This is a genomic window from Acidobacteriota bacterium, assembly GCA_026393675.1.
In the GTDB taxonomy this organism is placed as follows: Bacteria; Acidobacteriota; Vicinamibacteria; order Vicinamibacterales; family JAKQTR01; genus JBAXOX01.
In genome coordinates, this window is sequence record JAPKZQ010000046.1 from 1 (window position 1) to 57,671 (window position 57,671).

A 57,671-nucleotide genomic window follows, 5' to 3' on the forward strand; every position below is an offset into this window, starting at 1 on the left:
GTGAGCCGGAAGACGCTGTCGGCAATCCTGAACGGCCGCGCGGGCATTTCCCCGGAAATGGCCATCCGTTTGTCCTTGGCCTTCAACACGACCGCCGAGAGCTGGCTGAACCAGCAAGTCCAGTACGACTTGTGGCACGCCGATCGGAACCGGAAAAACTTCCACGTCCGACGACTGGTTGCCGCCTGATCGTCTCGTTCCCGTGTATTCCGCATAACGTCCACGGCTCACCCGCGGCCGCTCACGGTTCCTCGGCGGCCGTCGGGTGCAGCCGTTGGTTGGGCAGCTCCCTGATCTGGATCCGGGGTAGGTCCCAGGCTGCAGGGTGCACTGACCCGCTACTCGACAGCCATCACGGTCGCGCGCAGCTCATTGATGTGTGTCGCTTTAATCACTACGCCCGCTGACAGAGTCCCGTCAGTGTAGACTGGCGGCAAAAGCCCCCGTGCCACGTAGACATCCGCCAGGGCTGTCCTGAGATCGACAATGTGCCGCGCCTGGACCACTGTGCTGTTGGCGGCCGGATTTGGGTCGGCCCATAGGAAGGCGGGCAAGCCCTCCCGCGTACGCACCGCGTCGATATGGTCGCGAAGCTGCATCATGTGCGCGAGCCGGATGACTGTCGACCCCGGCGTCAACAGGCTGTCCTCGAACACCGAGAGCGTTCTGACCGTGAAACGATCGATCAGTGCTACGAAGGCCTGATTCGCGCCCGCGTTGTCGACCGCCTGCAGCGACGGGTCGTACGCATCGCTCCAATCGGAGGAAGCGGGCCCCCACACAATCATGTCGGCGTGCATCGGACGTTGCGGTACGAAGGTCGTCGTCGAAAAGAGTGCGACGGCGTCGACGTAGTAAGTGAGTCGCGAGGTGCCCCACCGAATCTTCCACTCGTGATACGCCAGCGGATCGAATCCAGGCGGCAGATCTACAACCGGACCGTGGCCCGCACCGAGGGGCTCCGCGGCATACCGGTTTAACTGAACTCTCAGCGGCGACACTCCGGCCTGCAGGTAGTTGCTGACGACCTCGATATCGACTTCGTCGTGATCGGTCGAGCAGGACGCACCGCATCCGTAGAAATACAGGCCGTACACAAGGCCACGCTGGAGACTGGTGAGGCGCATTCGAAACGCGAGAACCACGTCGGTCGTCGGGGATGGCTGAAACAACACGCGTGTCTTCGCGTGAGTGCCGTAGAGAGAGAGGCCCGTTGGGTTGAAGGTGTCGAGCGCGAGTCGGGCCGACCCATCCGCGACGACAAAGCGCCCGACACCGCCCTCGGTGACCCAATCTCTTAGTTGCGTGCGGCCGAGAAACGACCCCGCACCTATCTCCGTCGTCCAGATTGAGCGATCGAGCCGGTCAGCAGGAGCGCTGAAGTCGTCGGAGAAGGTCTGCGCCCAGCCTACCGACGGGACGATGAGCCACGCAAGGAGCAAGCATTTGACGATCATCCATGACATATGGCACGCCTGCAGCGAATCTGAGCCTGCCCAACGTTTCCGGCTCACCCGCGGCCGCTCACGATCGCGCGGCGGCCGTCGGGTGCAGCGCGTGTTAGGCGGCACGCTCAAGCCTGGTAGGAGAGCCCCCGGCACGTCGGTGCAGCCTGCGTGTGACCTAGCGAAGGATAAGGATATGCGTGACGTCAAAGTTCCCCTGGTTCTTGTGCGGGATGTACGTCACTCGTATTCTCATACCATTTTCGCAGCACGTTCCGCCTTCTACTGACGGATTCTTCCCTTGACCGGCGTTGAATTCCGTGACGAAACGATATTCCTTGCCCCCCGCTTCCATGGTGTAACCACGCCAGTACCGTGTTCCATCAGGGCCGGTGACAACCCCTTCAAGCGTTTGCGGTTGGCGCGGGAGTACCTGCGATGCCTTGACATCGCATTCTTCCACCCTCCAACCATTATCAGTCTGGCGGAATTGACAGGTGCCGGTGAGACGAACTGCACTTTCTTCCTCAAAGAATGTCGAGCCTGCCAGCGCTAAGTTCTCCAGCGTGCTCGGCTCGCGCGCGAGGACGGCAAAGTTACTCCAGTAGCCGACAAAAGCGTTTCCCTGCTTCCAAATGTCCTTCACGATGGACAGATCAGCGCTCCACTCAAGAACGTACATCTTGGTGCCAGCCAACTCCTGATCGAACCCATTCGTCTTCGCGAAGCGCGCGAGGGCAATCGCGCCGCCAGACTGACCGCTAACCTTTTGATCAAAATACTGCCGCGCCAGCGCTTCACGGTTGTCTGCGATCGAACAAGCCTGGGTCCCAATGTGTGAAAGCAGGAACAACCCAATCAACGGTAAGCGCTTGATCCATTTGGTCACACGGCCTCCCATCAAGTCCTGATCCGGTTCGTCGCCTTGTCCGCCGAACGATCCCGCATCACCCGCGGCCGCGGTGCGTCAGCTCCGGCGGCCGTCGGGTGCATGCGGTGGTTCGGCGGCGTTTAGCCGTCATCGTGGTTCCTCTCGCGTTCCGATCCTCTCGCGAACGCGCCCGAGCCAGTCGTCGTCCAGTCTGAAGTTGAAGACCTTGATCTGATCGCCTGGCGCGTACACTGCCGTCAGCTCGCTCAGATACGTGGCCTTGAGATCGGCCGCAGCGCGTCGAGACAGAACGCCTTCGTCGGCATATAGAGCAAAGAGCTGCTCCGGCAGGTCGAACGTGAAGATCGGCTCCCGCTGTCCCGATTGGTGGACGGACCAACCCTGTGCGTTGTGTTCCTCGGGCAAGTAAATCTCGACGCGTTCCAGGGCTGGGAGCCGTTCGAGGTCGAGACCCGGACGTGGCACGAGGAACACCGGGAAAGCCTGTCCAATGGTGGCGACGAGAGCCTGGCCGATCTGCCGCGTGGACGCAGCCACAGGATCGAGCCATGGAAACCGGGCCGCTCCTCCAGGAGGGACCACATCTGGTTGGAGGCGCCGGCGCAGTTCTCTCCGGACCTCCGAGACAGTGATCTCCGCTACTTGGCCGTCAGCCCTCAGCGTCAAGCCGTCCGTGGCGGCTTCAATCGATCGCAGGATGGGCGCGAAGTTGGACGACCGTGCAAGCGGCAACAGGTAGACGTCGTGAGCGAAGGCGTAGTCCTGCGCATCCGCGGTGAAGGGGGAGGAGCTGAAGATGGCACCTTGGTAGTGGTACCGCGCCGGCGCCGGGTGTCGTGCGTCGCGAGCTACCCAGTACTCGGATACGTCTTTGATTACGCCGACGGTTCCTCGGACGATCGGCAGCCCGATCGGACGGTCGTCGCGATAGGATTTGGTCTCGACAAGAAGGCGCTGCGGATTTGAGAACGGTTGCCCGAGTCGAAAGTCAGCGACGGCGTCAATCTGGTGCCTGGCGCCCCTGCCGGCCACCGTCAGCCCAGCGGCGACCATGCCGAGTGTCGGGTCAACTCCGGGTTCGGACACCGTCCGGTAGCCCGCGGCTCGAAGCAGCATCAGCACTGTCTCTTCCAGCAGTGCGCCGCGAACCTGGTGGATCGACGCCACTGTCGTGCCTCCTTCGACTGGATCTCCGACTGTCCGTCCGCCTAACGATCGCGCTCACCCGCGGCCGCTCACCAGTCGCCGGCGGCCGTCGGGTGCAGCGCGCTGTTCGGCAGTGCCTTCGCGCTCCTCGGGCGTGTCTGCCAGCCACGTGACCAGCCTGCAATGTGGCCAGGAGCTCGGCCTGCGTTACGGTCTGACCTCGCGAGCAACAACAAGGTAGTACCCTATGTCGAACCCAAAGACGGTTACGGCGTCGAGCGCAACGAAGCGCCACCCGTCTTTCGCCATGTCGTTCAGGTACGTCTCGATCCTTCGGGCCTTGTTGCCGGCGGAGTAGCAGAACCAACTGCTGGCGACCCTGTATTCCATGTTGCCCCTCCAACAGAATCGAAGCGACGCCTACCGTCGGGTGGCACCCTGCCGCCTGATTCGGGTGCGCACGATATGGTCGGACGAGCGCACTACAGGTCGGCTACTGGTTGTGCACCGCGTTCTCACGACGTTCCGTCCCTTCCCTCACCCCGTCATCTGCCGAACGTTCGCAATGAGCCGCGGCGCGCACGATCGCTTGGGCGCCGCCGGCTCCATTGCGGTGTTAGACGGCGTGTCTCACGAGGAGAACTATCTCCCCGCTGGTTCGTGGGCAACACCAGTCACAGAACCTTGCCGCACGCCGGGCACTTGGTCGCACCGGCGCCGACTTCGCTACCGCAGTGGTAGCAGAATGGCGCAGATTCGGTTGAGCGATCCGCCGTGGAATCCACTGCTACATCAGCGCCGTCGTCAGCGTCAGAGACGTCGGTGCCAGAGTCAGAGGGTTCGACGAGTGAGGCCCTTCCGTTGGGACGCAGCGACATGACGGTTGCCCTGAGATCATCGGTGAGGAAGGGCGATGAATGTACAGCCGTGTCAAGAGTCGCGCGGAGGAGCTGGCCTTGAGCCGCCACCATGACGCCAATCACGAAGAAGACCGCCCCCACCATGATCCCGATGATCAAACCACCGCCAGGCGATTTCATGGCCTCGCTGACACCGGCGAAAATGAAAACGCCGAGGATGCCACCTCCAACCTTGATTGCCTGGCCAAACCAGCTGATTGTGTTCGCGACTCGATAGGCGTCGACGTATCGCCGTTGCGCAACCGAAGCAAACCGCGAGCGTCTACCGGGTTTTGCCGAGGTGGTGGTTGCTGGCATGTTCTTCCTTCAACTCCAGTCCGGTCCCGAAGCCAGTTCAGCCGTCTAACGATCGCGCTTCAGCCGCGGCGGTTCACGATCGCGCCAACCGCCGTCGGCTGCAAGCGCTTGTTAGCCCGTCCTCTTTGATGCTCAGCGCTCATGAGCGCCCTGGTACGTGCGACTTATCGTCTTGACTCGAAGTACTTCTTCAACGCCTGTATGAGCGGAGCGATGAGTCTATTGGCCTCTTCCGTGTAGACCCCTGCCCCCCACGTTGTGTCGCCGATCTTCCATGTGTAGCGGTTCTGCCACAATGGGGACGTTACGACGATGTACTCCTTGGTTTCCGCAAACAGTGTCGGTATGTCCCAAGAGTAGATCTTCTCGGCGTCGATCGTCTTCACGATCCGTTCGCGTTCTGCAGCGGCGTGGAAGTGGAGGCGCAAGTTCGGGTGCACGACTCTGACCTGTCCTGGCATCGTCTCCTCACGAAACGTCAGATTGGCGTTGACGAAATCCAATCGGAACAACGGCTCTTCGAGACCATGAGGATGCCCCATCTTCCCCTTGTCGGAAACAAGGCTGCAGGTCCATCCGGTCGGAAGGTGCTTCTGAACATCGGAAGCGACAGCTTCACCCGGCGACTGGTCGATTCCCCCAGCCGTTGCGCACTCAAACACAACAGCTGCGAACATGACGGCGAGAACGCTGAATGATGTCCGCATGTCGGACGTTCCCAGCCAGGAAACCGAGCCACTGTGTACTCAACCAGGATCGAGCCCCCGTCTTCGTTCGTCCTGTCGGGCTAACTTGTTATTCGACTGCGTAGCCTCGTACGCGGAGTCCGTCAGGTATATGCCCGTCGAGGCGCACGGTGTCCCAGCCACGAAGTCTCACAATGCGCGCATCTTAGCACCGCCCGACGCAGCCCGAACGCCGATTCATACCTTGCCGATTCATACCTTGCAAACAGGCTGGCGTGGTTACCTGCGACGACCGCAGGTATGACGGCGACGAAGAACTGCCGGCTTGGTGGCAAACCTCCGTTGCCCCAGCGATTTGAGCGCACCGAGCCCCGAGAACATGGAGCCGGATACCTGCGAGAACGGCGTTGTATCCCGTCGGACATCACTGGACCTCGCGCAATGGTGCTACAGGCGGTCCGCCGGACTTCGCGACTGCCACCGGTCCAGGTGCAACGGGCAGGGTGATGTGAGAAGGCGCCCGCCGCGCTACTTGACGATCGGAGCAGGCGACCGGGTCGCGGCGCACGCCCGTCCGCCCGACCGTCGCGCCATCTGGGGCGCGACTGCGGACGCGGTTCGGGTGCTTTCGTTCCCGACGCGATCCACGGCGCTGACGGCCACGGCAGTGACTGGCTTGGCGCCCTTCTCGAGTGTCGCGCTGGTTCGCGCGCCTGGCACGATCTGGTGGGTCCATGCGCCGTCGCGCTGTTGGTAGACGACCCACAGGAACGCTGCTTCCTGACCGCGCGGCGTCCACGAGACGTCGAGGCCGCTCGCGCCAGCCTTCACGCGCGCCTCCGGCGAGGTGGGCGGCGTGGCGTCGAGCCACGGGCTCGCTGGAACCAGTGCCTGTTTCGCGTAGGGTCCGGTGAAGTTCTGCCCCTGGCCTTCGAGCACGCCCTTCAGCAACGCGCCGGGCAGAGCCGTGTCTGTGCCCTGCAGCGCCTTCATGCTGAAGAACACGTTGCCCGGCGCATCAGGGACCATGCCGCGCGTGATCATGATCTGGTTGACGATCTCCCGCGCGCCGTCTTTGCTTCGTCCCTGGCCGATCGTCAGGCCCGGCCACAGATGCCGACCGCGCTTGTTCTGGTCTTTCCACCAGCCAAGCAGCACGGGGTAGCTCTGGGACACGCGGCTGATCTGCCAGTAGAGCTGCGGCGTGTAGTAGTCCACCCACCCTTCCGCGAGCCACAACCGCGCGTCGGCGTAGAGCCTGTCGAACTGGTCGTACCCCTGGATCGACGCCGGCGACCCGGGTCGCCAGATCCCGAACGGGCTGAGGCCGAACTTGCAGTGCGGCTTCGCAGCCTTGATCTCGAAGTAGAGGCGCTGGATGAAGCGGTTGACGGCCTCGCGGCGCCAGTCGTTTCGCGCGAGGGTTCCGCCTGCAGCCCGGTACGCCGCGAAGCTCGCACCGTCCGGAAAGTCCTTGCCGTCGTTGTAGTCCCAGTAGGGATAGAAGTAGTCGTCGAAGTGCACGCCGTCGATGTCGTAGCGGCGGACCACGTCCATGACGACCGCGATGGAGTGATCCTGCACGCTCTGCAGCGCGGGGTCCATCCAGTAGTAGCCTTTGTCGCCAAGCTTCACCACCATTTCGGGGTGGGCCTTGACGAGGGAGTTCGGCGCAAGACCGTCGACGCCTCCGGGATGGGACGGATGATTGGCACGGTAGGGGTTGAACCACGTGTGGAACTCGATGCCCCGCTTGTGGGACTCGGTGACCCAGAATTCGAGCGGGTCGTAGTACGGGTCCGGCGCCTGGCCCTGCGTGCCGGTCAGGTAGGCCGACCAGGGTTCGAGATCAGACTTGTAGAGGGCATCGGCCTGCGGGCGCACCTGAAACACCACCGCGTTCATGTTGAGTTCGACCAGCCGGTCGAGGATGGCGATGGCTTCGGCCTTCTGCGCGTCGGTCGACAGCCCGGGTTTCGACGGCCAGTCGATATTGGCGACAGTGGCGACCCAGGCGGCTCGGAACTCGCGATCGGGAGAAGGAATCTCGGCCGCCACAGGTGCAGCCGCTTGCTGCGCGACCGGCAGGTCGGTGCCTGTCATCATGCCAACCGTCAATCCAGCCGCAAGCCAGCGAGGGAAGAGTCGAGTCATCGTCGTATTGGTCCCTTGCGGACGAAGTTACTGGAGACGGTTTCAAAACCTGCATGAGTGGCCAGTTGTCCGACCACCAGAACGGGTTTCGAAACCGGTTCTCGCGTCCAGGAACAGAAACCGTAGTAGCGATCAGCGCCTCTCCAACACGCTCAGCTTGATGGCCGAGGCGGCAGTTTGTGAGCGGTAGACCCGCTCGATCGCCTTCTGGAAGTCGGCCGCCGTGGCCGTATTGATGTTGCAGAACTTCTGCGGGTTCAGGTTCACGAGCGGGAACCAGCTGCTCTGGATCTGCACCATGAGGCGATGGCCGCGGCGGAACGTGTGGAACACGTCCGGCATCACGTACTCGACCCTGGTCGCCTGGCCTGGCACGAACGGCTCCGGCTTCTCGTAACTGTTGCGGAACTTTCCGCGCATCGCCTCGCCGCGCACCAACTGCTGGTAGCCGCCCATCACGGACGGCGCCTGGGGCATGGCGGCCATTGAAGAGGCCGGCGCACCCGGCTCGCGATAGCCATCCGGATACACATCAATCAGCTTGACGACCCAATCCGAGTCCGTGCCGCTGGTCGACACCTGGAGACTGGGCGAGATCGGGCCGGCGACGGTCAGGTCCGCTTCGAGCACATCGGTAACGTAGGTGAGTACGTCGGGCCGCCGGGCGGCGAACCGCTGATCGTCGATCATGTGCTCGCGCGTCATACCGATCGCGATGTTGTTGATATACGGCACCGGACGGGCCGGATCGCTCACGTACTCGTCGTAGGCGGTCGCTGCGCCGGACGGCGCGGTCCACGTCAGTCGTCCGCCCGCCGCCAGGTACAGCGTCTTGGTGACAGCCTGCTTCGGCGGCCATGCATCAAGGCGGCGCCACTGGTTGCTGCCGGTCTCGAACAGGTAGGCCTCGGGCAGCTTCGGATCGGGCTTGTCCTTGAGGTAATGGGCGAAAAATGGCAACTCGATCTGCTCGCGGTAGAACGGCCCTGTCTTCGCGCCGAATTTGACCGCGCCGAGCGTGTCCCCGTCGCCGCGCGCCCAACCTCCATGGACCCAGGGTCCCATCACCAGCATGTTGGACGCGCCCGGGCTCTGGCGCTCCACGTTCTTGTAGGTCTCGAGCGCCCCGAACAGGTCCTCCGCGTCGAACCAGCCACCCACCGTCATCACGGCCGGCTTGATGTTCTTGAGGTGCGGCCTGAGGTTGCGCGCCTGCCAGAAGGCGTCGTACGTCTCGTGCGCCATCAGGTCGTTCCAGAACGCGATCTCGCCCTTGAAGTACTTCGTGTTGACGTTCGGCATCGGCCCCAGTTTCAGGTAGAAGTCAAAACCATCCTGGGTGCCGTAGTCGAAGCGCGGTCCTGACGCGGTGGTCGGCGATGGCCGCGGCCGTCCGAACCCCGAAAAGAAACTGAACGCGTGCGGCAGGTAAAGTGTGCCGTTGTGGTGGAAATCGTCGCCGATGAACCAGTCCGAAATCGGCGCCTGGGGCGAGGCCGCCTTGAGGGCCGGATGCGCATTGATCATCCCGGCCGACGTGTAGAATCCCGGGTACGAAATCCCGTACATCCCGACGCGGCCGTTGTGGCCCGCGACGTTCTTGAGCAGCCACTCGATCGTGTCGTACGTGTCGGAACTCTCGTCGATGTCCTTCGGCCCGTTCTTCACCTCGAGGTGGGGCCGCATGTCGACGAACGCCCCTTCCGACATCATGCGCCCCCGCACATCCTGGTAGACGAAGATGTACCCGTCGCGCGTGAACAGATCCGACGGCCCGATGGCGGTCTTGTACGCGTCCGGACCGTACGGCGCCACGCTGTACGGCGTGCGGTTGAGCATGAGGGGATACTTCTGGCTCCGGTCCTTCGGCGTGTAGATGGAGGTGAACAGCTTGACGCCGTCACGCATCGGAATCTGGACTTCGAGCTTGGTGTAGTTGGCCCGGACGTAATCCGGCGCCTGGCCCGACAAGACGAGCGACGCCCCGCCGACCACGAATCCCAACACGCCAATCTGCAGTACGCGCCGCACGCGTGGTCTGACCATCAGAACCTCCCCATCTACTCCGGCTGAAAGGGAGATTCTATCTCACCGATCGGTAAGTAGCCGCAGCCCGTGCCTGCGAGACGACGGTTCCTCCGCGTCCCCGCTCACGCAAGCCGGCAAAATGCGTCTCCGGCCGGAGGCGGGCCGCGCGACGCCGGCTGCCGCTTCGCGGACGAAAACGCCGGCTGGTTCCTTTGGCCTGCAACGCGTTTTGCAGACTGACGCTGTCGGCTTGGTTCGAGGGGCCGCTCCGGAAGCCGCCCGCCCACCGGCACGTGCACCAGGAATTGGTGCGTGCTCCATTCTTGCTTCTTACTTCCTGCTTCCCCCTCTCCTGTTTCGTTTGCCGCCCGCGCCAATCAAGCGTACAATTTGCCGAATCAGGCACTCTGCTTGACCGGCGGCACTGGTCACAACGGCCCACGAGCGGATTTCCATGAGCGACACCAACAAAACCTGGGGACATACGGTGCTGGGCTGGTTCGTCGTCCAGGACGACGAGGGCAACCCGGCCGCCGGGCCCGCCGTTATTGAGGCCGCCCCCGCCCACGCGGTCGAGCAGGTGTTTGTCACCAATCCTCCAGCCGCCGTGGGTGGCAAGGTGGACTTCGACCAGGTGTACGACGCCGCCGGCATCGGGAGCGACGAACGCCAGCGGGTGACCAAGACGCTCGAGCTGCTCGCCGCGTTGCCGTCCGACACACCGACGCCGGTCAAGAAGCAGATCGTCGAGGCGTCGCTCACGGCGTTTGGCGTCCCCATTGACAAGATCATCGAGTCGGGCGTGGCCGAGATCCAGGCGCTCGAGGGCTACATCCGGGCGGGGGCCGCCGACACCCAGCAGGTGTTCGCCGATGCCGAGACGCGGATCAAGGCGAAAGAGGACGAGATCCGCCAGCTCCGCACGGTGATGGACGAGCGCGTGCAAGAACAGCAGGCAGCCACCAAGGCGTGCAACGACAAGAAGCTCAGCATCCAGCAGATTCTCGAGTTCTTCGGCCAGGAAGCCGTGGCGCGCGTCGTCGCGGCCTCACCGAAGCTGCGGGCACCGTCGCGCAAGGGATAGGCCCGGCGCGGGCCGGCGGCCGCATCGAACGAAAGGTTACGGGCATGGGACTCATCTCGCGGTTCGGCAACCTGTGGCGGGGCTTCCTGTCACTGTGGATTTCGGACATCGAAAAGGAACACCCGGAGATCGCGTACGAAAACGCCATCAACTCGATGGTGGAAAAATACACGAGGCTCAGGACGGCGACGGCCGCCATCATCCGTCGGCGCGAGGATATCGACGCGCGCCAGAAGACCGACACCGAGGAACTGGCCCAGGTGGAGGCGCAGCTCACCGTCGCGGTTGAGACCAACCAGGACGACCTCGCCGTGGGGCTCATCCAGAAGAAGAACGAGCTGATCAAGGAGCTGGCGGACCTGCGCATCGAGCTCGAGACCGCGCAGAAGGACGCCGACTCGGCGAAGTCGTCGCTGCTGACCGTGCAGGCCGAGATCAAGAAGCTCAAGGCCGAGCGCGACACGATGCTGGCGAAACTCCAGTCGGCCCAGGCTCGTATCAAGATCCAGGGCCAGCTCGACGGGCTCTCGGTCGACGCCGATGTCCAGGCCCTCGACAACGTGCGCGAGCACATCCGCACGACGATTGCCGAAGCCAACCTGGGGCGCGAAATGTCCGAGTCGTCGCTCGACGCGCGGCTGGCGGCGCTGCAGACGCAGGCGGGTGACGTGCAGGCGCGTCAACAACTGGCCGAGCTGAAGGCCAAGCGCGCGGCCCAGGCCGCCGCCCAGGGCCAGAAGACCCTGTAGGAGCGGGAGAAACAGACCATGAAGCTCACTGCATTCGCTAAGTTCTTCATCACGGTCGTCATTCTGGCTGTCGTCGGCTACGCGGTCTACACCTACCGCGGCACCGATATCAAGAAGTGGGCCGTCGGCGACAAACCGGCGGCCGGGGCGGCCGAACAAGTGACAACCGGCGACTTCGCCTCCCTCAACAACGCACCTCCCGATCCGGCCCGAAACGCTGGCGCGACTGGCGTCAACGGCACGGCCCTGGGAGCGGGCGGGCGGCTCACCCGCCCGCTCGTGGTGGCCATCAACACGTGGGCCGGCCACGCGCCGGGCATCGTCTTCAATGGCGGGCTCGATGCGAATGCCGGGTCGAACTTCCGGAAGCGCTACGGCTTTGATGTCAAGTTCGTGCTGATCGAGGACCCGGCCGCCAAACTCGCCGCGTTCCGCAACGGCGACGTGGACCTGATGTGGGACACGGTGGACAACTGGGCGCGCGAGGCGTCCATCCTGTCGGAACAGAACCAACAGGCACGATCGATCATGATGCAGGACTGGTCGCGCGGCGGCGACGGCATCGTGTCGCTCACCTCCATCAAGTCGGTCGAGGACCTCAAGGGCAAGAAGATCTCGTGCACGCAGTTCACCCCGTCGCACTTCCTCCTGCTCTACCTGCTCGCGCAGTCTGGCCTGACCACCGAGGATCGGACCGCCCTGGAGAAGTCGATCATCTTCGCCAAGGACGGGCCGGATGCCGCCGCCATGTTCAAGGCCGGCCGGGTGGACGCGGCCGTAACGTGGGAACCCGACCTGTCGGCCGCTGTGGCGGCCAGGGGTGACGCGGCGCACGTGCTGGTGTCGACCACCGCGGCGAGCAACATCATCGCCGACACGCTCATCGCCCGGCAGGATGTCGTGAACACGGCGCCCGAGACGCTTCGCGACTTCGTCCACGGGTGGTTCGACGGCATCGACATGATCAAGGCCGACCCGAACGCCGCGTATGCCATAGTGGCCAAGGCCTTGAAGCTTGATGCCGACACGGTGTCGGGCATGCTATCGGGCCTCAAGCTGACGCCTTACGCCGACAACGCGCAGTTCTACGGCCTCACCGGTGGCAAGGCGCACTTCGAAACGCTGTTCGACACGGCCTTTGTCATCTGGCGCAAGAAGGGGCTCGTCACGCGCCCCGTCTCCGCGAAGGACTGGGTCGATGTGCGCTTCATCAGCGCGCTGGCCGCCGCCTACCCGGGCCAGGCGGTGGAGGAGCCGAAGATCACTGCCAAGGCGCCATCGGCCAACGACCGCGCCATCGTGAACAAGCAGATCCAGATCCACTTCACGCCGGGATCCGACGAGATCATGCCGGGGTCGTACTTCGTGCTCGACGCGCTCGGCGAGACAATGACCTCGTTCGGAAACACGTACCTGCGCATCGAGGGCAACACGGACTCGACCGGACCGGCGGCTGTGAACCTGACGCTGTCGGAGCGCCGGGCTCTGGCCGTCAGGACCTACGTGCTGAAGAACTTCCCGAACATTCAGGCGGCGCGTTTCCAGACGATCGGCCGCGGCGCGGCCAACCCGGTGGCGGACAACGCAACCGAGACGGGCCGCCAGCTCAACCGGCGGACCGAGATCAAGGTCGTGCTCGCGACCAAGTAGTTCAACTGGGAGACCGGGGGGCGGCATTCACGATGCAGCCTCCCGGGCCCGGACTCCCGTCTCCTGACCACTGACACGCAACGAGAATCTGGCCGATGTCTCACAGCCGTTTCTTTGCCCTGCGGCAACCACTTCCACGCTCTACGAGCCTCGTGGTTGGGCTGGTGCTGCCGGCAGTGGTGCTGGGCGCGTGGTGCATCGCCTCGTATGGCGGCCTCGCGCCGCCCGACTTCCTACCGTCGCCAAGCGAGACGGTGCGCGGCACGCTGCAGTTGTTCATCGAATACGATCTTGCGCGTGCCATCTGGGTGTCGACCCAGCGCATCCTGATCGCGTTCCTGCTCGCCTCGGCGATTGCCCTGCCGCTTGGCGTCCTGATGGGCGCTTTCGAGCCGGTCAACCGCCTGTTCGAACCCATCGTGGCGCCGCTGCGCTACATGCCGATCTCGGCGTTCATCCCGCTCCTCATCCTGTGGTTCGGGATCTACGAAAAGCAGAAGGTGGCCTTCCTGTTCCTGGGCGTCTTCGTGTACCTGCTGCCCGTGGTCGTGTCGGCAATCCGCGCCGTACCGGACGAACTGGTGCAGACCGCCCTCACGCTGGGCGCGACGCGCCTGCAGGTGATCCGCACGATTCTCCTGCCGGCGGCGCTGCCCGAGATCTTCGATTCCTTCCGCGTGATGAACGCCATCTTGTGGACCTACGTTATCCTGGCCGAAGGCGTAAACGCGCAGGGCGGTCTGGGTTACATGGTGGATCTGGCCTACCGTCATCAGAAGGCCTCGTGGTCGTTTGCCGGCCTGCTGGTCATCGGAGGAATTGGATTGCTGACCGATCTCCTCATCCGATCGGTGTCCGGCATCCTGTTCGGCTGGCGGGAAAAGTCGACATGAGCGAGGGCCACGCGCACCAACCCGAGCAGGTCAAGCTCGGCGAGCCCGGCACCGTCGCCGTCACCGTCGAGGGGCGCGGCGAAGCGACGCCACCCACCTACCGGGCGGATCTCGCCGGCACGCCCCCCAAGCTGCGCATCCGCGATTTGTGCATTACCTACATCGATCGGACAGGCCACCAAACGGAGGCCGTCCGCGACGTCTCGTTCGACATCGTCGACAAGCCAGGCACCGGCGAGATCGTCGTGTTCCTGGGGCCGTCCGGCTGCGGCAAGTCGACCATCCTGAAGGCCGTCGCGGGTCTCCTGGCGCCGACCAAGGGCGAGATTCTGGTCAACGGCAAGGCGTTTGACGGACCGGGCCGTGACCGCGGCATGGTATTTCAGGCCTACACATCGTTCGGGTGGCTCACCGTCCGCCAGAACGTGGAGTACGGGCTGCGCATGGCCGGGGTGGCCGCCTCCGAGCGACGGGGCCGCGCGCTGAAGTACCTGAAAGCCGTGGGCCTGGATGATGTTGCGGATCGGTACCCGAAGGACTTGTCGGGCGGCATGAAGCAGCGCGTGGCGCTCGCCCGCACGCTACTGAACGGCCCCAAGCTCGTGCTGATGGACGAGCCCTTCGGCGCGCTCGACCCGCAGACCCGGTGGGGCATGCAGGGCTTGTTGCTCGACGTGTCGCGCACCGAGGACAACACGACGCTGTTTGTCACCCACGACGTGTCCGAGGCCGTGTACCTGGCGGATACGGTCTACGTGCTGTCGTCGCGCCCGGCGCGCATTCTGCACCGCGTGGATGTCCCCTTCTTCGCCAATCGCGACATCTCGCTCAAGTCGGCGAATGAGTTCCGGGCCGTTGAAAAGCAGTTGCTCGACCTGCTGTACGCGCCAGCGGCCAACGAAGGCCGCCAGTCGGTCGAAGGGTAGAATAGGCCCATGGCATCGACCGACAAGCGCGGCAACAGGCCGGCCGCAAAACCGGCCACCGTCGATCCGGTCGCCCCGCTCGCCGCGGTGCCGTCCTCGCCTGTGCTGGACCCGCCGCCGGCGCCGGCCGCCCTTGCCGATTTCCTCAAGGACAGGGTGCCGTACCTGCGCTTCGCGTTTTCCAACCCGTACAATCTCTCGCTGCTCGGCGGTGCCCTGGCGGCCTCGGTGCTGACGCTGAACCCGCTCATCGCGCTGGTGGCGCTTGGCGGCGAGGCACTCTGGCTGCTGCACGCGCCGGGATCGGAGCGGCTGCGGCACCTGCTCTGGGATCCGCGGTTTGCCGAGCTGAAGGCCGTGTACGATGCCGAGCAGCGGTCGGCCCGCATGCAAGTGCTCGGCGCGACCGACCGCCAGCGTGTCGAGAAGCTCATCGAGTTCAAGCAGGACATCGGCCGGCTGGCGGGCCAGAACCCGTCGTTCACGAACGAACTGCTCCGGGGCGAACTGGTGAAGACCGATCGCCTCGTCGAGTCCTTTCTCGACATGGCTGTCACGTGCGCGCGATACGAGCACTATCTGGCGTCGGTCGATATGAGCGTGCTCGATCGCGACCGCGAACGCTGGAACGGCATCGTCACCAACACGCACCCGGAGGCCTCGCAGGTCGATATCGCCCGCAAGAACCTGGCCGTCATCATGAAGCGATTCGAGAAAGTACAGGAGATTCAGCGCTACCTCGGCGTGGCGCGCGGCCAGCTCGATTTGATTGAGAACTCGTTCCGCCTGCTGGCGGACCAAATCGTGACGATGCAGTCGCCGCAGGAGCTGTCCGGCCAGCTCGACGAGCTCCTGAACGGGGTCGAGGCCATCAAGGCCAGCACGGCCGACACCGAGCGCATGCTGAGCAGCATGGGGCTCACCAACAACGTCTGACATCCATATGGTTGACGAGCGCTTGCTTCCCGCCTGGGCCGAGGATCTCCGCCGCCGGTACCTACGCGGCGAAGCCTCCATGTTCGTGCTGCACGGCAACGTGTACGACGTCGTGATACACGGGCAGCGGAGCTACGCCCTGACTGAGTTCCTCTGCGACGTCCTCCTCAGGGAATCGCGCGAGACGCTGGCCACCTACAACCTGGCGAGCGGCGTCCGCTTTCCCAAGCGAGCCTCCTCGGTCACCGGGATCGACGACCTGCTGCTCGCGACCGACAAGGCCAGGGTGCTCCCGGCGCTCGAGCGGTTGCTGGTCGGGTCGACGCGCGCGGCGGTCATCATCGAGTACGCGGAAGCGATTGCGCCAGCGGGTGACCTGACGTTCCAGGCAGACTCAGATCGCGCCGCGGTCATCACGCTGCACCGCTGGTCATCGCTCCCGGCCATCGAGAAAGGCGACAACATCATCATTCTCGTCGCCGAGAACCTGAGCGAACTGGCCCCGAAGATTGTCTCGAACCCGAAGGTCGCCGTCGTCGACATTCCGATGCCGGATCGGGACACGCGCGCGGCGATGGCGAAGCTGGCCGATCCGAAGCTCACCAACAAGGACACCGAGCGCTACGCAGACATCACGGCCGGCCTGAAGAGCGTGCAGATCGCGTCCATCCTGACGCCGCCGCCAGCGTCGGAGGAGGAGGCAGCCCGGCGCGAGGCATTCATCAAGGACATTCTCGGAGCCGGGCCGGATGTGCCCGAGCGCGCGAAACGGCTGGCCGCCATGACCGCCGGCATGAACCCGGACGAGATTCGGCGCCTGCTCGCGCCCACCGCCTCGGCTCCCCTGTCCGACGCCGCCGCCCAGGCCGAGCGCGCCCGTGCCGACATCGATCGCGTGATTGCCAGGCGCAAGCGCGAGATCCTCGAGCGCGAGTGCTTCGGGCTGGTCGAGTTCGTCGAGCCCGAGCACGGGTTCGAAGTCGTGGGCGGGATGGACGAGGTCAAGAAGGATCTGATGGTCGTCGCCGAGAACATCCGCGAAGGGCGCACGAGCCGCGTGCCGATGGGCATTCTCTTTACAGGCCCGATGGGCACCGGCAAGACCTTCGTGGCCGAGGCCTTCGCGAAGGAATGCGGCCTGACGACGATCAAGCTGAAGAACTTCCGATCGAAGTGGGTGGGCGCAACCGAAGGCAACCTGGAGAAGGTGCTCACGGTCATCCGGGCCATCGGCCAGGTGGTGCTGATTATCGACGAGGGCGACCGCGCCTTCGGCAACACCGATGGCGAGACTGATGGCGGCACCTCGTCTCGGGTCATCGCCCGCATCAAGGAATTCATGTCCGACACGTCGAACCGCGGGCGGATTCTCTTCCTGGTGATGACCAACCGCCCCGACAAGCTCGATGTGGACTTGAAGCGGGCGGGCCGGCTCGACCGGAAGATCCCGTTCCTCTACCCGCAGACACCTGAAGAGGTCGAGAATGTCGCGCGGGCCTCGGTGCGCAAGAACAAGGTCCTGACGCTGGTCGATTTCACGGCCATGCGGGCGGATTTCTCGGCTCACCTCGTCGGCTACAGCAACGCCGACATTGAAGCCGTCATCCTCATGGCCAATGACGATGCAGCGCGGGAAGCGGGCGGCGAAGCGGACGTCCAGGCACGGCACTTCGCACATGCGGCGGCCGATTATTTCCCCAGCCGCGATGCTGAACTGCTCGAGTACATGGAACTGCTGGCGGTGTTCGAAGCCTCGAGCCGGCGCCTCCTGCCGGCGAAGTACGCCTCGATGACGCCGGAGGCGCTCGACCTGCGCCTGCGCACGCTGAGACTGGCCGTGGGCGGCCGCCGCTAGCCCCGGAACGGCCTGTTTCTCAGACCGTCCGCGACGACTCGCGCCGGTAGTGGCGCAGCGCCGGCGTGCGTGCCGCGATCCAGACCGTGGCCAGCACACACCCGATGCCGCCCGTCACGACCGAGAAGGGCGCGCCAAACAGGTTGGCGACCAGACCGGCCTCGACTTCGCCAAGTTGCGGGCCGCCCATGAAGAACACCATGTTGACGCCGACCATGCGGCCCCGCATGTGGTCGGGCGTCTCCATCTGCCGGATCACGTTGCGAAACACCGTGCTGACCGTGTCGGTCGCGCCGGTCAGCGCGAGACAGATGAACATCATCCAGAACGACCGCGTCAGCCCGAACGCGATGGTGGCCACGCCGAAGCTCGCCACCGACCACAGCATCACAATGCCGCGCCGATCGATCCGGTCGACCAGCCGCACCATGGCCGCGCTGGCCACCAGCGCGCCCACCGACTGCGCCGCGTACAACCAGCCGTACCCGTGCACCCCGACGATGAGGATGTCCTGCGCGAAGATGGGCAGCAGCGTGTTGGCCGAGGCGAAGAAGGTCGCGAAAAAGTCCAGTAGCATCGACGACCGGATGAGCGGCTGCGAGAAGACGAAGCGCAGGCCGTCCATCGCCGCGCGCAGGCTCATCTCGATCCGCGCGTGCCCGTCGCGCGTGCCGCGGCCCTGGACGCCGCGCATCATCAGCAACGCCGCGATCACAAAGAGAAACGAGAGCGCGTTGAGCCAGTATGCCCAGGCGATGTCACCGAGGAGCATGGCACCGGCGAACGCGGGGCCGCCGACCACCGCGGCAATCTGAAACATGATCGTGTTCAGGCTGATCGCGTTGGCCAGGTCGCTGCGCGGCACGAGATTCGGCACCAGCGCCTGACGCGACGGACCATCAAACGATCCCGCGATGGCGGTGAGGCCCGCCAGCAGGTAAATCGGCCAGATGCTCTGGAGTCCCGTCCAGGCCAACACGCCGAGGATGGCCGCGAGCACTGCCATCAGGCTCTGCGTGATGAGCATGACGCGGCGCCGATCGTAAACATCGGCCACCACGCCGCTCACCATCGAAAACAGCACAACCGGGAGGAACCGGACCAGGCCGACCGTGCCGAGCGCGAGGCCCTTGTGGCCGGGCGGCGCCAGCAGCGAGACGTGCCACAAGATGGCCGCCGTCTGCATCATCGAACCGGAGAAGGAGATGACCTGCCCGATCCACAGCAGTCGGAAGTTGCGATGCCTGAGCGCGGTGAGCGCGGAAGCCGGTGAACTCACGGACAGCGACGCAGCGGCGCCTCAGTACCGGTAGTGCGCCGGCTTGTACGGCCCGCCGACCGGTACGCCGATGTAATCAGCCTGTTCCTTGGTCAGTTGCGTGAGCCGGACACCCAGATGCGGCAGATGCAGCCGCGCCACCTCTTCGTCGAGGTGCTTCGGCAGCATGTAGACCTTCTTCTCGTAGCGCTCGTTGTGCAGGTGCAGCTCGAGCTGGGCCAGCACCTGGTTCGAGAACGACGCCGACATCACGAAGCTCGGATGACCCGTCGCGCAGCCCAGGTTCAGCAGACGCCCCTCGGCCAGCACCATCACGCTGTGCCCATCCGGGAAACGCCACTCGTCGTACTGCGGCTTGATGTTGATGCGCTCGATGCCGGGGATCTTCTTGAGCCCCGCCATGTCGATCTCGTTGTCGAAGTGGCCGATGTTGCCGACAATCGCCTTGTCCTTCATCTTCGACATGTGCTCGGCGGTCAGGACGCTGTAGTTGCCGGTCGCCGTGATGAAGATGTCGGCCTTGTCGATCACGTCCTCGACGGTCGCGATCTGGTAGCCCTCCATCGCCGCCTGCAGCGCGCAGATCGGGTCGATCTCGGTGACCACGACGCGTGCGCCCTGGCCGCGCAGCGCCTGGGCGCAGCCCTTGCCCACCTCTCCGTAGCCGCAGACCACGGCCAGCTTGCCGCCGAGCATCACGTCGCTTGCGCGCATCAGGCCATCGGGCAACGAATGCCGGCACCCGTAGATGTTGTCGAACTTGCTCTTGGTCACCGAGTCGTTCACGTTGATCGCCGGGAACAACAATGTGCCGGCCTCCACCATCTGATACAGCCGGTGCACGCCGGTGGTGGTCTCCTCGCTCACGCCGCGGATGCCGGCCGCCAGCGTCGTCCAGCGTCCCTTGTGCTGGCTCAATTCGTCGCGGATGAGCTGGAGGATGACGCCCCACTCCTCCGGATCCTCGTTTGGCTTGAAGGCCGGAATCGATCCGGCCTTCTCGTACTCCGCGGCCTTGTGCACGAGCAGCGTCGCGTCGCCGCCATCGTCGACAATCAGCGTCGGGCCGCTGCCATCCGGCCAGAGCAGCGCCTCGCGGGTGCACCACCAGTACTGGTCGAGCGATTCGCCCTTCCACGCGAACACCGGAATGCCCTTCGGGTTGGCTGCCGTGCCGCCGGTCTCGGGACGTCCGACGGCGACGGCCGCCGCCGCATGGTCCTGCGTCGAGAAGATGTTGCACGACGCCCAGCGCACGTTCGCGCCAAGATCTGCCAGCGTCTCGATGAGCACGGCCGTTTGAATCGTCATGTGCAGGCTGCCGGTGATGCGCGCGCCGGCCAGCGGCTTCCGCCCCTGGTAGCGATCACGCACCGCCATCAGGCCGGGCATCTCCTGCTCAGCCAACCGAATCTCTTTCCGGCCCCATTCGGCCAGCCCGAGATCGGCCACCTTGAAGGCCGGCCGGCCGGCCTTTACCGACGCTTCGTATGGATGGACTTTTTCAACGGCCACGCTCATGAATCCTTCTCCTTCACAACCAACAGAACCCGGGCCAGCACGCCCGCTCGTGTCGCTATAAGTCTGGATGCGGTCTGCCCCAGAAGATCAATTGTACCCGGGCGTATCCCCGATTACCAAACCACCCGGCCGCGTTTATTTGCTTCGGGCGATGAAACCCGCCCACCGACCAACCAGCGCCGCGTGGGCGCCGCCGGCTGCTGCGTACAGCCCGGCGTACTCACGCGCGGTTGCGGCGTCTTCGGCAGCCGTCTTGACACGGCCTCCGGCCGCATGGGTATCGTACATCAGGCGCAGCGCCAGAAAGATCGCGTCGACGTCAGTCTGGTGCCGTGCGATGTACGGCTCGAGCAGCGCGAGCGCCTCCCGCCCGTGATCGAGTACCGCCTTCGAGGCGGCCAATCGCGGCACGAACGAATCGTCGTCGGCCCACTTGTTGCGAGCCTCGGTCAGGATGCTCACGGCCTGCTCGGCGTCACGCAGGCGCAGCAGGGCGTCGGCCAGCACGTCGTAGACGATGCGCGCGTCGGCTTCGGTGACCAGTGCGGTCTGCCATGCACCTACGGCTTCGCGATCGCGCCCTCCGGCGGCATAGCAGGCGCCGAGATAGAACGCGGCGGGGAGGAAATCTCGCGAGAGGCGCAGCGACGCGCGGAACTGCGCGGCCGCCGGCTCCAGGTCGCCCTTGCCCAACAGCGCCAGTCCCTTCAGGAAGGGCGCCGCCAGATGCGTGGCGTCAGCGCCAGCCAGCGCGGCGAGGGCGTCATCAAACTTCCCTCCCCGCAGTGCGCTGGAGGCCGCACCGATCGACGCCGACCCGGCCGCGGTGGTGTCGGCATCCTGGAGACGCGCCAGGAAGAAGCCGAGCGCGTCGCCGCGCAGGACATCCTCGCGGGCAAAGGCGCGGACAAGACTGCCTGATTCGCCGGCAGAGAAACGCACTCTCGGCGCCGCGGTCGCGACACCTCCAGATACGGAAGGAACTGGGGCCCGGCGCTCGATGTGGATTGGCCGCTCGACGCGGCCGAGCTGGCGCTTTGCATCATTGATCGTGGCCACCGCGATGTAGTCTCCGGGTGGCAGAGGACTCAGATCGAGGTGCACGCCTGCCGTCCATGGTGCCTTCGCGTCTTTCCGCGATGCGGGGACCTGGAACGACAGGAGGAGTGCGGCACCGGGACGATCGGCAATGCCAAACGTCACGCCGCTCGACGCCAATTGACCAGCCTTCGGCACGAACTCGATGTATGCCTCGACGCTCTGACCCCAGAGCTCACCGTCGGTCACGGCCGCGACACCTTCTTCCTTGCTGCGCAGGGGATCGAGCAGCAGGAGGTCCCCGATCCGGATGCCGTCTCCGTCAGTGAGCCCAACGGTAAACGGATGCTCGACGCTTCCGGCCCGTCCGGCCGCATCAGTCGCCGCGAGGCGGAGAACGTAGTTGCCAGGCTTGAACACGCCATCCACGAGGAACGACGCCGATCCCATTTTGCTGGTCGCTCTTGGCGTCAGCCGGGACTTCTGCGCGACGGCACCGAAGGTGCGGCCGATCGCGTCCGAGATGACGTAGCCGACGTGCATGTCGACCGGACCGCTGAGTCCTTCGCCAATCTCCGCGCTGATGAACACGCGAAGACCCGCACCCGATTCCTGCGCCATCGTGTGAGTGGTCACGCGCATGGGCAGGCCCGTCGCCAGTCGTGGCGCGCGAAGGATCTCGGCGAGCGCGTCGTCGGGCGTCGCGGGCGTCGTGGCCTTACCCGGCAGCGTCACCTCGGCGCGGCTCCTCGCCTCGGCACCGGGGATGTTCACCTTGACGTGGATCTGATGCGTCTTTCCGTCGCGGTCGCCTTCGGCTGGCTCCACGCCCAGCACGTACGCGGCGGCCGTTTCGCGCAGCACGCGATCAAAAGCGACATCGGCTCCCGCCACCACGCGGGCCAGCGAGCCTCCACCGGCACCGGCGAGGAGCTCCAGCCCGGTGCTCATCATGCTCATTTCGCGCCACAGGCTGTCGCCACCTCCGATCCCGCGACCATCCACAATCGACACGGCATCCAGAAAACTCGAGTCGATGTGCAAGATGTACAGGTTGAGATTGGCCGCAGCCGCGTCCCGGGCGATCGACGTGACATCTCCGGAGAACTGGAGATCGGTGCCCACTCTGTCTGCCACAGGCAATCCAGCGCTGACAAGCACGAGCGTCTTGCGTTCTCGAATCTGTGCCAGATTTCGGACCACCGCCTGAAGTCCTCCGAGGCTTCTGGTCACCTGCATGGCGGCCGCCTGTCCGATGCCGGTCGCCTCCATCGTGATCTGGTTCCTGCAGCCATCCATTAAGTGCCCCGTCAATGTCCCGCACTCCCGCCGCACCACCAGATCAAACACCATCGTGTCCCCGGCACGGATGTCGATGGCCTCTGTCAGGCTGATCCGGCCGCCGAACGCCTGGGATCGCAAGGCGTCGGCCGACCCGATGATCTGCTCGGTCGCCGCGCGCGCCGCGGCGTGGTTCTGTGACGCCTGCACCCACGGACCTGGCGGCGGAAACGCGATGAGACCGACCCGGTCGGATCGCTGTAATCGATCGATGAACTTCCGGGCGGCCTCCATCGCGCCATGCGCCCCGATTGTGCGAAAACTGCCCTGATCGACAGCGAGGTAGATCAGCCGGCCTGGCGCCACCGGCTGTCCCGCGGCGTCTTCGTTTGAGCTGTAGACGCGGCGTGCCGGCGCCTCTGCGGCCGCAGCCGACTTGCCGGCGGTGACGAACTCCATGAATTCAGCCGAGGCCACCCGCCGCGGTTTGCCGTCGAGCGTCACCTCGAATTGATCCGGCCTGAGCCCTTTGACTGGCTGGCCATTCCTGTCGACCACGCTCACGTCGACGGCCACCAACTCCACGCCCGACTTGAAGACGGGCGTCTGTTTCTGCGGCGACGGAGGCTGTCTACGGGCGCCCTGCAACGGACCGCTGCAGATGGCGAGTCCGGTAAACACGATTGCCGCCCTGCACGCGTTCTTGATCCTCATCGTCCGCCTCGCTCCGGTCGTTGACGACACGCGGCTCACCTGGCCTCCAGGCGATAGCCCTGCCGGGTCCTGATCCTGACGTCGCGTGTCGGCACTTCCACGCGCAGGGTTCGCCAGCGGCCATCACGGGCGCTGTTGATAGGCACATAGCCCAGCAGATATTGATTCGACAACTCATCGATGATCGCCGAAAACACATCGTCGAGCTTGTCGAGTGTTTCGAAGAACGCGCGGCCGCCGCTCCGCTTTGCCAGACGCTCCAGTACGGTCCTCAGCGCGACGATTGTGGGCGCGCGACCCTGGCCGATCGGATAAAGCGTGACATCGCTCGCCTCGAGGTGGCGTTCCGCCACTTCGAGCGGCACACGGCTGTTGAGGTCTTCGCCGTCGGTGAACACCACCAGCGCGCGTCGCCCTGGCTGGCGCCCCAGTTGATCGATCGCCTGGACGATCACGTCATACAGAGCTGTCCCACCCCACGGCGCGGGACGGTCGACGGCCTTCAGGCGAGTCGCCAGGTCGACGGTGGGCCTGGCCAGCGTGAAGACGTTGTCGTTAAACCCGAGCACGGTGACGCGGTCGGTGGGCCTCAAGGCCGACAGGAAGCGCTTGACCGCCGCCTTCACGGTCGGCATGGCCCCGGTCATGCTCCCGCTCACGTCGACAGCCACGATGATCTCGAGCGAGATGTTTTCCGCCTGGAAACTCGTGATTGTCTGGGCGACGTTGTTGTCGTAGACGCGGAACGCGTCGCGGGGCAGCCCGCGGACAAACCGCCCGCCGCCGTCGGTGACCGCCGCGGTCACCTGGATGACATCCACGTCGACCGACTCTGTGTAGGCCTCGCCCTTGGTGCGAATGCTCTGCGCGATCCGCCGACCACTCGCCAGTTGCGCCGTGGCGCGCAACGTATGCTCCACCACCGTACGCCCGGCATCCCACGAACACTCAAACGGTGAGCGCTCCAGCGCGCACACGAGCTGGCCGTCGGCAAACAGGCTCACGGTCCGGATGTCAGCGCCTTTCGGTTCGATCCGAATCCGCAGCGGCGTTGGTCCACTCGTGTAGCCGTTGTCGACCGGCGACTCGAAGACGATGACCGGATCGGCTGATGGCGTCGTGCCTGTCTGGCGCGCCGACACGACGGCCGCCAGCGCCATCGCCGCAAGCAGCAGGACGGCGGCCAGGCGACGCGGCGTCCCGCGTCCGCTACCGGATGGGGACCAACGGTCCATTGGTCGTGAGCGATGCGATGTAGTCATCCATCCTCGGTGGCAGCGTCTTCCGCACCTGCCGGAACATGGAGATCCAGTCGTCCTCGAACGCCAGACGAACGTCGTCCTCGAAATCCTGTGTCGCCGCCGCAAGCATCGACCGCGTCAGCATCGCCGGCAGATGGCGCTCCCGGAGCGCGTCGGCGACGAGCAGCGCCATGTCGGGCATCAGGGACGCGACGACCGCCTTGCCGCGGCGTCCAGCCATCGTCTCCCAATCGCCCGTCAAGGGGAATGTAAGGCAGAGGCAGCCTTCGCGAGCCAACCCGGATGTCCCCCACGCATCGAGACGCTCGATTGATGACGGCCGCACCTGGCCGACCCGGAGCACGTCACTCAGTGAGAAGAAATCCGGCAGCCGCTCTGGTTCGTTCGCCAGCGTCCACGGGATCATCTCTCGTCTCGCGCCCCGAATGCCAGCCGCGTTCATGAGATCAGTCAGAGTGCCCGGATTCGACTGCGCCGACGCGACCCTGGCCCGGCCGCGCCGAAGCGCGTCGACCAACTGATCGCGATCCTCATCGAGGTAGTCGAACGCGTTGGCGAGGCTCACGCCTTCGGTGAACGCCGCCCGGTCGTTGGCACTGAGGGTGGGCGGATCGGGCAGCGATTCGGTGAACACACGCCGAAGGGCCAGGTCGCCCAGACCGACGTCCAACGCCATCAGCGATCCAGAGACCCGCCACACCCCGGCCGCGTCCCGCGTCCAGGTCGGAATGCGCCACGGCGCGCGCAGCCGGTCTTTCTCGATCCGCTCGGTGAGCCCCCAGTCGTGGCGCGGGGACGGATCACCGGCGAGCATCGCTTTGCCGGCCGGGTCGCCGAGATGGGGAGCATAGGCCAGCGCGATCAGCACTTCGGCGAGGAAGTAGTCGACCGCGCGCAGCAACGGACGCGCAATGTCCGGCAGTTCTTTCAGGTTCTCGGGCTTCCTGATCCTGGCCACGCGCGTCGTGGCCTCATCCAGCAGCCGACCGAGACGCGGCGGCACGCCGGCTGCCGTCTGGGCGCGCGATTCGTGGGCCAGGAGAGGCTTGGCCGACGCGACCAGCGCGGAAAGCCGTGCGGGCAGCGCCGACACGGCCGACACGTCGGCCGCCAGCGCCTCGACGGCCCGGGCGAAGGCGAGCACCTGGTCCAGCGTGACGCCGCCCTGCGCGGCACGCATTGCTTGCCATCGCGCGACGTCGGCCGCAGCGGGATCGACCCGGTACCGCAATCCCTCGATCTCGACAACCGGCGCGGACCGCGGTTCAGAATTCCGGGCCAATCCGGCGAACGCGCGGAGTACATGCCGCTCCAGAGTGGCGGCGTCGGTGGGAACCTCCAATGGCACGAGCGGCGGCTTCAACGCCGACAGAAAGACCAGTTCGATCCATCCTGCGACCGATCCGAAGGCCTCTCCATCGCTGGTCATCGGCACACTCGCCAGCGACACCACCAGTCGGCCTGCCGTCTCGGCATCGATCGCATGGCCGAGCCTGGCGCGTTCGACCATCGCGAGCGAACCTTGGAACAGGGCCAGCGCGTTGGCGGCGGTCGTCGTGCCACCGATACTCATCACGCGCTCGGCGCGGATGAGCGTCCTGGCATAGACGGACGGATCGGTGATGCCCAACCGCTCGAGCGTGAGCACGAGCGCGCCAAAGCGCTGGTACCCGCGCAACGCCACCAGCACGTCCGGCATCGCGCCGATCGACGCGTGGGCGAAGACACGCTGGGCAAACAGCCACATCTCCGCGCGCTCCCGCCGCGATGTGGTATTGGCGACGCAGATCCGTTCGACGATGTCTGCCGCATAGAGGAAACCGTCCTGCTCGATGCCCTTCACCTCGTCGTCTGGCGCGGCGGGGATCTCGTCGCTGGCCAACGCCCTGTCCCACAACTTCCGCCAGGCGGGCGCCTGCGGGCGCCCGTCGGGGGAGAATCGCATCATGGCCAGGATGTGCGCCGCGTCGTAGACGTTGTGGCTGAATGGGTGATCGACCGGGTTGCCGCCGGCATTGGCGGTCAGGCTCGCCGCGTACAGCGCGCGAAACCGGACGACCCGCGGTTCGACATTCCGCTGTCCCAGTCCAAGCACAAACGTCTGCCCCGCTTCGTCAAGATAGGCAATGGCATCGTACAAAATGGCGACCTGCCCATCGTTTCTGCCGAGCAGCTCGAGGAGGAATCGATCCGGGCGAATGATGGCCTCGCCGACCAGGCTCTCCCACAGGGGAACGGCGCCGGCGCCGCCGGGCACGTCGACACGTCCATCGCGCACTCGGAGGCTCTGTCCATGCGCGGCCAGCGCGGCGACCCGCGACGTTCGATAGATGGCGTCGAGCAGGTCCGGGCGCGCGGCGATATAGGCCCGGGTGGTGGCATCGGTCGCCGATAACCCGACAAACAGCAGCGATGCCCGGCGATCCATCAGGATCGCCGCGAGGAGCACGCCCGCACGTTCGGGCGGCGGCTGCAGCAGCGCGTCCCAGGTGCCCTCCGTCAGCGGCGATGGGACGTTGTCACCCGGCAGCGTCAGGCTCACCGAGCGACCGGCGTTCATCTCGATCTCGATCGCGTCGACATCAAGACCCGCCTCCTTGAGCCACGCGCGCCGCTGCTGCTCGCGCTCGCCCGGTGCGGCATGCATGGTGAATCGACTGCCCTCGGGCCGGAGCTGCGAGCCAATCGCCGCGCACAGCGCGTCGAGCCGCCGGCGCGATTCAGGGACCTTCGCGATGGCCAGCGCGACCGGCCCGGCGGGAAGCCCCGATCGCGCGCGCTCGAAGTCCGCGATCGCCTGGAGATACGCATAGACGCGACTGCGACGCTGGTCGGCGACCGGCTCGAACTTTTCGGCGAACGCATAGAGCGATCTGACCAGCGACCAGAGGGCCTGGGCGCGCGGCGTGGCGGGATCAAGACCTGCGACACGAAGCAGCACGGCCGTGCCGCCTGGCACGCGCACGTGCGACCACGCCGCGTCAGCCGCCGGGGTCTGGACCGCGGCCATACCGTGGACGCTCCAGCACAGCACCAGGAGGGGGACGACGGTCACCGCGCGCATGACGCCATGTATGGTCGTGATGCACCGAAAGGTGATCACACGCCCGTCTGGAGGACCAATCCCAGCGTCGCACGCGACCCCGGCGACTTGCGCCCTACGTGAGCGCATCGAGTTCCCGCTCGAGCCGGTCCACCAGTTGCTCGAACTGGACGACCACAGCCCTGACGGTCTCCGGCCGGCTCAGGTCGACACCCGCCTGGCGCAACTGCTCCATCGGATAGTCGTTGCCGCCGGCCTTGAGCAGATCGAGATAACGTGCGACGGCCGCCTCGCGGCCAGCACCCTCGCCGTCGACGATGCCGCGCACCAGGTGCGCTGCCGAGGCGAAGCAGGTGGCGTACTGGTAGACGTAGTACGGGGTGCTGTAGAAGTGCGGGACGCGCGCCCAAGTCGCCTGAACCAGCGGCTCGTCATCGAACGTGTCGCCGTAGTACTCAGCCATCAACTGGCCATAGATCCCGCAGAGGACGTCGGCGGTGATGGGATGGTCCTGCTCCACCAGGGCGTGCGCGCGCAGTTCGTAGTCCGCGAACAGCGACTGTGCGAAGAAGGTCCCCGCGATGTTGTCGATCGCATGCTGCAGCAGGACGATCCGCTCGCGCGGGTCGGCGCTTTGCGCCAGCAGGTACTCGAGCAGCAGCGCCTCATTCAGCGTGGACGGCACCTCGGCCACGAAAATCGTATAGTCGGAGTAGACGAACGGCTGGTGCCGATGCGCAAGCACGGTGTGGATGCTGTGTCCCATCTCGTGCGCCAGCGTAAAGACGGCATCGAGCGTATCGTTGTGGTTCAACAGCATGTAGGGATGCACGCCGTACACCGGCGCTGAGTATGCCCCGCTGCGCTTTCCCTCGTTCTCGTAGACATCGATGCAGCCCGCTTCGAAGCTGCGCCGCACCTCGGCCTGGTACGCCTCGCCCAGCGGCGCGACCGACTCGACGACCCAGCGACGTGCCTCGTCGTAATCGTAGGCGCGCGTGAATGCGATCAGGGGCACTGTGCTGTCATACGTGAAGTACCGATCGAGCCCGAGGATGCGTTTGCGCAGCCGGTGGTAGCGGCGCACCCCCTGCGTGTGCTCGCGTGCGACGGCAATCAGCGTCTCGACCACCGCCGGCGGGATGTTGTTGCCGTGGAGCGCCGCATCGAGCGTGGACCGATAGCCGCGCGCCCGCGCCTGAAACCAGTCCCGCTGGCAGACGCCGTTGTAGAGCGCGGCATACGTGTTGCGCGCCGCGTCGAAGGTGCCGAGATAGGCGCGAAACGCCGCGGCCCGATCCGTCTGTTGGCGGGACGTCTCGAGAATGGATCGGTACTCGCCGTACGACACCGTCACCGTGCGGCCGTCGCTCAGCGTGATCTCGGGGAACCTGGCGTCCGCCGTCGAGAGCGAGGCGTACGCGTCGGACGGCGCGGCCTCGAACCGCCCGGCCAGCGACATCAGCCGCTCGCCCGCCTCATCGAGCACGTGCTCCTGCTGGCGGTACATGTTCTCGATCGCGAAGCGGTACAGCGCGAGATTGGCGTCAGCCTGCATCCACCCGCGCACGGTCTCGATTGGAATCGCCAGCAGTTCGGGATTGAACCAGGAGGTGGCCTGCTGCCACTTCGCCATCAGGATCTGGACCTGCTGGTGGCGGGCGCTCACCTGGTTGTCGCGCTGATCCTCGTCATGACGAAGGGACGGGAAATACCAGACGCGATACGCCAGCGTGCCCAGCGCGTCGAGGGCGCGGTACGCCGCGAGCAGCGACTCGGCCCCCTGCCCGAGCGATCCGCGACGGCAGGCAAACTCGTCGACGTCGCGCTCGAGGCGGTCGTAGGCCGCCTGCCAGTCTTCCCACGAGGCGAAGATCGGCTCCAGATCCCACTTGAAGCGGTCCGGGATCGCGGCGCGGTCTCGGGTTTGGGGTCTCAGAAACGGCCTCCCCGCTATCGCGCCTGAGGCGCCGTAGGATTGCGCCGCTCGCGCTGCCGGAAGAACCGGTTGCAGGCCCGCTGGAACCGATCGTTCAGCTCGCGGGCCGTCGCGTCTGGCAGTGGACCAATCCGCCGCCACGCGGCCTGGGCTTTGCGGATCTCCTCAGCGGCGTTCCGCCACTTCGCCTCGTCGTCGGCCCGCCCGCCAATCGTGTTGGCCGCGAGCGCCTCGCGCCATTGCGTCGCGAGAATCGCCGCCGGCGACAGCTGCTCGGAGGTCCGATCCTCGCCAGCAAGGCCTTCGACCAGCTCGCACAGGTGCTCGAGACGCTGACGGGTGGTCTCCGGATCCAACTCGCTGCCTTTGAAGGCTTCGGCATGCAGCTCGGAAAGTCGATTCATCGCCTGCGCGAAACGCACGGCGAGCGGCTCACCTTCGGCGCGCGGCAGTGTCGGCGCCGAGTCCCACTGACGCTTGAGCGCCAGCACGTGCTTCAGGATCCCTTCCTCAGGCACCATGGCCTGCTCGTCGCCGGTCGGCAGCAGCGCATCGAGGCTCTGGCACACCTGTTCCCGCACGGCCGACTGCCGGGCCACTTCCTGATCGTTGCGATGCGCGTAGCTGTCGAAGAAATGCTCGCTGGCGTTTCTGAACCGCAACAGCAGCGACTCGGCCCGGCTGCGCTTGACGGGCCCCACGGTGCGCCAGTCCGCCTGCAGCCGCTTGACCTCGGCGAGCGCATGGTCCCAATCGGTGGTCTCCGCCAACGCCTCGAGCGCCGCGCAGATCTGTTCCTTCTTCTGCAGGTTGACAGTCCAGACGGTCTTGCGCTCGGTCAGGTCCTGCTTGCGACGGGTGAAGAAGCGATCGCAGGCGGCGCGGAACCGCTCCCAGATGGCCTTCTCGTGGCCAGGCGTCACGGGACCGAGCGTCTTCCACTGCGCCTGCAGTCCCTTGATGGTCTCGGCCGTGCGAATCCAGTCGGTCGATTCGGCCAGCGCCTCAACCTGCTCGCACAACGCTTCCTTGGCCTTGAGGTTCTCGCCACGCTCGGTCGCGACATGCTGGAAGAACGACTCACACCGATCGCGAATCTCGGCCTCGATCGTCTTGTAGCGCTGCCAGAGGTCGTGGCCCTTCTCGCGCGGCACCGTGCGGACCTTGTGCCACTCGTCATGAATCTGCCGCAACTGCCGGGCCACATTGGCCGGATCAGCCTCCTCGCGCAGGGCTTCGAGCCGGCGGATGAGTGATTCCTGCACGCCGGCGTTCGCCCAGCGCTCCCACTCGTCGGCTTCGCGCAGATCCTGGACGCGCGGGAACACGAGCGACTGAACCGACTTCAGCCTCGCGACCATCGCTTGCTGGTCCTGTCTCGACGGCAGCGGCCCCGGCGCATCGAGCGCGGCGCGGGCCTCCCGCAGCGCGCGTTCGGCGTCACGCAATGTCAGCCGCTCGCTCTGGGCAACCTTTTCGAGTTGTTCGCTGAGGTGCTGCAGGCGAAGCAGGTTCTCGTGCTGCTGTCTGGTGCGGGCCTCGCGCAGCGCGGATTCGCGCTCGTCAATCTGCGTTTCAATCCGCGTCACTCTGGCGGCCGTCTCCTCGTCTAACTCGAGGCCGGGCAGCATCGACGTCCAGTCTCGCCGGAGCGCGTTCCACCGCGTGCGGGCGTCAGAAAAATCCGTGGCGGCCAACACCTGCTCGGCACCATCGAGCAACTGCACGAGATGCGCCAGCTTTTCGGCGCGCTGCTCGGGCGTGTCCGCCACCACGACCGGGACGGGCACCTCCGCAGGCGCTGATGCCTCCACCGCGTCTGATGCCTCCACCGCCTCTGGTGCGTCCACCGCCTCTGGTGTCTCCACCGCGTCTGATGCCTCCACCGCGTCTGGTGCCTCCACCGCCTCTGGTGTCTCCACCGGCTCGGGTGCCTCCACAAGCGCGGCCGTCGCCGCGACCGGCTCAGGCGGCGGAGCAGCTACCGCTTCTGGCACCTCCAACAGCGGACTCTCAACCACAGGCTCCTCGACTGGGGCTGGCGATCGAGTCAGAACGTCTGCGGCTGGCGGCTGCTGGTCGTCGTGTTGTGTGGCCACGGGTGTCTCGGACGCCTCATCGACCGGATCGGACCTCAACGGTGTCCCGGCCTGGTCAACTGGCGGATCAGATTCACCGGGCTGGCGCAACAACGCGCGGGCCCGGCGAACCACGGCTTTGTGTTTGGCACGGCTCGCGACCTGCTCGATCGCCTCCCGATCGGACACCCGATCGAGAGCCGCCAGCGCGACATCGCGGTGCTCGCTCCGCAGGGCGACCTGCGCCAGTTCGGCGGGATCGTCCAGACGGTCGAGCGCAGCTCGTGCCACCAACTCGTGGCGCGACTGGCGCGCCACAGCGCTAAGGGCCTTTGAATCGCGGAGGGCATCGACGGCGGCACGGCCCACCGCGTCCAGGAAAGCCCCCTTCGCGAGCGTGAGGTAGATACGCGCATCGGCCCCGCTTCCAAGGGCGTCGATGGCGGCACGTCCCATCGCTTCGTCTGTGGCGTCGGCGGCCATGGCCGCAAGCCTTGCCGCGGCTTCTTCGCGCACACCGGCATCACCGTCCCCGGCCGCCACCCGACCCAGCGTCTCCACGTGATCCAGACGAGCGACGGCCGCCTTCCGCACGCGGGCGTCGTCATCTGTCGTCGCCAGCTCCGCGAGCGTGTCGCGAGCGTCGGCGGTCATCTCTCGAACGGCCTCGAGGCGCACCTCCGCGTCCTGGTGCTTCCATCGTGGATGCGATCGCAGTCGGTCGATCAGTCCCATCGTGATTCGATCGAGGTCCTACTTCTTCTTGCCCTTGAACTCTGCCAGTGAGTGGATCTTGCCATCCGACCCCGCCAGCGCGATCACGATCATGCTTGGGGGCATCTCATCACTCCTTGATCGCATCCGACCAGCGTTGATATCCAGGATGTTCGGGCTTGACGGCCACGAAGGTTCCGCGACAACTCGCGTGGGCCGGACCGCAGCCGAAGCACGTGGTCTCGGGCGCGTAGCGGTCCTGCAGGCTCTCGTCACTCACGCCGGTCAATCCAGGTTCCGAAGTTCTTCATCGAGGCGGTCCGCCTCGGCTTCACTCTCGGGCGATGGTGCACGCGGTGCAGACGCCAGCGCTGGAACGCGCGGGGCAGACGCTCGGAGTCGACGCACGACCGTCACGACGAGGCCGATGCTGCCAGCCAGAAACACCCAGGGGAGCACGTACAGCGCCGCACTGAACCCGCGCGCGGGCGGCTCGGCCAGGATCCGATCACCATACTCCGCGACGTACGCGTCGAGAATCTGCTGCCGCGTCTTGTTCTGAGCCAGCATCCGACGGATGTTGGCCTTGATTTCATCTGCCACCGGCGACTGATGGAGCGAGACCTGCTGGCTCCAGCAGCACGGCGCGATCAACATCGCTTCGATCTGCTTGGCCTCCCGCTCGAGCGCCTGCGGATCAGGAGGCGGAGCGGCCAGCAACAGCGCGATGAAGAATGACGTCAGGATGCCCATGCAGTGGTCTCTTGAAAGCCCGGGCGCGCCAACCGACCAAGGTGGCCTGGGCAACACATAAGTGTACCGCAAGCCGGGCGTTTCACTCCAGCCGAACCGGGATCACGCCTGTTCAAACAATTGGATCACCTGGGGCTTCGAGACCTTCCCCATCGCTGCTGCACGTCGGCCGGCGCGGCGAATCAGGTCGGGGGCGCTTGACGGATGCACGGGGATACCTCAGCGCTTCGACTCGCAATGACGGTTGCCTATTTTTGTGAGGCAATCCGGTGAATAATGCTCGCTCAGCACTAAGTCTTGAGTGAACGCATTCGTTGCCGAACTTGTGAATCGAAGGACTTAGCGTGCTTCTCGCTCGAATCCAACGGCCGGCACCGGGTTCCCGTGCGCGACGTCCGCCACGAGCGGCCATTCGGCAACGAGGAGGGTTCTGACATATGCGCGCATCACGCCTCGCGGTTGCGATTGTTCTGGGACTGTCCCTGCTCCTGACATCGAGTTCGACGGCGAGGCTGGTTGCCTACGCCCAGCAGGCGCCGGCCATGCAGACGCCTGAGAAGTTTCTGGGCTTCCGTGTCGGCGCCGACACGAAGCTGGCCCGCTGGGACAGGATCGTGGACTACATGCGGCTGGTGGCCGCCGCCTCGGATCGCGTCCGGTTCCGCGAACTGGGCAAGACGACGCAGGGCAATCCGTTCATCGCGCTCGAGATCAGCGCCGCTGAGAACCTGAAGAAGATCGACTACTACCGCGGCCTCGAACGCCGCCTCTACTTCCGCGACGGCACGCCGACCGATGCGCAGCGTGACGAGATCTTTCAGGCCGGCAAAGCGGTCGTCGTCGTGACGTGCAACATTCACTCGACCGAGATCGGCGCGTCGCAGATGGTGCTCGATCTCGTGTACCGGTTGGCTACTGACAACTCGCCGCGCGTGCAGCACGTGCTCAACAACGTGATTCTGCTGCTGGTCCCAAGCCTCAATCCGGACGGCCAGATCATGGTGGTCGACTGGTACAACAAGAACCTGGGCACCGAGTTCGAGCCGTCGCAGATGCCGTGGCTGTATCACCCGTACGTCGGCCACGACAACAACCGCGATATGTACATGTTCACGCAGAAAGAAAGCCAGCTGACGGCGAAGCTCCTGTGGCAGGACTGGTTCCCGGCGGTCTGGCTCGACGAGCACCAGCAGGGCGCCAACGGCGCGCGCATCTTCGTGATGCCGGCCACCGACCCCATCAACCCCAACGTGCACCCGCTTATCTATCGGTGGAATACCCTGTTCGGCCAGACGCAGGGCGCGGCGCTCGAGGCCGCCGGCAAGGACGGCATCATCTACAACGCCACCTACACGAACTTCTGGCAAGGCGCGATGGCCTGGAGTGGATGGTGGCACAACCAGGTCGGCCTGCTGACCGAAGTGGCTTCCGTGCGCGTCGCATCGCCGACCGAGCAGCGCAGAGCCGAGATGGGGCGGCCGCCCGCTCCGACCTCTGGCGAAGGTGGCGGGCGGGGCGGCGGCGGTCGAGGAGGACAGGGCGATGCCGGTGGTGTGATGCCGCCACCGACCGACGTCATGCCGCGAACGGAGTATCCGCGACCCTGGCTTGGTGGCCGTTGGACACTCCGCGACATCGTCGACTACGAACTGATCGCGACGATGGCCACGCTCGAACTGGCGGCTGATCAGAGGGAGACGCTGCTGCGCCAGATTTATGAGGTCAATCGCGCGACGATCGACGCCGGCAGGAAGGGCGATCCGGCCGCGATCGTGGTGACGCCATCGACGCAGCACGACCCGGCTGCCGCGTACCGCCTGGTTGGACGCCTCCAGATGGGTGGGGTCGATGTGTATCAGGCCGACGCGACGTTCAAAGCGGATGACAAGGACTACCCCGCCGGCACGTTCGTCATCCCGATGACGCAGGTGTTTGCGCGGTACGCCAAGGACATGCTCGAGAAACAGACCTACCCGGAGGTCCGCCGTGGCGGTCCCAACTCGCCGCCTGAGCCGCCCTACGACGTCACCTCGTGGTCGCTGGGGATGCTGCTCGGCGTCGACGTGACGTTCGTCAAGAAGCCGATAGGCGAAAGCGTGCGCCTGACGAAGGTGAGCGACACGCCAAAAATCGCCGGCGCGGTCACCGGCACCGGCAAGCGCTTCGTGTTCGACTACACCGGGCCGGATGCGGCCATCGCGATCAACCGGCTGTTCAAGGACGGCGCGCGTGTCAGCCTCGTACAGGCGCAGGACGCGTCGGGTCCAGTGTCGCGCGTTGAGGTCACGGGTGCCACGCCGAAGGCCATGCAGGCGATGGCTACCTCGCTGGGCCTGCAGATTCGCGCCGACGACAAACCGTTGACGGCCGGCGCGGGCCGGTCGCTGGCGCTGAAGGCACCACGCCTCGCGATGTACCAGCCCTGGTCGGGCAACATGGACGAGGGCTGGACGCGCTGGGTGATCGAACAGCACGAGTTCCCGTACACGTCGCTGCACAATGCCGACATCAAGGCGGGCAAGCTGCGCGAGAAATTCGACGTGATTCTCTTCGCCGATCAGCAGCCAGAGAGCATCGTCAGGGGCAACGAGGCGGCCAGCGTGCGGCCCGAGTACCGCGGCGGCATTGGTGATGAGGGGGTCAAGGCGCTGAAGGCGTTCGTGGCGCAGGGCGGCACACTCGTGATGCTCGGCAACGCCTGCGACTTCGCCATCGATCGGTTCCCGCTGCCGGTGAAGAACCTGAAGCGGGGATTGAGCCGCGATCAGCAGTTCGCGCCGGGCACGATCATGCGCATCCAGGTCGACACCAGTCATCCGATGGGTGCCGGGATGGACGCGAGCACGTACGGCTTCTATATCAACAGCCCGTTCTTCGCGCTCACCGAGGGGTTCGCGTCACAGAAGACGTCGGTCATCGTGCGGTACCCGAACGCGGACCTGGTCGCGTCGGGGTGGCTCAAGGGCGAGGAGTTGATGACCGGCCGGGCGGCCGTCGTGTCGGTCGATCTCGCCCCCGGGCGCATCGTCTTGTTCGGGCTGCGGCCGCAACACCGGGCCCAGACGCAGGCGACGTTCCCGCTGCTGTTTAACGCCATCTACCTGGCCGCGGCGCAGGAGGGGAAGTAGTCCTATTCGCGCGGTTTGAAGTCGCGGATGATCTTCGAGATCGTCCGCGCCTGGCGCTTACGCTCCTGCCCGGCCCGCTCGTCCTGCTGGCTGGCCAGAAACGCCCGTTCTCTGTGCAGCTCACGGTAGCTCTCCAGCCGGCCGCCATCGAGCTGACCTGCGTCGGCGGCGGCCTTCACCGCGCACCCCGGTTCGGCGTCGTGCCGGCAATCGCGAAACCGGCACCCCCCGCCAAGCACTTCGATATCGTCAAAGGTGGCGTCCATCCCGCCGGCCCCGTCCCACAACTGCAGCTCACGCAGGCCGGGCGTGTCGATGAGCAGCGCGCCGCCCGTGACGATGATGAGTTCCCGATTCGTCGTTGTGTGACGGCCACGATGATCACTGGCGCGAACCGCTCGCGTGGGTTGCATCTGGTGCCCCACCAGGCGGTTCACCAGCGTGGACTTGCCGACGCCCGACGACCCCAGCAGCGCGATGGTCCGGCCGGCAATCAGGTAGGGGTCAAGGACGTCGAGGAGCCCGTCATCCTTCGTGCTGACAGCGTGCACCGGCGCCGTCTGCGCGACCGCCTGGACTTCCCGCACCCGGGCTTCGACATCGGCGCAGATGTCTGCCTTGTTCAGGACGACCACCGGGGAGGCGCCGCCGTCGCGTGCGGTGATCAGATACCGCTCGATGCGGCGCAGGTTGTAATCGCCGTCGAGCCCCATCATCAGAAACACCGTGTCGATGTTGGCCGCCACCACCTGCTCGGTGGTTTCGCGCCCCGCGACCTTCCGGGAGAATTTGCTCCTGCGGGGCAGGATGACCTGAATGACGCCGCGGCGGCCCCCCGCGACCGGGGTGATGGCCACCCAGTCGCCAACCGCGGGAAACTCGTGGCGGCCGGCCGCGCGGTGGCGCAGCCCGCCCGCCACCGTCGCCAGCGACTCGCCGTCGGCGGCCTGCACCGTGTAGATGTGCTGGTGCTCGAGGGTCACGCGCGCCGCCGTGAGGCCGCGCCGGCCGTGCTCCTCGAAGTGCTGCTCGAAAGACGCGTCCCAGCCGAGATCCCGGAGATCCACCATCGACGAGCGTAGCACAGGCGCCGGCGGACGCCGGAAAGAGGGTCAGGCGGCGGCGTGGTCAGCGACGACGTGTCCATCACGCTCGACGTGGAGTTAGTGCCCCGATTCCGAAATACGGCAACGGCAGTCGGGGCACCGCGCTCCGGAATCTGCTTCACACATGGCGGAGACGGACTGCTAGTGTAGAATCGCTCTGTCAACGCCCCTGCACTGACAACATCGTCGTCAATGGAGAAACACGTCATGGCGAAATGCGGAGGATGCGGAACCGGTAAGAAGACCACTGTGAAGAAGACCGCAAAGAAGCGGTAATGCACGCGTAGGGGCAACCCCCCGTGGTTGCCCCTCGTCATTCGGGCGGGCACAGGGACCCGCCCCTACGGGTTCCTGCCGATTCCGAACGCCGAATCCCGTCTACTTTCCCATCATCTTGTCTCGGCGGGCCTTGAACTCGGTGCCGGGCTTCCACTCGGGAAACTTGTCAGCCTGCGCCACGCGGTATCCCATCACGTAGTAGACCTGCAGATCCTGGACGGCTCCGGCCATGTCCCAGTCCGGACGCATGACGTCTGATGGCTTGTGATAATGCAGCGCGGTGTACTCGTCCTGGGCTTTGCGCGCCCAGCCTGCCGGCTTTCCGATCACGTCTTCGCCACCGCCCGCGTTGATGGCCGGCACTCCCTGTTTCGCAAACGGGAAATGATCCGAACGGAAGTAGCCGCCGTCCTCAGGCTTCGGATCGGGCACGAGGTGCCGCCCCTGCTCGGCCGCGGCGTCGCGTGCGTAGTCGTCCAGATCAGAGTTGCCCAACCCCACCACCGTCAGGTCGCGCGTCTTGCCGTAGACGTTCAGCCCGTCCATGTTGATGGCGGCCAGCGTGCTTCGCAGCGGATAGAGCGGCGTGCGCGCGTAGTAGTCGGATCCGAGCAAACCCTGCTCTTCGGCCGTCACCGCCAGAAACAGCAGCGAACGCTTCGGGGCCACCGGCAGTTTCGCGTACGCCCGCGCGATCTCGATCATCCCGCCGATGCCGGTCGCGTTGTCGAGCGCTCCGTGGTAGATCTTGTCGCCGTTGACGGGCGCCCCGATGCCGAAGTGGTCCCAGTGCGACGTGAAGATGACGTACTCATCCTTGAGCCTGGGATCGCTGCCCACAATCTTGCCGGCCACATTACGCGAATCGATCGTGCGGATCGTATTGGCGATCGTCATCGAGGCGGTCACCCCGAGCGGCACCGGCCTGAAGTCGCGCGTGAGCGCCTGCTTCTTGAGCGCGGCGTAGTCCTGGCCGGCGAGCAGGCAGAGTGCCTTTGCCTGATCGAGCGTGATCCAGCCTTCGATAGCCGCCCGCCCCAGCCCCTGGTCGGGCGTCAGCAGATCGAACTGTTCCTTGACCTTGCCCTGCACCACCGAGAACGGATACCCCGCGGGCCCGGTCTCGTGCACGATCAGCACCGCGGCCGCTTTCTTCTCGGCCCCCATCTCGTACTTGTAGGTCCAGCGCCCGTAGTACGTCATGGCCCGTCCGCCGAAGACCTTGGGATCGAGTTTGGTCGGGTCCTTGGGGTCCGGCACTGGAGGATCGCCCACGAGCACGATCACCGTCTTGCCGGTAAGATCCACGCCCTTGTAGTCGTCCCACCCATACTCCGGCGCCTGCACCCCGTAGCCCACGAAGACCACGTCGGATGCGTCGAGGCTGACGCGCGGCTGCACGCGCTTGGTCCACGCGACCACGTCGTCTTTGAACTTCAGCGTCTGCGTAACCGTCCCTTTCGCGAAGGTCAGCGATGTCGAGGGATCCGGGGTGATGCCGACCATCGGCACCTTCTGGATGTAGGTGCCGTCCGGGTTGCCTGGCTTGAGGCCGACCTTCTTGAACTGGTCTTCGATGTACGCCACCGTCAGATCTTCACCACGCGTGCCGGGTGCCCGGCCCTCGAACTGGTCGGACGACAGCACCTTGACGTGATCCAGCAGCGCCGGAACGCTGATCGACGGCGCCACGACCGGGAGCTTCGCCGCTTGAGCGAGCAGGCCTGCGCCGAACGCCGCGGCCAGCAGAACTCCGGACAGGATGAATGCGAGTCGTTTCGTCATGATTCCCTCAAGAAGCGAGAAGATGCGGATCGTCGGACCCGCATTGTAGCCCGAATGGTCAGGCCGACGCTTTTGTGCACCTCACGCCTGAGGGCCTGGCCCGGGCCGACCCGGACCCGTCCACGCGGATGGTGCGCCCGGACCGGCTGACGCCGGCGAGTTGCTCATACCACATCACATCATGTAGATTTATAGATATGATTGAGGTTGCTGCCATCTTCCGGCTGCTCGGCGAAGAGGTGCGGCTGCGCCTCCTGCGGGTGCTCTCGCGCGAGCGTCTGAACGTGACCGAATTGACCGCCGTGCTCGGCCTGGCGCAATCCGGCGTCTCACGCCATCTCGGGCTGCTCAAGGACGCGGGCCTGGTCGACGAGGAGCCTGCCGGCGGATTTACGTACTACCGATTGAGCCAGGCCCTCGCCAGCGGACCGCTCTCCGGCCTCTGGACGCACATCGACAGCGACGCCAGCGGGATGGGCACCAGTCCGCTCGTCCGCGGAGACGAGGCGCGCCTCCAGGAAGTGCTGCGCGTGAGGCGCGAGAACTTCGACCCGCACGCCTCAGACGCCGGACTGCTCGTGCCGGGCCGGAGTTGGGCCGCCTGGGCCCGCGCGCTCGGGGCTCTGCTGCCGCCCGTTGAGGTCGCCGACCTCGCGTGCGGCGAGGGTTACCTGACGGTCGAAGCCGCCAGGTGGGCGCGCCGCGTGATCGCGATTGATCGGGACCCGGAGGTGCTGCAGAGGGCCCGCGCCCTCGCCCGCAAACGCGGCATCACGAATGTCACCTGGAAGCGGGGCGACATCGAACGGCTGCCGATCGAGGCAGCGAGCGTCGACGTGGCGCTGCTGTCACAGGCCCTGCACCAGGCCGCTGATCCGGCCCGAGCCGTCGCGGAGGCCGTTCGGATTCTCCGGCCGGGCGGCCGCCTGCTCGTGCTCGAGCTGCGGCCTCACGACCAGATATGGGTCAAGGAGCGGCTCGGCGATCAGTGGCTCGGCTTCGCCGATGACGCCATTGCCCGCATGCTGCGGACCGCCGGGCTCGTCGATGTCAGCGTCCAGTTGGGGGCGCGCAGGGCCGGGGGCCCCTTCGCCGTCACCATCGCCAGCGGGCGCAAACAGGAGCCTCCCCGGCGCCCGCGGCGCGCCCGGACCAGGCGCAAGTAGGAGGCACCATGGCGACGACCGACACCACAGCCATCCTCACCGGGATTCTCAAGACGCGCATCCTCGTCCTCGACGGCGGAATGGGCACGATGGTACAGGGCCACCGCCTGACCGAAGGCGATTATCGCGGCGCCCGGTTCGCCGCCCACCCGCGGGATCTCAAGGGCAACAACGACGTGCTCGTGCTGACGCGTCCCGACGTCATCGCGGGCATCCACCACGCGTATCTCGAGGCCGGCGCGGATGCGATCGAGACCGACACGTTCAACGCCACGTCGATCGCGCAGGCGGACTACGGCCTCGAATCGTGCGTCTATGAGATCAACCTCGAAGCCGCGAAGCTGGCCAGAGCCGCCGCCGCCGACTGGTCGGCCCGCACGCCCGGCAAGCCGCGATTCGTGGCGGGCGCCATCGGCCCGACCAACAAGACACTGTCGATCTCGCCGGACGTCAACAACCCCTCATTCCGGGCGGTGACCTTCGGCCAGCTCCGCGATGCCTACATCGAACAGGCGCGCGGCCTGCTCGATGGCGGATGCGACTGCCTGCTGGTTGAAACCATCTTCGACACGCTCAACGCCAAGGCGGCGCTGGTGGCCATCGAAGAGGTCTTCGACCAACGCCAGTCCCGCGTGCCAGTCATGATTTCGGTGACCGTCTCGGATCGCAGCGGCCGGACGCTCTCCGGCCAGACGATCGAGGCCTTCTGGCTGTCGGTGGCCCACGCGCGTCCCTTCAGCGTCGGCCTCAACTGCGCGCTCGGCGCGCGGGAGATGCGGCCGCACCTGGTCGAACTCGAGCAGGTGGCCACCTGCCACGTCAGCTGCTACCCCAACGCCGGACTGCCCAACCCCTTCGGCCAGTACGACGAGACACCGGCCGAGACCGCGCAGATCGTCGGCGAGTTCGCGGCCGCGGGCCTGGTTGACATTGTCGGAGGCTGCTGCGGCACCACGCCCGATCACATCCGCACGATTGCCGAGGCGGTGGCCCGCGTCCGCCCGCGATCGTCCCGCATCCCGCCTGCCACGCCGAAGCCGGTGTCACCGATGCCCGGCGAAGGCGGGAGACCCGAACCCGACTTGCCGCGCGGAATCCCTCAGACGGGTTCGACAGGCTCACCGCAGGCAGGCTCCCTGGGATCGCCACGCTCCAGCGTGGCCGGGACGCGTGCCGGGCTGGAGCCCGGCGCTCCCAGGAATTCACCCGTCACACCGCTCGCCCGAATCCCGACTCCCGACTCCCGACTCCCGAGGTTTACTCAGTACGCGGGCCTCGAGCCGCTGACCATCCGCCCGGACAGCAACTTCATCATGATCGGTGAGCGGACCAACGTGTCCGGTTCGGCACGCTTCCGCCGCCTCATCAGAGAGCGGAAGTTCGCCGAAGCCGCCGAGGTGGCGCTCGACCAGGTGCGCGGCGGGGCCAACCTGCTCGACGTCAACATGGACGAAGGGTTGCTCGACTCCGAATGGTCGATGACGGAGTTCCTGCACCTGATTGCGACCGAACCCGAGATTGCCCGGCTCCCCATCATGATCGACAGCTCGAAGTGGTCGGTCATCGAAGCCGGTCTCCAGGCCATCCAGGGCAAGCCCATTGTCAATTCGATCAGCCTCAAGGAGGGCGAGGAGGATTTTCTTCACAAGGCGCGACTCATCCGTCGCTACGGCGCCGCCGTCGTCGTGATGGCGTTTGACGAAGCTGGACAGGCCGATACCGTGGAGCGGAGAGTGCAGATTCTCCAACGCGCGTATGGCCTCCTCACCCGCGAGGCCGGTTTCGATCCACTCGACATTGTTTTCGATCCGAACGTCCTCGCCATCGGCACGGGACTCGAGGAGCACACCAACTACGCCGTCGACTTCATCGAGTCCACCAGGATGCTCAAGGCCACGTGCCCCGGCGTCAAGGTGAGCGGCGGCATCTCGAACCTGTCGTTCGCGTTCCGCGGCAACGATCGTGTCCGGGAAGCCATTCACGCGGTGTTCCTGTACCACGCGATCCGAGCCGGCCTCGACATGGGGATCGTCAACGCGAGGCAGCTCACCGTGTACGAGGATGTGGACGCCAATCTGCGGGAGCACGTCGAGGATCTGATCTTCAACCGGCGGCCCGATGCCACCGAGCGCCTCGTACAGCTGGCCACGACCGTCACCGGCGCCGCGCAGCACAGAGGCGCCGACCTCTCGTGGCGGGACGGCACGGTGGAAGCGCGCCTCTCGCACGCGCTCGTGCACGGCGTCCTGGATTTTATCGACCTGGATGTCGAGGAGGCCCGGCAGAAGTACGAGCGGCCGATCGCCGTCATCGAAGGCCCGCTCATGGACGGGATGAAGACGGTCGGCGGGCTGTTCGGCGCGGGCAAGATGTTTCTTCCCCAGGTCGTCAAGAGCGCCCGCGCGATGAAGCGCGCCGTCGCCCATCTCGAACCGTTCATGGAGGAAGAGAAGCGGCAGAGCGGCACCGAACACCGCCAGCGTGGCACCATCGTGCTCGCCACGGTGAAGGGCGACGTCCACGACATCGGCAAGAACATCGTGGGCGTGGTCCTGGGATGCAACAACTACAAGGTCGTCGATCTCGGCGTCATGGTGCCGACCGATCGCATCCTGCGCGCGGCGGTAGACGAACGGGCCGACATGATTGGCCTGAGCGGCCTCATCACGCCGTCGCTCGACGAGATGGTGCAGGTGGCCCGTGAGATGGAGCGGCGCGGCCTGACCCTACCCCTCCTCATCGGGGGCGCGACCACCAGCCGCCAACACACGGCGGTCAAGATCGCCCCGGAATACAGCGGCACGGCCGTCTACGTGCCCGACGCGTCCAGGGTCACCGACGTCATGTCGAGCCTGCTGAGCGATACGCGGCGCGCAGAGTTTGGCGCGGAGAATCGGCGGGTGCAGGAGCAACTGCGAGAGCGGCACAAGAACCGCCAGGCGCGCGTGCTGCTGTCGTACGACGATGCGCGGGGCCGGCGGCTGGCGATCGACTGGGCCACCGAACCGATCGCGATCCCGACGGCATCGGGACGACGCACCGTTGTGGATGTCGATCTCGGCGCGCTCGTGCCGTGTATCGACTGGACGTTCTTCTTCTCGGCCTGGGGTCTCAAGGGCCGCTTCCCCGCCATTCTCGATCACGCGGAATACGGCGCGGCCGCCCGCGACCTGTACGCCGAGGCGCAATCCACGTTGGGCGCACTTGCCGCCGATCGCGCGTTGCAGGCTCGCGGGGTCTATGGGATTTGGACGGCAGGCAGCGATGGCGACGATATCGTCTTCTTTAGCGACGAGACATGCCAGCGCGAGATCGCGCGGTTTCCCATGCTGCGTCAGCAGGAGGTGGTCGAAGAGGGCCGTGCCCAGTTGTGCCTGGCCGACTTCGTCGCCCCGCGCAACAGCGGCCGCACCGACTATCTCGGGGCGTTTGCCGTCACCGCCGGGATTGGAGCAGATGCGCTCGCTGCGGGCGCCGCGGAGAAGCACGACGACTATCACGCGATTATGGTGAAGGCGCTGGCCGATCGGCTGGCCGAGGCCTTCGCGGAATATCTACACGCCAGGGTCCGCCGCGAGTGGGGCGACGACACTGGCGAAGACCTGTCGGCCGCCGACCTGGCCGCCGAGCGGTATCGCGGTATCAGACCCGCCTTCGGCTATCCGGCATGCCCCGATCACAGCTCGAAGCAGGCACTCTTCGACCTGCTCGACGCGCCGGCGGTCGGGATCACGCTCACGGAAAACTGTGCGATGCTGCCGGCTGCCAGCGTCAGCGGACTCTACTTCGCGAGCCCGCGCGCAAAATACTTCAACCTCGGGCACATCGGCCGCGATCAGCTCGTCTCCTACGCGGCGCGCAAGAAGATGACGGTGGAGGAAGCCGAGGCCTGGCTCGCGCCGAACCTGGGGTGAGCGGCCGCCGGGTGTGACCGCCTCCGCCAAGGCTACGGCGGTCCGCCGAAGCGCCTCGCGAAGGCGGAAGACCCGGCCTCCAGTTTCAAAGACGCGGCTCCGGGGTCCGTTCCCTCAGGCTCTTCCCGAATCCCCAATCCCGTCTATTTGCTACCCGCCCCGTACATCACCTTGCCGCCCACGACGGTGTACAGCACCTTCGCCGTGGGAATCTGATCCTCAGGGATCGTGAGGATGTCTCTGGACAGGATCGTCACGTCGCCGAGTTTGCCGACGGCGAGCGACCCCTTGATCTTCTCCTCGAACGCGGCAAAGGCGCCGTTGATTGTGTATGACTTCAGCGCCTCCATCCGCGTCATCCGCTGATCGCCGAAAAACACCGATCCGTCTTTCAATCGCCGGCTCACCGTCGCGTAGTAGTTGGCAATGGGATCGACATCTTCGACAGGCGCATCGGTCCCGTTCGAGATGATCGCGCCCGACTTCATCAGCTTCTGCCAGACGTACGCCCCCTCCTCGGCGCGCTTTGCCCCGAGCCGCGCGAGCACATACGGCGCGTCAGAGGTGCAGTGGATGCCCTGCATCGCCGCGATGACGCCCAGTTTGCCAAACCGCTCGATATCGGCCGGATTGAGATGCTGGCTGTGCTCGTCGCGCCACCGCAGATCCTTCTTGTCGGGATTGGCCTTGAACGCCTCCTCGTAGATGTTGAGCACTTCACGGTTCGCGCGGTCGCCAATCGCATGGATGGCGAGCTGATAGCCATTCGCGATGGCGAGCTTCGCGGTCTCGCGGACCGAGTCGACCGGCGTCGTATTCAACCCTGTATGTCCAGGCAGATCCGCGTACGGCTCAAGAAACCACGCGCCGCGCGATCCCAGGGCACCGTCGATGGTGACCTTGATGGTGCGCAGTGTCACGTGGTTGTCCGCAAATCCAATCGTCTTGTACTTGGCGAGGTTCTCCACCAGGCGGGCGTTGCTCTCGCGCACCATCACGTAGAGCCGGATCCCGAGCTTCCCTTCCTGGGCCACCTGTTTGAACAGGTCGATGGTCGAGAATGGTTCGCCGGCATCATGGAACGTCGTCACGCCCTTCGAGAGGCATTCCTCGGCTGCCAACTGCACGACAAGGCGGGCTTCGGCGTTCCGTTCCTGCGGCGTCATCTTGTCGCGCGCGGCACGTTCGGCCCGACCGAACAGACCCTGGGCCGTCTCTCGGAACACGCCGATCGGGTTGCCAGCCGCGTCCTTCAGAATCTCGCCGCCAGCCGGATTGGGCGTGGTCTTCGTAATGCCCGCCAGTTCCATCGCCTTGGCATTGGCGAACGTCGCGTGGCCGCTCGCATGCTCGAGCACGACCGGGTTGTTCGGCGAGACCTTGCTCAGCGATTCGTGCGTTGGGAATCCCTCAACGTTCGGCTCCGGCCGCTTCGTCCACTTCTCCTGGTGCCAGCCCCGACCCGAGATCCACTCGCCTGGCTTGGCCTTCTTCGCCGCCTCGGCCACCATCGCCACAATCTGCTCCCAGCTCGTCGTCTTCATCAGGTTGAGCTGCAACTTGGCTTGTCCAACTCCAGTGAAGTGACCGTGGCTCTCGATGATGCCCGGCACGGCGAGCGCACCCTTGAGATCGATGATCCTGGTCGACGCCGCGATGTATGGCTTGATGTCGGCTTCCGTGCCGACCGCCACGATTCTGTCGCCCCGAACGGCGAGCGCCTGGGCCTCTGGCCTGACGTCGTCAACGGTCACGATCTTCCCGTTGTGAATGACCAGCGTGGCCGGCTCCACGCGCGCGGGCACCTGAGCCACCGGCCCGGCGGTCAGCGTCAGAGCGGAAAACACGACGAGCAGGGCGAATACGCGAATGGACCCGCGAATACCGATCGGCACGACAGAACCTCCTTGCGGCGGATGGCGCCGTGTCAGTTCTAACGCAATCCAGCCGGCATCACAAGGTCAAACCGCTGGGCGGCGCCCAACCCAGACCCCTCTCCTGCATGCTACGATCAGCTGATTACTGTCCCCGGAGGATTCATGCCTATGTCACGTTGTCTCCGTATGGCCGGTCTCGCCCTGATCGGCCTCTGCCTCCTGTCCGCGTCGTTCGCCGCGGCACAAACCGCCAAGCCCGCGGCGCCGGCGGTCAAGCCCGCGGCACAGGCTGCGCAGCCTGCGCGACCCGCCGAAGCCAAGGCCGAAGTGCCGGCACTCGACGCCATGCACGAGACCATCATGCCGATGTGGCATGACGCCTGGCCCAACAAGGACTACAAGGCGCTCTCCGGCATGCTGCCGGATATCGAGAAGCACATCGCCGCGATCAGCGAGGCTGAACTGCCGGGCATTCTGCGTGAGAAAGCCCCGCAGTGGGCCGTTGGCCTCGCCGATCTGAAGAAGGCCGGCGCCGGCTACAAGGCCGCCGTCGCGAGCGGCAAGAACGAGGATCTGCTCAAGGCCGCCGAAGCGCTGCACACGCAGTACGAAAAGCTGGTGCGCATCATCAAACCGGTGCTGCCGGAACTCGATGATTTCCACGGCACCCTCTACGTGCTCTATCACACCCAGACCAATCCGCTGGTCGTGGCGAAGGTGGCCGCATCGGTGGAGACGCTCAAGGTGAAGATGGCCGCCCTCGACAAGGCGACGCTGCCCGACCGTCTCAAGGCCAAAGCGGCCGAGTTCACGGCCCAGCGCGACCGTCTCGCGAAATCGCTCACCGCGCTCTCCAGCACGCTGGCGGGCGGAGACGAGGCGAAGATCAGGGAAGCCATCGAGTTGATGCACGTCGAGTACCAGAAGCTCGAGAAAGTCTTCGAGTAGGGCGCCCGCGCCTCGCTCCTGATGTCAGCCCCGGTTCGCCTCAGGCGGGCCGGGGCGCTTTTGTTTGGCGTCATTGTCTATTTATTGACTCTAGTCTAGTGAATAAGTAGACTTCTCAGCGTCATGCTGTCCCGTAAGTGCAAGTACGGCCTCAAAGCCGCCTTGCGCCTGGCCGCGGAACCGGCCGGCGCGTTCATGAACGTGACCCGCCTGGCCTTCGCCGAGCGCATCCCGAAGAAGTTCCTCGACCAGATCCTGCTCGAGCTCAAGCGGCGCGGCATCCTCCAGAGCCGGAAGGGCCAGGGTGGCGGATACATGCTCGGCCGCCCCTCGAACACTATTTCGTTTGGCGAAATCGTCCGCACACTCGAAGGGCCGCTCGCGCCCATCGGCTGCGTCAGCGTGACGGCCTATGCGCGCTGCCTGGAGTGCGAAGACGAGGCGCGGTGCGGCGTCCGGGCGGTGATGAAGCGGGTCCGCGATGCCACGGCCGACATCCTCGATCACACGATGCTGGCCGACGTCGTGGCAGACGCGAAGCCTCCCGCGCGACAGCGACGCCGTCGATCGGCGTCGAAATCGCGCTGACGGACCTGCCCCAACGGGATACCTTGATACGAACTCCTGCTCTGCGCGCCCGGCTCGTCGCCGCCCTCTCGGCGGTCTTGCTCTCCGCATCGGGGGCGGCGGCCCAGGTCACATTGCTCAACGTCTCGTACGATCCGACGCGCGAGTTCTACCAGGAAGTGAACACGGCCTTCGCCAGAGGCTGGCAGGCGAAAACCGGTACCCGGGTGACCATCGCCCAGTCGCACGGCGGGTCGGGCAAGCAGGCCCGGGCTGTGATTGACGGCCTCGAGGCCGACGTCCTGACGCTTGCGCTCGCCTACGACATCAATGCCATCAGTCGCCAGGCCGGCCTGCTGCCGCCCACCTGGCAGACCCGGCTGCCAAACAACAGTTGCCCGTACACCTCCACGATCGTGTTCCTCGTGCGCGCCGGCAACCCGAAGCGCATCAAGGACTGGGACGACCTGGTCAAACCGGGCGTCTCCGTCATCACGCCCAACCCGAAGACGTCCGGCGCGGCCCGCTGGAGCTACCTGGCCGCATGGGCATTTGCGAGGAAGCGCTTCGGCGACGAGCTGCATGCGCGGGACTTTGTCGCGGCGCTCTTCAGGAATGTGCCGGTGCTCGACTCGGGCGCCCGCGGCTCGACCACGACTTTCGCCCTGCGCGGCATCGGCGACGTGCTGCTCTCGTGGGAGAACGAGGCGTTTCTCGCCCAGGAGAAGCTCGGGCGCACCCGCTTCGAGATCATCACCCCCTCGACGAGCATGCTGGCGGAACCGCCCGTCGCCATTGTCGACAAGGTCGTCGATCGACGCGGCACTCGCATCATTGCCCAGGCGTACCTTGAGTTCCTGTATTCGCCGAAGGGCCAGGAAATCGCCGCCCGGCATTTCTACCGGCCGCGCGCGGCTGACGTGATGGCGAGGCTTGGCGCGCGGTTCCCGACACTCACGCTGGTCAGCATCGCGGACGCGATGTTCGGCGGCTGGGACGCGGCGCAGAAGAGGCATTTCGATGAAGGCGGCATCTTCGATCAGATCGTCGTTGCGCGGTAGCCGCTCGGCGCTGCCCGGGCTCGGTCTCACGCTGGGCTACACGCTGCTGTACCTCGGCGTGGTGGTCCTGGTCCCGCTGGCCGCGCTCGTGCTGCGTGCGGCCGACCTCTCCTGGTCCCAGTACTGGGCGACGGTGACCACGCCGCGCGCGCTGGCCAGCTATCGACTCACGCTCGGCGCGTCGCTGACAGCGGCGGGGTTGAACGGCGTGTTCGGCCTGCTGGTCGCATGGGTGCTCGTGCGCTACCGGTTTCCGGGGCGCCGGCTGGTTGACGCCATCGTCGATCTGCCATTCGCGCTCCCGACGGCGGTTGCTGGCATCGCTCTCACAGCGGTCTATGCGCCCAATGGCTGGATTGGCAGCTTTCTTCACTCGTGGGGCGTCCCCATCGCCTACACCCCTGCCGGCGTCGTCGTGGCCCTCACCTTCGTCGGTCTGCCGTTTGTCGTGCGCACCGTGCAGCCCGTGCTCGAAGACCTCGATCCCGAAGTTGAGGAAGCCGCCCGGTCCCTGGGCGCCACGCCGTTCCAGACGACGGCACGCATCATCATCCCGACGGTGTTGCCGGCCCTGGCAACGGGCACAGCGCTGGCGTTTGCGCGCGCGCTCGGCGAGTACGGTTCCATCGTCTTCATCTCAGGCAACCTGCCAATGCGGACCGAGATGACGACGGTGCTCATCATGGCCAGACTCGAGCAGTTCGACTACGCCGGCGCCACGGCGCTGGCGAGTGTCATGCTCGGCATGTCGTTCGCCCTGCTGCTCGGCATCAACCTGATGCAGTGGATGGTGCGGCGGAGGATGGCATGAACGCCAGAGACCTGCGTCCCGGATCGGGCAACCACGGGGGGTTGCCCCTACGGCGGACTCGGGAGAGTGGGCTCGGCAGCGCGCTGGCGCGGCGGAGGACGGCATGACGCGGGGCGGCGGCGGAAAGGCAGTCCAGTGGCTGCTGATCGCGGTGGCGCTCGCCTTCCTCGCGGCGTTTCTCGTGGTGCCGCTCGTGTCCGTGCTGACGCAGGCGTTCGAGCAGGGGTGGCGCGTCTACTGGGCCTCTATCACCGAACCTGACGCACAGAGCGCCATCCGCCTGACTCTTCTCATCGCGCTGATCGTCGTGCCGCTCAACACCGTGTTCGGCGTCGCCGCCGCGTGGGCCATCGCGAAGTTCACCTTTCCAGGCCGCACGATCCTGATCACGTTGATCGATCTGCCGTTCGCGGTCTCCCCCGTGATCTCCGGCCTCGTCTTCGTGCTGCTGTTCGGGGCGAAGGGCGTCTTCGGGCCATGGCTGTCGGCGCACGGGGTCAGAATCATCTTCGCGTTTCCCGGGCTGGTCCTGGCGACGTTGTTCGTCACGGTCCCCTTCGTCGCGCGGGAACTCATCCCGTTGATGCAGGAGCAAGGCACGGAGGTGGAGGAAGCGGCCATCGCGCTCGGCGCATCCGGGTGGCAGACGTTCTGGCGCGTCACGCTTCCGAACATCAAGTGGGGCCTGCTGTATGGCGTCATCCTCCTGAACGCCCGGGCCATCGGCGAATTCGGTGCCGTGTCGGTGGTGTCCGGCCACATTCGCGGCGAGACCAACACGCTGCCGCTGCACGTCGAGATCCTGTTCAACGAGTACAACTTCACCGCAGCGTTTGCCGTCGCGTCGCTGCTGACGCTGATGGCGATCGTCGCCTTGGCCGCCAAGTCGGTGGTCGCGTGGCGGACCGACCGAACACTGGTCCCCTCAGCCGCACCGCAGGCCGGTCTCACGGACCTTCAGTCATGAGCATCGAAGTCGCGCATCTCACCAAGCACTTCGGCACGTTTGCCGCCATCGAGGACGTGTCGCTGCGTGTCGAAACGGGCGAACTGGTCGGGTTGCTCGGGCCATCCGGCTCAGGCAAGACCACGCTGCTGCGCGTCATCGGCGGCCTCGACCTGCCCGATTCCGGGTCGGTGGCCATTGACGATGTGGACGTGACCGGCCAGGGCGCACGCCAGCGCAAGGTCGGGTTCGTCTTCCAGCACTACGCGCTGTTCCGCCACCTCACCGTCTTCGAAAACGTCGCGTTCGGTCTCCGTGTCCGCCCGAAGGACGGCCGGCCGCCGGAATCGGAGATTCGCAGCCGCGTACAGCAGTTGCTCGACCTGGTTCAACTGGGCTTTCTCGCCGACCGCTACCCCGCGCAACTCTCGGGAGGGCAGCGTCAGCGCGTCGCCCTGGCCCGCGCGCTGGCGGTCGAACCGCGGCTGTTGCTCCTCGACGAGCCGTTCGGCGCCCTCGACGCGAAAGTGCGGAAGGAGCTGCGGCGGTGGCTGAGGCGGCTCCATGCCGAACTGCGCGTCACCACGGTCTTCGTGACGCACGATCAGGAGGAGGCGCTTGAGCTGTCGGACCGCGTCGTTATCATGAACCAGGGGCGCGTCGAGCAGGTCGGCACCCCTGAACACGTGTATCACTCACCCGCGAGCCTGTTCGTCTACCAGTTCCTCGGCGAGGTAAACCTGTTTGTCGGGCGCGTCGCCGGTGACAAGGCCTACCTGGGCGGGCTGGAAGTCGACCTGCCGAACAAGGCCGGTGCACCCGCCGATGTGGCTCGCCTCTTCATCCGGCCACATCTGCTCCAGGTGCACGCCGAGCCCACGAGCGGTACGTTCAAAGCCACCGTCGTCCACGTCAACAAGGCTGGGCCCTCGGTCAAGATCGAGCTGCGGGCCGAATGGGGCGACCCGGTGTTTGTCGAGATGTCTCCGGAACGTTGCGACCAGTTGAAGCTGGCGCGTGACGCGGTCGTGTTCATCAGCCCCCAGTCTCACGATCTGTTCGTCAGGGAGTGACGGAGCTAAACCAGGCGTTGTGAATCCGTCCGGCAAACCTCGCGAGCGTCGGTCGGCCGACACCAATTCCAGAACCGCGCACCGGCGAGAAATTGCGCGACAACTGGTGAGGTCTGAGCATTTAGGCCGTCGGCCGGGTGACGCCGGCCTTCACAGGCCGTCACACCATGACCCGGGATTGCACGCGCCAGCCCTGGTACGTGCTTTGCTCCAGGCATCCTCAGTCCGGCATTCAAGCAACTCGACATCTGGCCGATTACGTGATCACCGGGCACAGTGGGCTCATGGAGGGTCGCATGGACGCCAGATCAAACGATGTCGCGCACATTCCGGGATTGGCGGCTCGAACGCTCGCCTGCGCCGTGATCAAGCAGGCGCTTGTGGATGCGCTCGACCCGACGACACCCCAGGAAATCCGGGCGGACGCCCAGGCGTTTCTGTCCGGTGATGAGTGGTATCGGATGTGGTGCAACGCGGGCGGCTATTCGCCAAGCCCGCTGCTCCACCGCCAACAGGCTGCATAAAGGCCCCCTCCTGCCAGATCGGGCGCCGGCGATGGAATAACCCGGCGCCCGCTCGCCTATCAGTTTGAGATTCCGATACACTTCCGGCCCATGGCCACGCCGCGGACGATCCGCACGGTGTGCCCGCGCAACTGCTACTGCACGTGCGGGATGCTCGTCACCCTCGACGAGCGTGACCGGATCGTGCGGATTGAGGGCGATCCGGCCAACCCGGCCACCGGCGGTCATGTATGCCTCAAGGGGCTAAGCTACGCCCGGCGTGTGAATTTCCGCGATCGACTGCTCACACCGATGCGCCGGCGCCCGAGTGGTGAGGGTTTCGAACCGGTCGCGTGGGACGATGCCCTCGGCGAGATCACCGAGCGATTGACGCGCATCCGTACGACCCACGGACCGTCGAGCGTCTTGTACTACGAAGGCTCCGGATCCCATGGCGCGCTCAGTAGGCTCTCGATGGCCTTCTGGCGGCAGTTTGGCGGGTGCACCACGACGTACGGAGACCTGTGCTGGCCAGCCGGCCTCGAAGCCACGCGGTTGACCTACGGCGCCAACATCCACAATCACCCGCGCCTTACACGCGACAGCCGTTTCATTCTGATCTGGGGCCACAACCCGGCCGAAACCAATATCCACCAGTGGCGGCTGATTCTGGACGCGCAGGAGCGCGGCGCCATCGTAGCCGTCGTTGATCCGCGCAGCACCGATACGACCGACGCCGCCGACATCCACCTGCAGCCGCGCCCGGGAACCGACGCGGCGCTGGCGCTGGGGCTCGCCCGCATCATCGTGGATGCCGGCCTGCACGATGCGGCGTTTCTCGGCGCGCATGCCGCAGGCTTTGAGCAGTACCGCGCGCGCCTCGCCGACTATCCCACGGAGAGGGTCGCTGACATCACGGGGCTCGACCCGGCAGCGATTCGCGATCTCGCGCTGGCCTATGCGCGGACCCGTCCAGCGTTGCTCATCGCCGGCTTCGGATTGCAGCGTCACCATCGCGCCGGCCAGACGATGAGAGCCGTCGCGTTGTTGCCGGCCGTCACTGGCAATGTGGGGGTGGCGGGCGGTGGCTGGCAATACGCCAACCTGGCAAGCCATTGTCTGCGCGAATTGCCGCTGCCGCCCGAGCCCGCCGGGATGCGAGCCATCCCGGTGTCGCAGCTGGCCCGCCATCTGGAAACGCAGACTGCTCCCCCCATCCGGGCCGCGTGGATTGAACGCGGCAATCCGGGCAGGCAAAACCCGGCCGCCCCGCGGGTACGGGCTGCCCTCTCGTCGCTCGACCTGGTGGTCGTGGTCGATCAGTTCATGACGCCGACGGCCGCGTGCGCCGACTTTGTGCTGCCGGCCAAATCACTGTTCGAAGAGGAGGATCTCGTCACCGCGTATTGGCATCCGTATCTGCAGTGGCGCGCGAAAATTCTCGAGCCTCCCGGCCAGGTGAAGCCCGAGACCGAGATCTGGCGACTGATGTGCGAGCGATTCGGGTACGACACGTCGTGGTTCCCAGTGGACAAGCTCGCCTACCTGCGCGAGTTGCTCCCGGCAGGCCACGAGTCAGCGCTCGAGGCCCTGATGGACCGGCCTCTGGATCTGTCGGAACATGGTGACGTCGCGTTCGCCGATTGGCACTTTCCGACGCCATCGGGGAAGATACAGTTTGCCTCCGAGGAGGCCGGGGACTTGTGGGGCGTCGGGGCCGTGCCGGAGTATGCACATCTTGACGAGGGCCATGCCTCGGCGCTGGCGGACCGTCTCCCGCTGCAGCTCCTCTCGTGCAAGACGCGCGATCGGATCCACTCGCAGTTCGGCAATCTCGACTGGGTGCGCGAAGTCGAGCGGCCGCACGTGCTCGACATCAATCCGCACGATGCGTCAGTACGTGGCATCACCGACGGCGCCCGTGTTGCCGTGTGGAACGATCGCGGCCGGATCGAGCTCGCGGCGCGCGTGACGCCGGGCATCAGGCCTGGCGTCGTGCACATCCTTGAAGGCTGGTGCCACGAGGGCGATCCCGATGTGAACGCGCTCACCGGCGAAGGCATCACCGACATGAACCACGGCGCGACCTTCTACGAGTGCCTGGTCGACGTGGTGCACGTATGAGCGGCGCGGGATTCCTCGTCGACCTGCATCGGTGCGTCGGATGCGGCTCGTGCGTGCTCGCGTGCCGAATCGAGAACGGTCGAACCGACGAGCTGTCATGGCGGCGCGTGCTGCCGCTCAATCTGCGGCGGCACCCGGGAGGACCCACGTATTTCCTGTCGGTCGCGTGTCACCACTGCGATGAGCCCGCGTGCCTGCGAGGTTGCCCGTCCCGCGCGTACGAGAAACGGGCGGATGGCGTGGTGCTGCATCACGACGATCGCTGCCTGGGCTGCCGCTACTGCGAGATGACCTGCCCGTTCGGCACGCCGACATACGACGAGGAGCGGGGCGTCGTCTCGAAGTGTCACCTGTGCGTGCAGCGGCTCGACCAGGGACTAGCGCCGGCGTGCGTCGCCGCGTGTCCGACCGAGGCGTTGCGGTACCAGGGGCCGGGAGCCGCGGCGAGCGCTGATGCGCGGGCGGGCGTGCCGGGATTCATAGATCCGGCCGGCTGCAGGCCGAACATCAGGTTTACACCGCCGAGAGGTGCGCGACGCGTGGTGTTGTTCGCGGCGCTTGAGGAGGTGATGCGGCGATGACCCAATCGTCTGGACACATGCCGCTCGTGTGGTTCACCAGCCTGGCCATCGGCGGGGCCGGCCTCATCGCCGCCGCCGCGTGGCGCCTACCTGCGGATCTCGCGTCGCAGGCGACTGCGCTGGCGGTGGGCGCGGTCGCGCTGGGCGCCGGTATTCTGGTCTCGATGCTCCATCTCGGCCGGAAGTCGCGCGCCCTGCTGGCCGCGCGCGGCGCGGGCCGCAGTGCCCTCAGTCACGAAGTCCTTCTGGCGGGGGCGACCCTCGCGTCGGCCCTGGCGCTTCTGGCGATGTACTGGCAGGCCTCTCCCTATGTGTGGGCCAAGTTCGCGGCGGCCACAACCGCGAGCCTGTTTCTCCTTTCGATCGGACGTGTGTATCGACTGGGGGGACAGCGGACGTGGCGCGGCCCGACCGTTCTGGTGCCCCTGACAACCGGGCTCGTGTGCGGCGAAATGTTCCTGCAGGTGATTGGCAACGCGTCGATCAGAGAGATCAGCGTGGCGTTCTGGATCATCCCCATCGACGCCATGGTGTTTGCCTCTCGGTGGTGGACTTTGGCCCGCACTGCTTCGGCGGGCACGCCGCGACGTGTTGACGCCAACCGACTGCACAATCTCTCAGCCGCGCGCCTGCTCATCTTCGACGTCATCCCGCTCGTGCTCCTCGACATGAACGCGGCCGGTCTTGCCATGATCGCGGTTGTGATGGGACTGGCGCTCGATCGATGGCTCTTCTATGCGCTCGCGGACCAGCATACGACGGAGGCCGAGCTCGCCCGCGTCGAGGCGATTATCGAACGCGAATCTCGAATCGGATAAAATCGTCGTGGTCGCTGCAGCGGCTCTGTCACACCCATCCAGAGGACTGATTCCCCATGATCGTGCGTCGTGCTCACCTGAGAGGAGCGGTCATCGGACTCCTGCTCATCGCAACGTCGGCACCAGTTGTCGGCCGCGCCGGCGTCCAGGGCGGCGAGTCGAAGCCCGTGTTGCGCCTGGCCACCACCACCAGCACGGCCGACACGGGCCTGCTGAGCGCGCTGCTGCCCGATTTCGAGCGCCAGTGCGGCTGTCGCGTGGATGTGGTGGCCGTCGGCACGGGTCAGGCACTCGGACTCGGACGGCGCGGCGACGTGGACGTCCTGCTGGTACACGCGCGCGAGGCCGAGGACGCGTTTATCGCCGAAGGCCACGCCACGCGTCGCGACGACGTGATGTACAACGACTTCGTCATCGTCGGGCCGGCTGCCGATCCGGCGGGGATCGGAAAGACGAAGCTGGCCGTCGAGGCGTTCAAGGCCATCGGCAAGGCGAACGCAGCATTCGCGAGCCGCGGCGACAAGTCGGGCACGCACACGAAGGAACTCGCGCTCTGGAAGTCGGCCGGTCTCGCGCCCACCAGGAAAATGTCCTGGTACCTGTCGGTCGGCCAGGGCATGGGCGAAACGCTGACATTTGCGAGCGAGCGTCAGGCGTACACGCTGAGCGATCGCGCCACATGGCTCGCGATGCGCGGCAAACTGACCGGGCTCCGGTTGCTGTTTGGCGGCGAGACGCTGGCGGCCAATCCTGATCGCGATCTGCGCAACGACTACGGCATCATCGCCATCGGCCAGACCCGACATCCGTTCGTGCAGGCGGCGTTGGCGGCGCGCTTCGTCGAATGGATTCTCTCAAAGCCGACACAGGACCGCATCGGCGCCTTCGGCGTCGATAGGGTTGGCCAGCCGCTGTTCTACCCGAACTCGCACAGGCGGCCGAACACGCGCGACGCCGGCCAGGTGACGTCGATCACCGTGCGCTGACGACATGGTGACAACCGGTTTCAAAACCCGTTCTGGCGGCCGGAACACGTGCCGCGCGCACAGGTTTCGAAACCGTCTCCAGAAGGTGTCTCATCGATAGCATCCTGCGTGCACTCGGAGAGCCGGCATTAGTCGCGGTGGTGGCCCTCACCTTCCGCGTGACCGGCATTGCGCTGCTCCTGGCGACCATCGTCGGCGTGCCCATCGGCGCCGCCCTCGGTCTCGCGCGCTTTCCGGGCCGCCGCCTCGTGACGCTCGTGCTCTACACCGGGATGGGACTGCCGCCCGTCGTCGTCGGGTTGTTCGTCTACGTGGCGTTCTCGAGAAGCGGCCCGCTTGGCGATCTCGGGTGGCTGTTCACACCCGCCGCCATGATTGCGGCGCAGACCATCATTGCGTTTCCGCTAGTGGCTGCGCTCACGATGAGCGCGGTGGACGGCGTCGATCGGGACCTGCGCCTGCAGGTCCGTGCGCTGGGCGCCACGCGGTGGCAACTGGCCTGGACCGTGCTCCGCGAGGCCCGCATCGGCGTCACGGCCGCGATCGTGGCGGCGTTTGGCGGGATCATCTCGGAGGTGGGCGCGGTCATGTTGGTCGGCGGGAACATCGAGGGCCAGACGCGGGTGCTGACGACCGCGATCATGCTGTATGCGCGCCAGGGCGACTTCGCCCTCGCCATGGCGCTTGGCCTCATCCTCATCGCGCTCGCGCTGGC

General features: G+C 65.8%; 43 protein-coding genes (1 of these 43 running past the window's edge). 23 read left to right on the plus strand and 20 right to left on the minus strand.

What is annotated here, in order from left to right; genetic code table 11:
• Nucleotides 1-189 (plus strand): HigA family addiction module antitoxin (locus tag NT151_12990; GenBank protein ID MCX6539830.1); only part of this gene is annotated, 189 nt, incomplete at its 5' end.
• Between the two features lie 149 nt (nt 190-338).
• Here the strand turns inward: NT151_12990 and NT151_12995 are convergent.
• The 8 genes from NT151_12995 to NT151_13030 form a co-directional block, all read right to left on the minus strand.
• Complete coding sequence (locus NT151_12995; GenBank protein ID MCX6539831.1) at nt 339-1,457, minus strand: family 16 glycosylhydrolase; 1,119 nt, start codon at nt 1,455-1,457, stop codon at nt 339-341.
• A gap of 166 nt (nt 1,458-1,623) precedes the next feature.
• Nucleotides 1,624-2,334 carry a hypothetical protein gene (locus tag NT151_13000; GenBank protein ID MCX6539832.1) on the minus strand — a complete coding sequence of 237 codons (711 nt, stop codon included), beginning with the start codon at nt 2,332-2,334 and terminating at the stop codon, nt 1,624-1,626.
• 129 nt (nt 2,335-2,463) lie between these two features.
• Complete coding sequence (locus NT151_13005; protein MCX6539833.1) at nt 2,464-3,504, minus strand: restriction endonuclease; 1,041 nt, start codon at nt 3,502-3,504, stop codon at nt 2,464-2,466.
• Nucleotides 3,505-3,690: 186 nt separating this feature from the next.
• The gene (locus NT151_13010) at nt 3,691-3,873 is read right to left on the minus strand and encodes a hypothetical protein (GenBank protein ID MCX6539834.1); all 183 of its coding nucleotides are present in this window, start codon (nt 3,871-3,873) and stop codon (nt 3,691-3,693) included.
• Nucleotides 3,874-4,157: 284 nt separating this feature from the next.
• Nucleotides 4,158-4,700, minus strand: a complete 543-nt coding sequence (locus NT151_13015; GenBank protein MCX6539835.1) for a zinc ribbon domain-containing protein — start codon at nt 4,698-4,700, stop codon at nt 4,158-4,160.
• 164 nt (nt 4,701-4,864) lie between these two features.
• A complete protein-coding gene (locus tag NT151_13020; GenBank protein ID MCX6539836.1) occupies nt 4,865-5,242 on the minus strand; it encodes a hypothetical protein in 378 nt (125 codons plus the stop codon).
• A gap of 672 nt (nt 5,243-5,914) precedes the next feature.
• Entirely contained in the window at nt 5,915-7,540 is a 1,626-nt protein-coding gene (locus NT151_13025) for a family 10 glycosylhydrolase (GenBank protein MCX6539837.1), read from the minus strand.
• A gap of 132 nt (nt 7,541-7,672) precedes the next feature.
• Nucleotides 7,673-9,586, minus strand: coding sequence for a CocE/NonD family hydrolase (locus tag NT151_13030; GenBank protein ID MCX6539838.1), 1,914 nt, complete (start codon nt 9,584-9,586; stop codon nt 7,673-7,675).
• Nucleotides 9,587-10,022: 436 nt separating this feature from the next.
• On the opposite strand from NT151_13030, the gene NT151_13035 reads away from it, so the two are divergent.
• The 7 genes from NT151_13035 (at nt 10,023) to NT151_13065 (ending at nt 17,661) form a co-directional block, all read left to right on the plus strand.
• On the plus strand, nt 10,023-10,652 hold the full coding sequence (locus NT151_13035) for a hypothetical protein (protein ID MCX6539839.1): 630 nt from the start codon (nt 10,023-10,025) through the stop codon (nt 10,650-10,652).
• 44 nt (nt 10,653-10,696) lie between these two features.
• Nucleotides 10,697-11,401: a PspA/IM30 family protein gene (locus NT151_13040; protein ID MCX6539840.1), complete on the plus strand. Its 705-nt coding sequence runs from the start codon at nt 10,697-10,699 to the stop codon at nt 11,399-11,401.
• Between the two features lie 18 nt (nt 11,402-11,419).
• Nucleotides 11,420-13,051 (plus strand): phosphate ABC transporter substrate-binding/OmpA family protein, encoded by a 1,632-nt coding sequence (locus tag NT151_13045; GenBank protein ID MCX6539841.1) that lies wholly within the window; start codon nt 11,420-11,422, stop codon nt 13,049-13,051.
• A gap of 95 nt (nt 13,052-13,146) precedes the next feature.
• Nucleotides 13,147-13,944 carry an ABC transporter permease gene (locus NT151_13050; protein MCX6539842.1) on the plus strand — a complete coding sequence of 266 codons (798 nt, stop codon included), beginning with the start codon at nt 13,147-13,149 and terminating at the stop codon, nt 13,942-13,944.
• A complete protein-coding gene (locus NT151_13055; GenBank protein ID MCX6539843.1) occupies nt 13,941-14,870 on the plus strand; it encodes an ABC transporter ATP-binding protein in 930 nt (309 codons plus the stop codon). Before NT151_13050 ends, NT151_13055 begins: the two co-directional genes overlap by 4 nt.
• 9 nt (nt 14,871-14,879) lie before the next feature.
• A complete protein-coding gene (locus tag NT151_13060; GenBank protein ID MCX6539844.1) occupies nt 14,880-15,806 on the plus strand; it encodes a hypothetical protein in 927 nt (308 codons plus the stop codon).
• 7 nt (nt 15,807-15,813) lie between these two features.
• Complete coding sequence (locus NT151_13065) at nt 15,814-17,661, plus strand: AAA family ATPase (GenBank protein ID MCX6539845.1); 1,848 nt, start codon at nt 15,814-15,816, stop codon at nt 17,659-17,661.
• 19 nt (nt 17,662-17,680) lie between these two features.
• Here the strand turns inward: NT151_13065 and NT151_13070 are convergent, their stop codons facing one another.
• The 9 genes from NT151_13070 to NT151_13110 form a co-directional block, all read right to left on the minus strand.
• Entirely contained in the window at nt 17,681-18,940 is a 1,260-nt protein-coding gene (locus NT151_13070; protein MCX6539846.1) for an MFS transporter, read from the minus strand.
• A gap of 21 nt (nt 18,941-18,961) precedes the next feature.
• Complete coding sequence (ahcY, locus tag NT151_13075; protein MCX6539847.1) at nt 18,962-20,461, minus strand: adenosylhomocysteinase; 1,500 nt, start codon at nt 20,459-20,461, stop codon at nt 18,962-18,964.
• 135 nt (nt 20,462-20,596) lie between these two features.
• On the minus strand, nt 20,597-23,494 hold the full coding sequence (locus tag NT151_13080; GenBank protein MCX6539848.1) for a VWA domain-containing protein: 2,898 nt from the start codon (nt 23,492-23,494) through the stop codon (nt 20,597-20,599).
• 35 nt (nt 23,495-23,529) lie between these two features.
• A complete protein-coding gene (locus tag NT151_13085) occupies nt 23,530-24,729 on the minus strand; it encodes a VWA domain-containing protein (protein ID MCX6539849.1) in 1,200 nt (399 codons plus the stop codon).
• Entirely contained in the window at nt 24,704-27,859 is a 3,156-nt protein-coding gene (locus tag NT151_13090) for a hypothetical protein (GenBank protein ID MCX6539850.1), read from the minus strand. The genes NT151_13085 and NT151_13090 overlap by 26 nt, the downstream gene beginning before the upstream one ends.
• 55 nt (nt 27,860-27,914) lie before the next feature.
• Nucleotides 27,915-29,813: an oligoendopeptidase F gene (gene pepF, locus NT151_13095; GenBank protein ID MCX6539851.1), complete on the minus strand. Its 1,899-nt coding sequence runs from the start codon at nt 29,811-29,813 to the stop codon at nt 27,915-27,917.
• Nucleotides 29,753-32,551: a DUF349 domain-containing protein gene (locus NT151_13100; GenBank protein ID MCX6539852.1), complete on the minus strand. Its 2,799-nt coding sequence runs from the start codon at nt 32,549-32,551 to the stop codon at nt 29,753-29,755. Before NT151_13100 ends, pepF begins: the two co-directional genes overlap by 61 nt.
• Nucleotides 32,552-32,660: 109 nt before the next feature.
• Entirely contained in the window at nt 32,661-32,810 is a 150-nt protein-coding gene (locus NT151_13105) for a hypothetical protein (GenBank protein ID MCX6539853.1), read from the minus strand.
• Nucleotides 32,811-32,815: 5 nt separating this feature from the next.
• A complete protein-coding gene (locus NT151_13110; protein MCX6539854.1) occupies nt 32,816-33,283 on the minus strand; it encodes a cytochrome c-type biogenesis protein CcmH in 468 nt (155 codons plus the stop codon).
• 437 nt (nt 33,284-33,720) lie between these two features.
• Between NT151_13110 and NT151_13115 the strand changes: the two genes are divergently transcribed.
• Complete coding sequence (locus NT151_13115; protein ID MCX6539855.1) at nt 33,721-36,411, plus strand: M14 family metallopeptidase; 2,691 nt, start codon at nt 33,721-33,723, stop codon at nt 36,409-36,411.
• 2 nt (nt 36,412-36,413) lie between these two features.
• Here the strand turns inward: NT151_13115 and rsgA are convergent, their stop codons facing one another.
• Entirely contained in the window at nt 36,414-37,481 is a 1,068-nt protein-coding gene (rsgA, locus tag NT151_13120) for a ribosome small subunit-dependent GTPase A (protein MCX6539856.1), read from the minus strand.
• Nucleotides 37,482-37,895: 414 nt separating this feature from the next.
• A complete protein-coding gene (locus NT151_13125) occupies nt 37,896-39,581 on the minus strand; it encodes a M28 family metallopeptidase (protein MCX6539857.1) in 1,686 nt (561 codons plus the stop codon).
• A 197-nt stretch (nt 39,582-39,778) separates the two neighbouring features.
• Here NT151_13125 and NT151_13130 point away from each other — a divergent pair, with 197 nt between their 5' ends.
• Together NT151_13130 and metH are read left to right on the plus strand one after the other, a co-directional pair.
• On the plus strand, nt 39,779-40,747 hold the full coding sequence (locus NT151_13130; protein ID MCX6539858.1) for a metalloregulator ArsR/SmtB family transcription factor: 969 nt from the start codon (nt 39,779-39,781) through the stop codon (nt 40,745-40,747).
• An 8-nt stretch (nt 40,748-40,755) separates the two neighbouring features.
• Nucleotides 40,756-44,661, plus strand: coding sequence for a methionine synthase (metH, locus tag NT151_13135; GenBank protein ID MCX6539859.1), 3,906 nt, complete (start codon nt 40,756-40,758; stop codon nt 44,659-44,661).
• A gap of 143 nt (nt 44,662-44,804) precedes the next feature.
• Here metH and NT151_13140 read toward each other — a convergent pair whose 3' ends face one another.
• Nucleotides 44,805-46,556, minus strand: a complete 1,752-nt coding sequence (locus NT151_13140; GenBank protein ID MCX6539860.1) for an amidohydrolase family protein — start codon at nt 46,554-46,556, stop codon at nt 44,805-44,807.
• Nucleotides 46,557-46,706: 150 nt separating this feature from the next.
• Between NT151_13140 and NT151_13145 the strand changes: the two genes are divergently transcribed.
• The 12 genes from NT151_13145 to NT151_13200 form a co-directional block, all read left to right on the plus strand.
• On the plus strand, nt 46,707-47,486 hold the full coding sequence (locus tag NT151_13145) for a hypothetical protein (GenBank protein ID MCX6539861.1): 780 nt from the start codon (nt 46,707-46,709) through the stop codon (nt 47,484-47,486).
• Between the two features lie 123 nt (nt 47,487-47,609).
• The gene (locus NT151_13150; protein ID MCX6539862.1) at nt 47,610-48,074 is read left to right on the plus strand and encodes an Rrf2 family transcriptional regulator; all 465 of its coding nucleotides are present in this window, start codon (nt 47,610-47,612) and stop codon (nt 48,072-48,074) included.
• A 41-nt stretch (nt 48,075-48,115) separates the two neighbouring features.
• Nucleotides 48,116-49,114 carry a sulfate ABC transporter substrate-binding protein gene (locus tag NT151_13155; GenBank protein ID MCX6539863.1) on the plus strand — a complete coding sequence of 333 codons (999 nt, stop codon included), beginning with the start codon at nt 48,116-48,118 and terminating at the stop codon, nt 49,112-49,114.
• Complete coding sequence (cysT, locus tag NT151_13160; GenBank protein MCX6539864.1) at nt 49,074-49,925, plus strand: sulfate ABC transporter permease subunit CysT; 852 nt, start codon at nt 49,074-49,076, stop codon at nt 49,923-49,925. Before NT151_13155 ends, cysT begins: the two co-directional genes overlap by 41 nt.
• Nucleotides 49,926-50,028: 103 nt before the next feature.
• Nucleotides 50,029-50,892 (plus strand): sulfate ABC transporter permease subunit CysW, encoded by an 864-nt coding sequence (gene cysW, locus NT151_13165; GenBank protein ID MCX6539865.1) that lies wholly within the window; start codon nt 50,029-50,031, stop codon nt 50,890-50,892.
• The gene (locus tag NT151_13170) at nt 50,889-51,944 is read left to right on the plus strand and encodes a sulfate ABC transporter ATP-binding protein (GenBank protein MCX6539866.1); all 1,056 of its coding nucleotides are present in this window, start codon (nt 50,889-50,891) and stop codon (nt 51,942-51,944) included. Before cysW ends, NT151_13170 begins: the two co-directional genes overlap by 4 nt.
• Before the next feature lie 296 nt (nt 51,945-52,240).
• Complete coding sequence (locus tag NT151_13175; protein MCX6539867.1) at nt 52,241-52,468, plus strand: hypothetical protein; 228 nt, start codon at nt 52,241-52,243, stop codon at nt 52,466-52,468.
• A gap of 90 nt (nt 52,469-52,558) precedes the next feature.
• Nucleotides 52,559-54,571, plus strand: coding sequence for a molybdopterin-dependent oxidoreductase (locus tag NT151_13180; GenBank protein ID MCX6539868.1), 2,013 nt, complete (start codon nt 52,559-52,561; stop codon nt 54,569-54,571).
• The gene (locus NT151_13185; GenBank protein MCX6539869.1) at nt 54,568-55,152 is read left to right on the plus strand and encodes a 4Fe-4S dicluster domain-containing protein; all 585 of its coding nucleotides are present in this window, start codon (nt 54,568-54,570) and stop codon (nt 55,150-55,152) included. Before NT151_13180 ends, NT151_13185 begins: the two co-directional genes overlap by 4 nt.
• On the plus strand, nt 55,149-55,970 hold the full coding sequence (locus NT151_13190; GenBank protein ID MCX6539870.1) for a dimethyl sulfoxide reductase anchor subunit: 822 nt from the start codon (nt 55,149-55,151) through the stop codon (nt 55,968-55,970). The genes NT151_13185 and NT151_13190 overlap by 4 nt, the downstream gene beginning before the upstream one ends.
• A 56-nt stretch (nt 55,971-56,026) precedes the next feature.
• On the plus strand, nt 56,027-56,956 hold the full coding sequence (locus NT151_13195) for a substrate-binding domain-containing protein (GenBank protein MCX6539871.1): 930 nt from the start codon (nt 56,027-56,029) through the stop codon (nt 56,954-56,956).
• Nucleotides 56,957-57,096: 140 nt separating this feature from the next.
• On the plus strand, nt 57,097-57,671 hold the 5' portion of the coding sequence (locus NT151_13200; GenBank protein MCX6539872.1) for an ABC transporter permease. The gene runs 43 nt beyond the window's last position; the window shows 575 of its 618 coding nt (coding positions 1-575); it begins with the start codon at nt 57,097-57,099; its stop codon lies off the right edge, out of view.

Coding starts and splice junctions, on each gene's coding strand:
- NT151_12995 (MCX6539831.1), bottom strand. CDS start 1,457: ATGATCGTCAAATGCTTGCTCCTTGCGTGGCTCATCGTCCCGTCGGTA.
- NT151_13010 (MCX6539834.1), bottom strand. CDS start 3,873: ATGGAATACAGGGTCGCCAGCAGTTGGTTCTGCTACTCCGCCGGCAAC.
- NT151_13015 (MCX6539835.1), bottom strand. CDS start 4,700: ATGCCAGCAACCACCACCTCGGCAAAACCCGGTAGACGCTCGCGGTTT.
- NT151_13020 (MCX6539836.1), bottom strand. CDS start 5,242: ATGGGGCATCCTCATGGTCTCGAAGAGCCGTTGTTCCGATTGGATTTC.
- NT151_13025 (MCX6539837.1), bottom strand. CDS start 7,540: ATGACTCGACTCTTCCCTCGCTGGCTTGCGGCTGGATTGACGGTTGGC.
- NT151_13030 (MCX6539838.1), bottom strand. CDS start 9,586: ATGGTCAGACCACGCGTGCGGCGCGTACTGCAGATTGGCGTGTTGGGA.
- NT151_13035 (MCX6539839.1), top strand. CDS start 10,023: ATGAGCGACACCAACAAAACCTGGGGACATACGGTGCTGGGCTGGTTC.
- NT151_13040 (MCX6539840.1), top strand. CDS start 10,697: ATGGGACTCATCTCGCGGTTCGGCAACCTGTGGCGGGGCTTCCTGTCA.
- NT151_13045 (MCX6539841.1), top strand. CDS start 11,420: ATGAAGCTCACTGCATTCGCTAAGTTCTTCATCACGGTCGTCATTCTG.
- NT151_13050 (MCX6539842.1), top strand. CDS start 13,147: ATGTCTCACAGCCGTTTCTTTGCCCTGCGGCAACCACTTCCACGCTCT.
- NT151_13055 (MCX6539843.1), top strand. CDS start 13,941: ATGAGCGAGGGCCACGCGCACCAACCCGAGCAGGTCAAGCTCGGCGAG.
- NT151_13060 (MCX6539844.1), top strand. CDS start 14,880: ATGGCATCGACCGACAAGCGCGGCAACAGGCCGGCCGCAAAACCGGCC.
- NT151_13065 (MCX6539845.1), top strand. CDS start 15,814: ATGGTTGACGAGCGCTTGCTTCCCGCCTGGGCCGAGGATCTCCGCCGC.
- ahcY (MCX6539847.1), bottom strand. CDS start 20,461: ATGAGCGTGGCCGTTGAAAAAGTCCATCCATACGAAGCGTCGGTAAAG.
- NT151_13080 (MCX6539848.1), bottom strand. CDS start 23,494: ATGAGGATCAAGAACGCGTGCAGGGCGGCAATCGTGTTTACCGGACTC.
- NT151_13085 (MCX6539849.1), bottom strand. CDS start 24,729: ATGGACCGTTGGTCCCCATCCGGTAGCGGACGCGGGACGCCGCGTCGC.
- NT151_13100 (MCX6539852.1), bottom strand. CDS start 32,551: ATGGGACTGATCGACCGACTGCGATCGCATCCACGATGGAAGCACCAG.
- NT151_13110 (MCX6539854.1), bottom strand. CDS start 33,283: ATGGGCATCCTGACGTCATTCTTCATCGCGCTGTTGCTGGCCGCTCCG.
- NT151_13115 (MCX6539855.1), top strand. CDS start 33,721: ATGCGCGCATCACGCCTCGCGGTTGCGATTGTTCTGGGACTGTCCCTG.
- rsgA (MCX6539856.1), bottom strand. CDS start 37,481: ATGGTGGATCTCCGGGATCTCGGCTGGGACGCGTCTTTCGAGCAGCAC.
- NT151_13125 (MCX6539857.1), bottom strand. CDS start 39,581: ATGACGAAACGACTCGCATTCATCCTGTCCGGAGTTCTGCTGGCCGCG.
- NT151_13130 (MCX6539858.1), top strand. CDS start 39,779: ATGATTGAGGTTGCTGCCATCTTCCGGCTGCTCGGCGAAGAGGTGCGG.
- metH (MCX6539859.1), top strand. CDS start 40,756: ATGGCGACGACCGACACCACAGCCATCCTCACCGGGATTCTCAAGACG.
- NT151_13145 (MCX6539861.1), top strand. CDS start 46,707: ATGTCACGTTGTCTCCGTATGGCCGGTCTCGCCCTGATCGGCCTCTGC.
- NT151_13150 (MCX6539862.1), top strand. CDS start 47,610: ATGCTGTCCCGTAAGTGCAAGTACGGCCTCAAAGCCGCCTTGCGCCTG.
- cysT (MCX6539864.1), top strand. CDS start 49,074: ATGAAGGCGGCATCTTCGATCAGATCGTCGTTGCGCGGTAGCCGCTCG.
- cysW (MCX6539865.1), top strand. CDS start 50,029: ATGACGCGGGGCGGCGGCGGAAAGGCAGTCCAGTGGCTGCTGATCGCG.
- NT151_13170 (MCX6539866.1), top strand. CDS start 50,889: ATGAGCATCGAAGTCGCGCATCTCACCAAGCACTTCGGCACGTTTGCC.
- NT151_13175 (MCX6539867.1), top strand. CDS start 52,241: ATGGACGCCAGATCAAACGATGTCGCGCACATTCCGGGATTGGCGGCT.
- NT151_13180 (MCX6539868.1), top strand. CDS start 52,559: ATGGCCACGCCGCGGACGATCCGCACGGTGTGCCCGCGCAACTGCTAC.
- NT151_13185 (MCX6539869.1), top strand. CDS start 54,568: ATGAGCGGCGCGGGATTCCTCGTCGACCTGCATCGGTGCGTCGGATGC.
- NT151_13190 (MCX6539870.1), top strand. CDS start 55,149: ATGACCCAATCGTCTGGACACATGCCGCTCGTGTGGTTCACCAGCCTG.
- NT151_13195 (MCX6539871.1), top strand. CDS start 56,027: ATGATCGTGCGTCGTGCTCACCTGAGAGGAGCGGTCATCGGACTCCTG.